Origin of the sequence: Adhaeribacter aerolatus (assembly GCF_007991635.1) — a bacterium.
Lineage (GTDB): Bacteria > Bacteroidota > Bacteroidia > Cytophagales > Hymenobacteraceae > Adhaeribacter > Adhaeribacter aerolatus.
The window spans coordinates 1-55592 of record NZ_BJYS01000049.1 but is presented as its reverse complement, the minus strand read 5'-3'; the positions used below and the strand labels follow the sequence as shown (position 1 = coordinate 55592).

Sequence of the window (55592 nt, the reverse complement as noted above, 5' to 3'; positions counted from 1 at the left end):
AGTTTTAGCATTAATAATTCTGCCAATCAGCCAGTAATAACAAAACAGCTGATCCGGTATCTTCTAATATTTACCACCCCGATAGTTGCCTAAAACTAAAAGTTTAATTTTAAATATTCAAGCATTTAGCAAAATAGTGTGTTCGAGCACATTATTTTATACTACTGGTTTTTATGCAGGCTGCCACTTAAAATATAAGTGCCTACCTTACCGCACTAAGAGGATATTGGCCCTGGCTTTAGCAGTTTATCGTATAGTTATACTCCTTCCCAAGTGTAGAAATACTATTCGCTTACTTGTTTAGTATCCACCTAAAATAATGATTTAGGTAGGTTGTGAGGTGGCAGCATTTCCGGATACGTTTCAGCCAGAAGGCGTACTCGCTGATAGGGGCTTGACACTGTTATGCGTAAAATTAGTGCAGCGCGCTACGCATTATATGGAAAGCCAATCTCCCGGTTGGTCTAATCCATAAAGCACCTAAATTTTCAGATATAGTAAAAATTTTTCATGCCATAATTTAAATAATAGAAAAAACCGTTTAGCAATAGCTATAACTGGTTTAAAGTCCACTTTCTTTTGCCACTTTAACTGCGACTTACCTGGTCTGTACCTAATTCTTATATTTGCTAGCTACGCCAATCAGAGATTGGCTATCCGAGAATTGCGCAGAGCGCTCCGCTAACTCTCCGCACAACAGGGAGTGGCACAACGAAACTAACGCGTTACGCTAAAGCTCCGCACAACTGGTCAACTGGGTTTAATGCTGCGCTGGTTCCTAACCGAAAGAAGGGAATTAACTTCTGAACAGGCGACTGTCGAAAGGAAAAGGCGTTGGCTCCCCGACCAGGGTTATCTTAGCCCAATTGGGATGTTGCGGATTGAGCAAATAATTAAAATCGCCGGGTACTACCGCGGAGGGTACTTTCAAAGCCAGAAACTGGCCGGCTTTTACAAAATTATCACCAATTTGTTGTGTAGCGGTTAAATGCGGGAAAGTATGCCAGTCGGGCGCCAGGCTGCTGAGTTCTACGGTTTCGGTATCTTCGTCCGGAATTTCGAGGGTTACTAAAAAGTAATCTTTGGGCACAATCCCAATGGGCAGGTGTACCGCTACTTCGGCCATACAAAGCGCCCGCGATTCGGCGGTGTAAAGCAAGGCTGTTCCTTTGCTGTTCCAGCGCCCGCCGGCTAAATACGCGCCGGTGCCGGAGAGGGCGGTACAATATTGTTTTTTACTCAGCCGGAAAACAATCATGCCAGCACGCCGTGTTCAATCCGGATTAATTCATCCCGCAGTAAATTTATTCCGAAACTGCTATCGAGCAAATCTTTGGGTTTAACGTGGCCCAAAGCTACATTAGTAGCTTCCAGCCAGGCAGCAAAATTTTCTTTATCTTCAAAAACTTCCGTTCCCTTTTTAAACACAAGCAAAATCTCTAGTATTTTCTCCGATTGAAGCGCATCAAAAGTGGCTGCCTCTTTCTTATATCGCTGCAGGGTACGGTCGGACAAATGGAGGTAAGCCGCCCAATCGGCCGGGGTAAAAGGCATAGCTTTCACTAATTCCTGATACAAATCAAAAGGCAATCCGGCCCGAACCGTTTGAATGAGGGTATATACATCTTGGTCGGCGATTTCTGCCAGGTTAGTCCTAGTAAGTTTTTTAGCCGGCGCGCCCTGCATAGATTTACTAACTTGACCAGGAGCATGAAGCTCGTTAACTTTATTATATTTATTATCGGCTTTCCCTTTCCTGGTTTTAAAGGTAGTTGCTGTTGTGGAGAGGTCCTGCACTTTATCTATTTTTTGCCCGGAACTATGTTTTGTTTTGCTATCCATTTAACTGCCTTTATCCAAATATACAACCTTTGTCGTTATATTAACGACATTTGTCGTAAATTAGTTTGTAAGTTTAGATTCGTAGCTATGCGGAGAGTTAGCGCTTTGCTCTACGCATTTTCCGGAAAGCCAATCGCTGATTGGTGTAATAAGAAATATATCAACTATTCTGTTCTATTCTTTTAGCATCTGGCGTACCAAACGCTTTGGTAGGAATTCTCAAGGCTTGGCTGTTTAAATTCCAGTTTATTGTTTGCTGCTTCGGTTAACTTTAGTTGGTTATACGAGCAGGAAAAAATTATTATATTCAGCCCAAATTATCTTAATCAGTTGTTCATGAAGAAATGTGCCTGCTTGCTATTATTTGTTTTTTGCTTTCTTACCGCCACAAGTCAGGTACTTACCGATTCAGTTTTAATTGAAAACCACTATCGCACGTTTCACTTCCAAAAGCCGAACCATACTACTCAGAATTTTAATCTGATATTTGTCCTGCACGGGTCCGGTGGAAATGGGCAAGGCATGATGAAACCCGCCGAGAATTTGGAAAAGGAAGCCGGCAAAGAACCATTTCTATTGGTTTATCCGGATGGTTACAAGCGCTACTGGAATGAGTGCCGTAAATCGGCTACCAGTGTTGCTAACCAGGAAAATATTAACGAGCAGGCCTTTTTCGAAGCCATGCTGCACTACTTTAATAAAAATTACGGGGTAAACGGTAAGCATTTTTATGCCATTGGTTTGTCGGGTGGGGGCCACATGGCTTATAAGTTGGCCTTAACCATGCCCGATAAATGCAAAGGGATAAGCGCCATTGTGGCCAATTTGCCGGACCAGACCAATTTAGATTGTGAAGAAGCAAAAAAGCCGGTACCCGTTATGATTATTAACGGTACCAATGATGCTGTTAACCCTTATACCGGCGGCGAAATGAAGGTAAATGGCAGTTCGTTTGGCCGCGTGCTTTCCACGGAAAATACCTTTACCTATTGGGCTTCTTTAGCAGGATATAAGGGTAAGCCCAAAGTAGAAACTTTGCCGGATTCGAATTCGGGCAATAAACAAACGATTACCAAATATACTTTCAAAAAAGGTAGAAAGCCCGAAGTCGTACTGCTTAAAGTTATCGGCGGGGAGCATGCTTTTCCCGAAGATGTGAATGGTTTTACCGAATCGTGGCAATTTTTTAAAAGACAAAAATAATGTAAAATATATCAGGGCATGTTTAACCCCTGATATACCTGTTATGCGTAGAATTAGCGCAGCGCGCTACGCATTTTTAGAAAAGCGAATTTCTGATTGGCGTAAGAAAAAATATACAAACTATTCTGCTAGATTAACTTCTAGCGTACCAAACGCTTTGGCAGGAAAACGCAAAATCAATCTGTTAGAATTGGAGCAAGTAATATTTTGCTACGTTTACTGCGGCTGCTATGAGCTTGCCTAAATATTCCTGTTTGTTAGTAGCGCCAATCGTAAAATAGTGAAAAGTGCGTAGGCTACTGTGCTAACGCTGCGCACAACAGGGGACAATTATACCTAATTATACCTATGGCAAAATGCCCGGCCCGTTTAGTAACTTTGAAAATAACGAATGGGTAAACGAAGTATCTGCATATAACAAAATAAAACCAGGAAATGGCAACCAGAACCAGATCGGAAAATCAACAGAAGAAGCAGCGTCAGAAGGAATTCAAAGAAAAAAAAGAACACCAGGAGCGCCTTCTAGCTGCCAAAAAAGCTAACCGCGAAACACCTAAAAGTGGCGATGCGCCGAACGAGATAGACAAAACCAAGGCTTAGTTAGGGCTTGTATTTTGATAATTTGTCCGTAGGTAAAGTCCCGTGATGCGCAGCGCTCTCCGCATTTTCAGAAAGCCAATCTCTGATTGGCGTAATGCGTACCACAAACAGACCATTTGCCTACCTCTTTCAAGCAACTGACGCCAAGGCCTTACCGCTTAAACAATCCCGCAGGCAGTTATTTTGTAAGGCTGTTAGATACGTTTTGGTTTGCGGCAAGTAAAAATAGCCGCAATACCCAGTACCAGTTCTGGCAGCAAAATAACCACGCCGAGGAATTACTAACGAATCATTTCACTGATCAAAAGCTGGAATATATTCACCAGAGTTCGGTGCAGGAAGGTTGGGTAGAGGAAGCTAACTGCTACCTGTACAGCAGTGCCCGCGCTTACAGCGGCTTGCCGGGGTTGGTACCGATTACTTTTATTGACTGAATCTTTTATTACGCCAATCAGAGATTGGCTTTCCAAAAGTGCGGAGAGCGCTGCGCTAACTCTCCGCACAACTGACAACTGAGGCGGGATTGCGGGGTTTGACTTGTACGTTAGTGCGGGTTGAGGAAACCAAATATAACCTGGTGGCCACTATCTTAAACCAGTACCCATTTTACGAATAACTCCACGGGATAGTCCTTTTCTCGGCACTGCTTTGCCGGGCTAATTCTAAAATCCGGATGGTGTTGCGGGCCTGCTCCGGGGTAACGGCCAACGGTCCCTGCCCGGTCACGGCGGCATAAACATTGGCATAAAATTCCCGGTAGTCGCCGGGTTCGCTTTGGATAGTACCCACCAGGTGCTGCCCCTGGTACTCGGTGTTTATTTTACCCCAGCGCGATTCCGGTTCAATGCCCCAGTCTGGCGTATTTACTGGCGTTAAACCGGCCTTGAGGGCTTCTTCCTGCACATCGGTGCCGTATTTTACATAACTACCCTGCTCGCCCAGCAATTGGTAAGTAGGCCCGGGTTCCCGTACCAGCATGCCGCCTTTTAAAGTTACTTTCAGCGCGTCGTAATCCAGCATCACCGTAAAATTATCGATGGTTTTACCATCGGTGCGCTGTATCCGTTCGTCGGCGGTTATGGCGAGGGGCAAGCCAAATAAAACCTGGGCTTCGTCTATCAGGTGGGGCCCTAAATCGTAGAAGATGCCGGACCCCGGAATATTTTCTTCGCGCCAGGCTCCCGGCCTAAAGAAATTCCGGAAACGGTCGAAGTGGATTTCCAGCTCTGCCAGGCGGCCCAGCAATTGACTGGCTATAACCCGGCGGAGGGTTTTGGCATTACTGTCCCAGCGGCGGTTGTGGTGTACCGTTAGCAAGAGATTCTGGCGGGTAGCCAAGGCAATCAACGCATCCGCTTCGGCAGAAGTAACCGTAAAAGGCTTATCCACTACTACGTGTTTTCCGGCCAGCAACGCCGCTTCGGCCAGCGTATAATGGGTGTGGTTGGGGGTGGCAATGACCACCAGATTAATGGTCTCGTCGTTCAGTATCGCTTTGGTTTCGGCTACTACCTCGGCGAAGGGGTAACGCTGATTGGCCAGGTGGATATTGGCGGGTTTGGTTTCCCGGATTTTAACCAGGTGCAGCCCCGGCACACTGCTAATAATGGGAGCATGAAAAACCTGACCGGCCATGCCATAGCCAATCAATCCGACGCGTACTGTCTCAGGCATACAAATGTTTATTATTAATAGCGGCGTAAGTTATCTGTCCCGGACAAAAGCGCCAAATTTAAGACAGCTAATATTCTCTGGTTATTTAGTCTTTAGCGCATATTTAAATATTGAAATTCTTAGTTATTTAGTTATGCTTAGCTTTGCGTAGAGTTAGCGTTTCAGAAAGCCAATCTCTGATTGGCGTAATGCGTACCACAAACAGACCATTTGCCTACCTCTTCCATGCAGCTGACTCATTTTAACAATGGTTAAATAGTAGGCGTATATTCATTTATTCCAATCCATAATATTTAAATTAGGCTCCTTGTCGCTTACAACTGTTTTTAACTTACTAAGTAAAAATAGCCATGCTTACGCTACAGAATTTTGAAACCCAAATAGACGCAGCTATTTTGCAGCGGGGAAAACAATATTATAGTAATAAAGCAATAACCTGGCTCGAAGAAACCGCACCGAACACCTGGGAGGCCGAAGTGGAGGGCACCGACACCTACCAGGTTACTGTAACACTCGCCAGCCAAGACGAAATAACTGAAATTTCCTGCAGTTGCCCGTACGATGGCCGCATCTGCAAACATGCAGTGGCCGTATTTTTGGCCTTGCAGAAAGAAGTTAAAAAAGCAAAAAGCCAGAAAGCCAAAACAAGCGCCTCGAAAAATGTTTTCGAGAAGTTGCTGCAAAATATCAGCCAGTCCGAATACCAGGAGTTTATTCGTCGGTATGCGGCCAAAGACAAAAACTTTAAAACTGAATTTGAGCTTTATTTTGCCGAAAAAGACGACCGCATAGATGTAGGCCGGAAGTACGAAGATTTAATGAAGAAACTCATCCGGAAATACACCGACCGGGGCTTTATTCATTACCGGGCCACCTATGGTTTAGCTAAAGAGGCAGATAAAATACTGGCTGGCGGCGAAGAATTTATCCGGAAAAATAACTTTCGCGATGCATTTGCTTTAGCCCGTGTGGTTTTAAAAGCCCTGATGGAAGCCTCCACCAATAGCGATGATTCGAATGGCAATATCGGCAGCACCATTTACCAGGCCGTACAACTTATTCAAAACATTGCCGGTGCCGGCCAAGCCGCTCCGGAACTAAAAGAAAGCATATTTATTTTCTTAAAAACGGAACTCGATAATCCGGTTTATTTTAATTACGGCGACTACGGTTACGATTTATTCGACCTCTTCCAGATGCTGGCCCTACAGCTTAACCACCCCGCCGAATTTTTAACTTTTATAGATACACAGCTTCGTCGCCTCACCGGGGAATATGAGAGTTACCAGAAAGAATATTTTCTAAAACGAAAAATAGATTTTTTAGAAGCCACCGGCAAAACAAAAGAGGCAGCCGACCTGGTGCAGCAAAACTTAGATATTGTGAGTGTGCGGCAGGGCGAAGTAAACAAAGCCATTGCGGAACAAAAATATATTGCGGCTAAAAACTTGATTAATGGCGGTATTCAGGTGGCCGAAAGAAAAGATCATCCGGGCACGGTAGCCGCCTGGCAAAAAGAATTGTTACGGATAGCCGTTTTAGAAAAAGACACCGAAACCCTCCGGCGCTTAGCCCGCCACTTTGCTTTCGACCGGGGATTTACGCTGGAGTATTATAAATTGTGGAAAGAAACTTTTACCTCGGCGGAATGGCCAAACGAAATTGAAAAATACATCCGGGAAATCGAAGCGAAGATAAACCACGAATGGAAAATAAATAAAGGGAAATACTGGCAGCCCGCCCATCCGCCTTTGCTGTACCAGCTTGGTCCAGTGTTTATTCAGGAGGGGTATTGGGATAGGCTTTTAGCACTGGTTCAGCAGGAAAACAATTTAGAAACTACCTTCTCATACCACAATTATTTAGCGCCACGTTACCCTGCCGAATTACTGGAAATATATCTGCCCGCGCTGGAACAGTACGGAAATAAAGCCAGCGACCGGAGAGACTATGCCGATTTGGCTGCAAGAATGAAGCAAGTAATGAAGGATATTCCGGCCGGGAAAGAAAAAATAATAAAGCTGACGCAGTACCTGAAAGAGAAGTATCCGCGCCGCCCGGCCATGCAGGAAGAATTAAATAAGATTCTAAAATAAGGGCCATGCTTTCGGAAGAAGAAATAGAACAAAAGATATACGACGAAATTATAGTTGACTGCTACGACGAATTAGAGGCGAGCGCAGGTTGGTACAATTATTTGGAAGAAAACCTCCTTTTCCCGTTTAAAGCTACTGCCCAGCTTAAAAAACGCGCTGGCAGCACAGAATTACAGGAAGTGGAGATACTGGGGCTTGCTAGTCGGCCAGAAGATTTTACAGGCAAAGATTTTAACCTTCAGATGCAAAGCGGCGATTACATCTTCCCTGTTGCTTACTCCCAATTGAGTAATTTAAGAGCCTCCCCGGAAACTTTGGAAGCGTTTACGGTCTGGGATTATTGGGTAAGAAAGTAATGGCAAATTATAATCATAAAGGGCCTTTGCAATCCTGAATATGTCAATCGGAGACTGGCTTTCGTTGTGCGTGGCGTTAACGAAGCGCTCTACGCACAACGAAAACAAGCGACAACTTCCTGGTTTTAGAGTGTGGCAGGTGAATTTACTGGAGTTTTTAGGTAAGGCCGAACATTTATACCCATTTGGGCCATCCCGGCAATCCAGGTTTCTTCATCCATGCCCGCCGAAGCAATCCAATCTTCATCTGATAGGGATGCCCGGAAACTTAAAAATAGCTCGGCGTCGGGCGATGCCACGTGCCGGAAACCAGTACGCTCGCCAGCTATAACTTCGTAAATAGTATTACTAATTAACGAAACAGGTATATTATTTTCCTTTGATGAAAGTAAAAGCGCCCTCATCCGTGCCATGTTGGGGTAGTTGGTATCAGGCGCTACTTGGTCTAATTTATTCATTAACGGTGTGTAAATAATTCCAGGCACAACCACTGCCACCCGAATGCCCAAGGGTTCTACTTCACCCGCCAATGATTCGCTTAATGCTTCTACAGCGGCTTTGGTTGCAGAATAAGCGCCGAAATAGGGAGCGTAAACTTTTCCGGATATGGAGGAAATGTTAACAATCATTCCGCTCCGGCGTTCGCGCATAGCAGGTAAAACCGCCTGTATACAACGCAGGGTGCCAAAATAATTTGTTTGCATAACCTGTTGGTACACGTCTATCGGTGTTTCTTCAACTACACTCAAAGGCGCAATACCAGCATTATTGATTAATACATCTATATGACCTGCTTGTGCCAACACTTGCTCTATTGCTGTTTTTACCGATTCATCAGAATCTACGTCCAAAGGCGCGATAGTAATAGGCAGATTATCTCGTTCGGCTAGTTGAGCCAATTCGGGAGAGCCTTGTGGATTGCGCATGGTAGCATATACATGATAGCCTTTCCGGGCCAGGAGCTCGGCTGTAACAAAACCAATCCCGGTACTGCAACCAGTAATAAGTACATTAGTCATACACTTTAAATTTTAAAGGTTTATAAAGGAATTAGGGCTAAAAAATTTTGGATATTTTAAAGCGGAAATGTTATTTGAATGCTGTAAGCTTCGAATGAATAATTTAAATTAATTACTTTAAATTGAAAAAGCAACAAATATTATTAAAAAAATTAAATTTAATGTATTAGAACTTAGATTAAGGAAGCTTTACTCGCCTTATAATAAAATTAGGTTCTAAAATGGTTAATGGACTTGAGCGCTATACATAAAAAGTGCAATCAGAAAAGCCCGGTAGTAAGCGGCACGGAACTACCCATATTTTCCTGTACCTTTACCCGGTATAAACCCTATAAAAGATGCTGGAACAGGCGCTGGAAAAACTGAATATTACGGAATTGAACCCCATGCAGGAAGCGGTCATGACTGCCGCGGCACAGCAGGATCTGGTCTTGCTGGCACCTACCGGCTCGGGCAAAACGTTGGGCTTTCTATTGCCTTTATTGTCGCGGTTGCAGCCTGATGTGCCCGGTATTCAGGCGCTGGTGCTGGTGCCGGCCCGGGAACTAGCCTTGCAGATTGAGCAGGTATTCCGGCAAATGAGTACCGGCTTTGGGGTGAAATGCTTTTATGGCGGCCATGCCACCCGCTCCGAACGCAGCAGTTTAACCACACCGCCAGCGGTATTGGTAGGTACGCCCGGCCGTATAGCGTTTCATTTACGCGAAGGGAATATTGATGGCAACACTGTTCATACCCTGGTGCTCGATGAGTTTGATAAATCGCTGGAGTTTGGGTTTGAGGCCGATATGGAATATATCATCCGGCAGTTGCCCCAGGTGCAGCGGCGCCTCTTAACTTCGGCTACAGCCATGACTAAGATACCGGCATTTACCAGGTTGCAAAATCAGGCTACGGTTAACTTCTTGCAGGATGTACCCAGTACCCCTGATTTAGAAGTAAGAGCAGTGCCCGTAAGCGATGGTGACAAAGCTACGGCCTTGTTCCGGCTGTTGTGTAAACTGGGCAATACGCCCACGCTGGTATTCTGTAACCAACGCGATGCCGTAGAAGAACTTAGCCAGTATCTGACCCAAAAGCGGCTGGCGCACGGCATTTTCCACGGTGGATTGGAGCAGCCCGACCGGGAGCGGGCTTTACTTAAATTTCGGAACGGTACTTACCATTTGCTTCTGAGCACCGATTTAGCAGCCCGTGGCCTGGATATTCCCGAAATAGAAAACGTCATTCATTACGAGTTGGCTACTGCCGAAATTTATCTGCACCGCAATGGCCGCACTGCCCGCATGCAAGCCAAAGGCACCGCTTACGTATTATTGCCACCCGGCGATAAACCAGATTATTTGCCTACCTCGCTGCCCACCGAAACCTTGCCGGTGCGCCCGGCTTTACCGCCGCCCAGCTCTTGGGAAACCCTGTACCTGAGTGCCGGCAAAAAAGATAAAATCAGCAAGGGCGATGTGGCGGGCTTCCTGTTGCAGAAAGGCCATTTGCAAAAAGACGAACTGGGTTTAATTTATTTGCAGGACTATGTCACTTTCGCGGCCGTCAGCCGTGCCAAAGCCGATGCCCTGGTGCAGCAATTAAGCAACGAAAAGCTTAAAAATAAAAAAGTAAAGATCGGCCGCGCCAAGTAACCAATATACCCTCGTACAAAAAAGGCGCTGTTCGGTTTGGTAAATTTCCAAACCGAACAGCGCCTTTTTTGCAGGGGAATATTATTTAACTAATTGCCTGCACCCCGGCCTCCGCTACCGCATGATCATCTTCAACGGTACTGCCCGAAACGCCGATAGCGCCAATTATCTGGCCAGAATTATCCCTGATAGGAATACCGCCCGGAAAAGTAATCAGGCCGTTGTTGGAATGCTCAATGTTGTATAAAGAACCGCCCGGTTGCGAAAGTTTACCAATCTCGCCGGTGTTCATATCGAAGAAGCGGGCCGTTCTGGCCTTTTTTATAGAAATATCAACCGAACCCAGCCAGGCACCATCCATACGGGCAAAGGCAGTCAGGTTAGCGCCCGAATCTACTACGGCAATATTCATTTTAACGCCCAGTTCGCCGGCTTTTGCTAAAGCGGCTTTAATAGCGTTTTTGGCTTGGTCTAAGGTTATGTTCATCGTTTTAAATTTTAAATATTAACTTAATTGAAAGTAGAAAATTACCTATTTTCTGGTTAGAAGCAAGTTATAGGTCTCTGCAATTCGAAAATCCATGGCAGTACTATCCAAAATATTACCGCATAACAAATTATACAAACCTCTCCAAAGTACCCTTTTTCTGGTACTATAGTATCCTGAATAAACCTTTTGTGCTTTAACCCAGGACTTCTTCCATGCTATTCAAAAGGCTTAGGCGGTTTAGGAAAGGATTTAAAGATTAAAAAGACAACTTTGCGAAAGTCCTGTTACTTGTAGTTCTAATCTTTCGTAAGCATAAAACTTTAAGAATAATGCTTACATGCGCGTACTTCTGAATTATCTGAAACCCCACCGGGGTTTAATTTTTTTATCGTTGCTGCTGGCCGGTATTAGCCAGGTGCTGGCCCTGTACGATCCGGTTATCTTCGGAAAAATTATTGATAATTATGCCACGCCGCCTTTTACGCTAAAGCCGGATGAGCGGGTAAAAGGAGCCCTGGGGCTAATGTTGCTGGCGGTAATTATTGCTTTGCTCTCGCGGCTGGCCAAAGCTTTTCAGGAGTATCTTACGAATTTAATTGTACAAAAATTTGGGGTGCAAATATTTAACGATGGCCTGAAACAAACGCTGCGGCTGTCGTACCAGGAATACGCCGACCAGAACAGCGGCGAGACCTTATCTATTCTGCAGCGCGTACGCCGCGATACCGAGCGGTTTATCACTGCTTTTATCAATATTTTGTTTTCTTCTGTGGTAGGCGTGGGCTTTCTGGTGTGGTATGCCATAACCAAACACTGGGACCTGGTGCCGGTTTTCTTGGTGGGTATGGTAGTGCTAGGCGGACTTACAAGTTTGCTGAGCGCCAAAATTAAAACCATGCAACGTTCTATCAACCGGGCCACGAATAAAATGTCCGGGGTTATTACCGAATCGCTGCGCAACATTGAGTTGGTGAAAAGTTTAGGCCTTACTTTTCAGGAAATCCGGCGGCTGCGCCAGCATACCGAGCAAATATTTCAACTGGAAATGGTGAAGGTAAAACGGGTGCGCACCTTGTCTTTTTTGCAAGGCACGGCCCTGAACCTACTGAAACAATCTATCCTGTTTACCTTGCTTTGGCTTATTTTTCGGGATGTGCTTACCACCGGTGAATTGATTTCGATGCAGTTTATTTCGGTTAGTATTTTCGGACCACTGCAAGATTTGGGCACCATTATTCTGGCTTATCGCGAAGCCGAAGCGGCGCTGCTGAATTTCGATGAATTAATGCAAAAACCCATTGAGAAGCGCCCCGAGTCGGCAATTGATATTGGCCCGCTGCAGCAATTGCGGTTTGAAGAAGTGATATTCCGGCACAAAGATGCTGCTCAAAATGCGCTGGATGGTATTTCATTCGAGGCTAATACCGGCGACACATTGGCCTTTGTGGGGCCATCGGGTTCGGGAAAATCTACGCTGGTAAAATTATTGGTGGGCTTATACGTGCCGGTGCAAGGCGAGGTGTACTACAACAACGTTTCGGCGAAAGCCATCTGGCTGAACGAGGCTAGGCGGCAACTGGGCTTTGTAACGCAGGAAACAAACTTGTTTTCGGGTACTATAAAAGAAAACCTGCTGTATGTTAAACCCGATGCGACCGACGAAGAAATTGTAGCGGCCATGCAGAAAGCTTCGTGTACCAACTTGTTGGCTCGTTCTGAAAACGGCATTAACACCCAGATAGGGGAGGGCGGCCTTAAAATGTCGGGCGGCGAAAAGCAACGGCTTTCCATTGCCCGCGCCCTCATCCGCAACCCGCGTCTGCTTATATTCGACGAAGCCACCTCGGCTCTGGATTCTTTAACCGAAGAAGAAATAACCGCTACCGTCCGGGAAATATCTGCCTTCCGCGAGCAAATTACCATCCTGATTGCTCACCGCTTATCTACCATTATGCACGCAGACACCATTTACGTACTGGAGAAAGGAAAAATTGTGGAACAGGGCAGCCATGAATATCTGCTTACCCAAAAAGGTTTGTATTACGCCATGTGGCGCCAGCAGATTGGTGAACGAAAGCCGGAGTTGATAAAATAATGCGAGGACCTCACCCTAAATCCCTCTCCTTAAAAAGGAGAGGTACTTTGATTAGTCTTTCAGTCATTACAATTATGGTGTTTAAGGCCTTCTTTTGAAATTTTAATAAGAGAATTGAATAGATATTTCTGGTATTTAGATAGCATCACTAAAGGACAAAGTAGTTTTAAAGGAATTTACTGCATCCACTAATTGATACTTTTTTACAGAACAATATTTATACCCCTGTTAAAAGCGTTTCCCTTGATAAATGCTTTACCGGAACTCCTCTTCTCCCAGGGAGAAGGGGTTGGGGGATGAGGTCCTTCCTTATGCCGCCTTTACAATCTGCGTAAATCTAGTAAAGTAATATTTTTCAAGTTTTTAGGTAATAAATTTCGGCCGTGTTACAATATTTAGCACTACCAAATTTACCTTACCTAAAGCACAGCCTGAAGGGGCCTAATACACTAGCCCAGGGTGCAGCTCTGGGAATAAATATACTACAAAGCCCTAAAGGCGAAATAATTCTTAATATTTATTTCTATTCTCTAGTAGCTGGGTGTTTTGCGCTTTCAGCGCTTGTAAAATATCGATTATTCTTCCGATGGGCTTCACCCATCGCTGATATATGGCGCCCCTTCGGGGCTTTTTCTTAGGTTACCAGCTGTTCAATTTCCAGGTAAGCTGTTACGCCGGAAACTGGAATATCGAAAAATTTAAATAAAAAATTTCCTGATGGATTTACGTAATTTCGGCGCTGGTAAAAAATGATTGCCACGTTGACACTGCCTTATGAGTTTACTACAAGTATCCCAAATCAGCATCCGCGAAGAAAGAAGTTTTGCCTTAAAAAATATTAGCTTCAGCCAGGAACCCTTGCAGAAAATTGCCATTGCCGGCGAAACTGGCTCGGGTAAAAGTACTTTGCTGCAAATAATTGCGGGTTTGGTGCAGCCCGATACCGGCGAAGTGCGCTTCCAGGGTAAAAAAGTAATTGGGCCGGCCGATACGCTGGTGCCGGGCCATGCGGGTATTGCTTATTTATCGCAGCAGTTTGAATTACCGCCTTTTTTGCGCGTAGAGCAGGTGCTGAGCTATGCCAATACGCTATCGGGTGCCGAAGCCGGCGCCCTCTACGAACTATGCCACATCGATTATTTATTAGACCGGAAAACAAACCAGTTATCGGGCGGCGAGCGGCAGCGGATTGCTCTGGCCAAATTATTGTTGGGCGCACCCAAATTCTTATTACTCGATGAGCCTTTCTCTAATTTAGATATGGGCCATAAAAACTTGCTGAAAAAAGTTATCCGGAATATTGGCGAAAAGCTAGGAATTACGCTGATCTTAATTTCGCACGACCCACTGGATACTTTATCGTGGGCCGACGAAATATTGGTGCTGAAAGAAGGAGCTTTGGTGCAAAAAGGTACGCCGCCGGAAATTTACGGCCAACCAATAAATCAGTACGTAGCGGCCTTATTCGGGGAGTGCAACCTGGTGCCGACCCTGCAAGCGCATCTATTTGCCGGTTTACACAACTTAAAGCCAAACGGAAAAGACCTGCTCATCCGTCCCGAAAATATTAAAATAGCTTCTGTCAACAACGGCAATCCTATTGGGCAGGTAACCCGCGTAACTTATTTTGGCGCCTATTACGAAATAGCCGTGCAGCTCTCCGGCAACCAGCTAAAGGTAAAAACTAATCAGGCCGAGGTTACGCCCGGTGACTTGGTTTCTATAGCGGTTACACCGGCGGACCTGTGGTATATTTAAATAAATGCCGTCGATATAAATATACAGTCTAAAACCTCCTTCAGCAGCATAAAAATTATTTTTAAACTTTTTTGTTTAATTATATGTATATACATTAAATGTTTATACATTTGTTTAAATTAAAGAAAACGAAAATTTAAAAGTTTAAAACCATGGCTAATATAAAATGGGTAGCAGACCCAATGCACAGCGAAATTCAGTTTAAAGTAAAACACCTGATGATAACCACCGTTACCGGTTATTTCCAGAAATTTAATGTTGAAGCCCTAACGGCCAATGATCAGTTTACCAGCGCCGATAGCGTAATATTTACCGCCGACGTAAACAGCATTAGTACCAACAACGAGCAACGCGATACGCACTTAAAATCGGCGGATTTTTTTGATGCGGAGAACCACAGTGAGATTCATTTTGTGGGAACCAAGTACGAGAAAGTAAGCGGCGACGATTATGCCCTTCACGGCGATTTAACCATAAGAGGAACAACCAAACCGGTAGCGGTAAAGGTGGAATTTGGCGGGATTGTAGTAGACCCTTACGGCCAGACGAAAGCGGGTTTTACGGTGAGCGGAAAAATCAGCCGCAAAGAGTTTGGCTTAACCTGGAACGCCGTTACCGAAGCCGGCAGCGTAGTCGTAAGCGACGAGATTAAGTTACAGGCCGAAATTCAGCTCGTAAAACAAGGTTGATTGCTTAATGGATTAAAAAATAAAATCATGGAAAATAAAATATTAGGCCTGCATCATATTACGGCGATTGCCGATCAGGCCAAACGAAACCTCGATTTTTATACCAAAGTACTGGGGCTGCGGCTGCTCAAAAAAACCGTTAACTTCGACGACCCCGGCACTTACCATTTATATTACGGCGACGAAAAGGGCAGTGCCGGCACTGTTTTAACGTTTTTTCCGTACGAAGGCGCCCGCCGGGGCAGCGCTGGTACCGGTATGGCTACGAATATTGCCTACTCCGTACCCGCCGGCAGCTTCGATTTCTGGATCGATCGTTTTGAAAAGCACAATGTTATCTATAACAAGCCTTCCGAGAAATTTGGGGAGCCTTATTTAACTTTCCTGGACCCGGACGGCTTAAAGCTAGAATTAGTAGTTTCGAAAAACCCGGATAACCGGCAGCCCTGGGTAACCGACGCAATTAAGGCCAGTTTGGCTACGCGGGGCTTTCACGGGGTTACCTTAACCCTGAAAGATATCCAGGCTACGGCCGCCATCCTGACCGATATTTTTGGCTATAAACTGCTGGAGCAAAGCGGCAATCGTTACCGCTATATTACCGATGCTGTTGAGGCGGCATCTATAATTGATTTGGTGCAGTTGCCCAACGAAGCGCGGGGTATTGGCGGTGCGGGTACCAACCACCATATTGCTTTCCGGGTAAAAGACGAAGAAACGCTGATGCAGTTTCAGCGGAAAGTAAGTGCGGCGGGCCACAGCATCACGAACAAAATCGACCGCAATTATTTTTATTCGTTGTATTTCCGGGAGCCGGGCGGCGTTTTGTTTGAAATTGCTACCGATAATCCGGGCTTTGGCATTGATGAACCCTGGGATAAATTAGGCTCAGGATTATTATTACCGCCGCAATACGAGCCGCGCCGTGCCCAGATAGAATCGGTATTGCCGAACCTGGATTAATATTTAAGAGTTGCGGCCAGGAATTTTTAAACCTGTTTAAGCATGGGCCTGCCAGTAATCGCGCCGGCAAGCTGCTTAGGCACTTTCCTAGCAGAAGCTTTCGAATGGGCGGTGATAATACCAGTAACGCCGATCAACGCTGCATGTAGCTTAAAGACTAAACAGCATATTATTACTTACAACTTAAAACTTCTCATTTACCTGGCATGGAGGAATTTAACATAACCCGCATATTCGCCGACCAGCATGGTGAAAGCCATTTTGAAGAAATAGCCAAACCTTTGCAGGCAGCCGGCGAGATTGGTTTTTTGTCGGAGCCCGAAGCGGTAGCGCAAATTATTTTCCGTAAGGTGCTGCCTGCTTACGATTATGACTTTCACTGCGCGCCCGCCCGGCAATTTATAATCTTACTCGATGGCGAAATAGAAATCCAGACTTCGCTGGGGGAGAAACGCAGCTTTAAAGCGGGCGATATTTTACTCGTAGAAGATACCACCGGTAAAGGACACCGCACCCGCAATTTATTACCCGCGGTCCGTAATTCTATTTTCGTTACGTTACCGGAAAACCCTTAAATCTGCTTAGTTAATTACAACTACCGGAAAAGGAACAAGCTGTTTAACTTCTGCTGCGAGGATAAATGTTAAAATCTAATTACTGATTACTAAATTTCTCATTTATGTATACCCACCAAAAAAAAGTAATAACGCAGGGCGCACCTTTAGCCGAAACCCAGAAAGCCTTAATTCTGGTGCATGGCCGGGGTGCTACCGCCGAAAGTATTTTGAGTTTAGCCAGTCCCTTGGGGGCTAACGATTTTACGCTTTTTGCCCCGCAAGCCACCAATCATAGCTGGTACCCCTATAGTTTCATGGCTCCGGCTACGCAAAACCAACCTGCCCTGGACTCGGCCCTGGAAACCATTGATGCGATTGTGAAATCTATTCTGGAACAGGGCCTCAGCAGCCAGCAAATTTACCTGGCTGGTTTTTCGCAGGGCGCTTGCCTCACGTCGGAGTATGCCACCCGCCATGCACAACCTTACGGCGGGCTCTTTATTTTCACCGGGGGTTTAATTGGTCAGCAACTCGATACCAGTAACTACCAGGGCAATTTTGCCGGTACGCCCGTTTTAATTACCACCGGCGACCCGGATCCGCACGTACCGGTGAGCCGGGTAAACGAAACTGTTAAAATTATGGAAGAGCACGGCGCCATGGTATCGAAGCACATTTACCCAGGCCGGCCCCACACTATTTTGCAGGAAGAAATTAACCTGGCCAAGCAAATATTAAGCAAAGCCTCTGTAAATAAATAACCCTCTTAAATTTTACCGGAGTACAGATGGAACTAGAAATAAAAAACAACCTGGTCGCGCATCGGTTCGAAACCACTGTTGATGGCAACACCGCCTTTGTAGATTACAAATTGCGTCCGGGCATTATGACGGTGCTGCATACCGAAGTACCCAAAGAGCTGGAGGGCCGCGGTATAGCCGGAGCCTTATCTAAGTTTGCGTTGGAATATATCTCTTCTGAAAAACTGAAACTGGTTCCGTTGTGCCCGTTCATGCAAAGCTACCTGCAGAAGCATCTGGAGTATGATTATTTAATAAAAAAGTAGATCGGGTTAATGTCGTTACCGACCTTGCAGTTGGCTGAACCGGTAATTCAAGGATAATTGAAATTGCCGGGTAACGGAGTAGGATGTTCGTTGTTGATAAAAGGTGGCACTATTGACTTCGCTAACAGCACGGCGGTATTTCCGGTCTGGGCTTCTTACGGCAAGGGCAATACTGGCTTTTTTACTTTTCAGGAACTCCTTATTTACCGAAAGGCTGCTTAAAGTATAGCCACCGGTTCTTCCTTGTAACAATACATTAGGTGAATTATAACCCAGCGTACCGCTGACCCGCCAGTTTTTACCAAAGCGGTAACTGGCAGAGCCTTGTAAATTGTAAGTAAAACCCTCATTACGCTGAGGTTTGCCTTCAATAAGGCTGGTAAAGGTTACGTATTGGGTTCTGCTGTTCAGGTTTAGGCTTAGCTTCCGGAATAAGGTAGTGTTGGTGCTGAGGGAGAAGCCGTAATGCTGGTCTTGGCCCAGGTTGCTGTAGGTAGTTTGGGCTACCGAATCTGCTCCCAGAATTGTAAATTCCTGGATAGAATTGTTGGTGAAGTTGTGAAAAATACTGGCATTGGCCGATATGTCCTTTACAAATAGGTTATAATCGAGCTGAAAAATATGACTGGTAGCGGGATTCAGATCCGGATTGCCGAAGCTGATATTCAAGGGGTCGGTCTGATCTACGTAGGGGTTCAGGTAGTATAACCCGGGGCGCTGTATGCGTTGACTGTACGATAACTTTAAGGTGCTGCTGCCTTTCAGCAGGCGAGATAAGGAAATAGTAGGAAACAGGTTGTGGTATTGCGGGGTGGCCCGGGTACCGGATGAAGTGAAATCAGCATACAGTCTTGCTGCTTCTAACCGGGCGCCGGTTCTCAGTCCCCAGGCACCTTTCCGCAGGTTAAGGGAAACATAAGCCGCATGTATAGCCTGGTGATAACCAAAATTATTACTCTGGCTGGAGTCAAGCAGAAATATACCTGTTTCGGGTTGGCGGTTTTTGTAGAAGTAGTCGCTGCTGTTTTGTTCCAGGCTCGATTTTATACCTAATTCCAGCGCTTGTTTTCCGATGGGCTGAACATAATCTGCCTGGGCGGTAAATTCCCGGGTTTCATCCATACTTTGGGTGGTGCTTACCCGCCCTGAATAGTTTAGCACCGGTTGCAGCGTAAAGTCAGAGGTACTTTTATTGGGGCTATTAATAAGGTTAAAAGAGAGGGCGAGCAATTGCTGACCAGTCTTCCTGGAACTATGCTGGTAATTCAGGCTAAAATCGCTGCCTCTTGCAATGTTCTTGCCTGTATTCAGATTTTGGTAGGCTTCAGTTAACTCGGCAACGGCATTCCGCTGGTTTACTTCCTGAACATTGCTATTTCTACCATTACTTATGTTATGGCTAAAGCTGGCTGAAATAAGGTCCTGCGGAGTCAGGTCATAACTCAACTCGCTGCCCATGTTCCAGGATTGGCTGTTGCTGTTGCTTTTTCCGGTCTGTTCGAGTCTAATCTGCCGGATTCTGTCTTCTCTGAAAAAATTACTGCTGTTTACCGGACTATTATTAGCGTTGTGGTTGAACCGGTTAGAAAGCCCGAACTTTCCCGTTTTAGCAGTTAAATAGCCGCCTAATGTAAGGCCCCTCGGGTTTTTTACGCTTAGGTTACCAGAACCACTATAACCACCAATACTACTTTTTTGCGTAATAATATTAATGATACCACCCACGCCAGTCGCTTCATAGGCAGCAGAAGGGTTGGTAATTATTTCTACTTTTTTAATGGCGCTGGCGGGTAAACCCGAAAGTACCTCGCTCGGTTTACCCGAAAATAAGGATGACCTCTTGCCGTTAACCAGGATTAAGTAATTATTATTGCCATTCAGTTGCAGGTTATCGTCTGCATCAAAAGTAAGTAAAGGTACTTTTCGCAGCATATCCAGGGTATTCAGAAAATTACTTTCCGGATCGAATGCTACGTTATAGGTTATTTTATCAATATCCTGCTCCACCAAAAGCTTTTCAGTGACTATCTCCGCTTCTTTTAACTGTTTTACGGTGGCGCCTAGCATTACTTTACCCATGTTTATTGAAGGTGAAGTGGAAGCAGGAAGAGGAATTGTTTTGGCTTTATAGCCTATATAAGTCAGGACCAGCTGGTACTGATTTTTGGGCAGCTCCCTAAATTCAAACAAGCCGTTTTCATTAGTCAGGGTTGTTTTAAAAGCCTGATTGTTCCCGACCTCCTGTATTACTACTGTAACATAACTTAGTGTAGCTTGGGTGGCAGAGTCCCGTACTTCTCCTTTTATAGTTATGGTGCTGATAAAGGTGTTAACTGTAGCAGCAGCTTTTGCATATAAAACGGAATATTGAAAATAGCAAAGCAGGGCAAGTAATAATATTTGCTTCCATCTCTTTGGTATTTTTGGTGAAACCAGCATGTAGTAATGAAGTATCGAAAGAATATTATTACCTACTTAATATTTACCTTTAAAACAGGAGAACTTGGTTACCAGAGAAATTAAATGAAGGAGGTCAAAGTACCGGCTTTCTGAGCTTCGGTACTTTGACCTGTTACTTCATTTAATAGGGTTTATTTTATTAAATCACTACTCAAATGTAACGCTACTGTTAACGAAAGTCACTCCGGTTACCCTTCCAGTCCACTGTCCATTAGGGCACGGACCTGGTGCCGGAGCATTTGTAGTCAAAGTATAATTAACCCTACCGTTCTTGTCAGATGTAAAATCACCCGAAACAGTTATAGCCCCTGTCTTTGTCTGACCCGGAGCTACGTTACCTCCTGGGTTAGTACATTCTGTGGTGGCTGTACCCGTTGTAGTTAGTATAACGGTAATCGTTATGTTCGCTCCCAGACCAACAATAGAACCAGTAGCAGTTAGTGTAGTTCCATTATCGGTGAATACAGGTGGTTTAAGAAAGTGAGGATTTTGTGAAAAGGCGCTATTAACACTAAATAGCGCTACAAGTGTTAGGGCGAGAAAAATCATTTTTGTTTTCATAATAATTAATTTTTAAAGGTTAAAATGGATAAGGATTAAAGTGAAAATTGAGGTAGAAGAAAATATTATATTTATCAATGCATAAAATAAATCAGGGAGGGAGAGTTAAGTATTCCTTGAATGCGTATCCAGTGCTTCAGGATGCAAGCAGGATATTAATGCCCGCAGCCTGATTAATCTTTTTTATCTTCCCAAATATTTAATTATGGACAAGTCATAGAAACCGGACTTGATAAATTTGTGGTGGCTACTTTTGCTACAAAGCTTCGGAACACAACCTCCCAATTTGAGTTAGGACAAGGTCTTTGCAGACTTCCTAAAGTAGCTGAAAATGTATACTGCCCGGATTTACCAGAATTAGCTAGGGGAATATTATTTATGGTGAAATTTTGCCAGGCAGGTGGTTTATTGCCCGCCGGGTTATCACAGCCATATTGTCCGGTTATGGTTATGGTAAGGCCGCTGGCATTATTTCCTAAGCCTGCTACTTTACCGGAAACAGTATTGGTTGCAGCATCATAGCATGGTGTGCCAACAAAGTGTATATTTTGCGCAGAGACATTTACAACACTTAAGAGGGTGATGAGGAGGGTGGCGAGAGAAAGAATTTTAGTTTTCATGATAATAAATAAAAAAGGTTTGAAAAAAGATTTAAATTTTTGAGATAAGTTGAAGTACTAATTGAGAATAGGTGTGATTTGTATTTTATAAAATTTCCTATAAATTATATGATAATACTAATTAAAACGAAGTTTTGATCTTAAAATAGCTTTGAAGTTGAAGCAATATCCAACCTAATACCTTAAAAAAGGCGTGCTTTACTCCAGAAAATTCCTGTATAGAAAATTAACCTTAAGAATTTGTTAGGATCTTTTTTTTGTAGAATAAAAAAAATGCAATATGGGCAATGGTAATATCACGTAATCGTACTTGGGCTTAGAAGCACTAAGCCACATGGTATATACAGAAAATAATTAAAAAAGTAGTTAAATTTTAGTCATAGGCTACTAAATTAAATTTGCTAAAAAAACATAAGCCATTTTTTATTTGTATAAATATTTTAGGTAAGAGGTTGTGTTTATGCAGAATAATACTACTTTCCCGCAGTGTCGATCTGCCCTTTCTGAAAAAAATATCCGAAATATCAGGGGTTTTTATTTGCTATAAATATAAAATACTTTAATTCAGAAAGCAAATTTAAATTTAAATAAATTTATATTTTATTTAAATATACTCATATTGATTAATCTAATTAATATATTATTTAAATATATATTATAATTAAATTTATAAATACTAGAGATTATTAATATTTAACGAGAGCCTCTATCTTATAGGTTAAAGTGTGTCTGCAAAATGGGCTCAAATACCCGTAGGTTGTGCGACCACGACAGATGACCGCTTTCCGGAATATAAAGAACAGCAGCCGAGGGGTGCCGCTGGATAATATATTTATTACTCTCCCCAAATATGTCACTGTTGCCGTACACTATGGTTATCCTGAATCCTGGGTCGGTTAAAACCGGGAGTACCGGGGCAGTAAGTATATTTTTGGTGGTTTGGTTAATGACTTTGGCCTTGATGCAGTGGAAACGGAAATGTTCCGGCTGATCTTCGCGGAAGCCACGGTTAAAATTGGTGAGGACCAAGCAGTAAAATTTTTGATAAGCGCGGTCGCTGCCCAGTAGACCTAGCGCAGAATAAATATTCAGGTTAAGCCACTCTACTAAGCTGCTTCGGTTTTTGGTATAACGGGCAACTTCCAGCATGGCATCTTTCCATTGCCGGCCGGTACCAGAACCAGGACTGCACAAAAACAAACTCAACAACCGGTCGGGATGGTGCTGGACGTAAATTTGCGCATACAATCCGCCCCAGGAGTGCCCAAATAAATGGAATTTTGGTACTCCCAGATAATCGGCTATGCAGTTAATATCCGAGATATAGCTATCCAGCGAATAATTATTACTCCGGCAAGGCGATTTTAAAGTGCCGCGCTGGTGAAAATGAATAACCTGAAAGTCCCGGCTTAAATACTTTGTTATAAAAGTTAAGCCATCGGGAACACCCGGGCCGCCGTGCAGTAAAATAATAGTTTCTTTGCCGCTGTTTTCAACAATGGTGGTATAAAAGTCGGCATCCGAATTTAAATATCCGTCGTTTTCTCCTTGTAGTTACTGGGCGGTTTACGTTTCTGCTTGATGTTCAGCTATTAAGTTCGCATACGCGTCCTTCGGAATATGGTAGGCCTCTAAGGCCGGAATATAATTGTTTTTTAGCTAAGGTTGGACGCACAAATACTTAAATTAAAGATATTTATACTTAATTTATTAGGTATATAGAATCAGAAATATAACACGTTTTGTATCTTGGTAAAAGAATAGGATTGCAGGTATTCTAGTAATATAATAAGTTCTTACTGGCTAATAAACCTGTATTATAATATAAGTTAAAATATTAAGCAGGAATAATTATATTTATTGTTGCAGATTATTCATGACTTGTCTGTTAAATAACTTTAACTTTTAATTATAATGAAGGAGGGACAGGATTTATTTTCAGCATTAGATTTTACCAGGTTTTTTCCGGTGCAGCACAAAACCACCGAAATGTATTACGCCATAGAGGTAGACCGGAATCCGGATTTTGATAAAGCTACCCAAGACGATATATTCCTTTGCTACCTCTTGTCAGAGGCGAAAGAACCTCAATTTCAGACCTGGGTTATTTTGCCACGGGAGGTCCTACAGCTCATTCCGCTGATGCTGTAAAATATAGTTTAAACACAGAAAATATTAGCGTATCAAGCCAGGTGCTGCGTGCGCTTCCTGCTTAGCGTACTTGTTACGGCGCTTATCAGGCTTTGGGCAGTGTTTCAATTGTTCTTTTAATGGCGCTGGTTATGTCGGTTGCCAGCGTATGCCAAACTTCGGGCTCACCGTTCAGGAAAAATTTCTGGTTTACTTCCAGTTCAAAGCCGACGTAATGATGCGGGGAAAATTGCTTGCGCAGGTAAGTGGGCAGCCCATCGGCAATGCCGGGGTAGGGTGAGTTGTACAGCACTTTCCGGTTAGGGTTTTGGGCGAGCAGTTCTTTTTGAAGTAGGTTGGCAAAATGTACTTCCAATAGTCGCGCCGGGTCGAATAATATGCCGATTTCTGCTTCGCGTACTTCTTTGTCTTTTACAGGCGTAAAGGTATGCACTGCCAAATGATACACCTGGTTGCCGGCTTTAACTACTTCGGTAATTTTTTGGGTAACCTGCTCCCGATGCGGAAAATAATAGTTGTTCAGCACCTGTTGTTTTTCTTTTTCGGGCAGGTCTTTCGTGAACGCTGAGAAGAGTTCTTCGTTATCTAGAGAACGGTTGGCTTCTACTAACAAGCGGGAAATAGTGGTGTAATACAAAGGAAGGTTGGTAGCGGCCGCAAGGTGTTTAGCCAGCCGCAAGGCACCAAAATCGATAGCCTGGTGCGAATAAAGTAGTTCTTCTTGCGCTTTAAAAAGATGGGCATAGGCTGGCGGTATGATGTTGCCAGCATGTTCGCAGGTAAGTATAAAGGTAGCCGCCATTTATTGTTCTTTGCTATTTTCTCAATTTATTTCTTAGAGGTCTAGCCGGCCTTTGCCTAATTTTTAAGGAGTAGACCGTTGTTTAGTGTTTAAACGTAACGGTAGTACCTTTTGGTGAAACAACCATTTGCACGGGTGCTCCAAATATTAAAGCCTGGTTAACTTTGCCGTGACCAGCCGGGAAACCAAAACAAACCGGAAAGTCATAATCCTGCACTGCATCCAGAATAATTTCTTCGGGTGTCTTCCCGAAAGGCGGATCGTCTTCTTGCATGTCTTCCAGTTCGCCAATTAATAATCCCCGTACGTAGTCAAATTTTCCGGCATGCTTCAGCGAGGTAAGATAGCTATCCAGGCGGAAATGTTTTTCGCCTATTTCTTCCAGAAACAAGATTTTGCCATTGGTGTTTACCTCCGACATGGTGCCTTTAGCATTGCACAAAACACTAATGGTGCCGCCTACCAGCATGGCTTCGGCTTGGCCTGGCCGGTTTAAGGGGTGTGCTTTTATTTTATAGTTCAGCTTCTCGCCGAACAAAGCTTTGCGCAAACTTTCCCAGGATTCGGGCTGGTATCCATCTTCCAGATCGGCGGCCATAGTGCCATGGATGGAGGCCGTACTGAGCATGCCCTGCACATGGCTGTGTAGAAAGGTGGTATCGGAGTAGCCTACCAGCCACTTGGGTTTGTATTTGAATTTGTTAAAGTTTACCTGATCTATTACCCGGATAATGCCGTAACCTCCCATGGTTTCCAGCACAGCTTTTATTTCGTCGTTGTCCAGCATTTCCTGTAAATCAGTTTTCCGGAGCTTATCGGAGCCGGCAAAACTGCCTTTCCGGGGCCCAATGGTTTTACCCAGTACCGGCTCCAGGTGCCATGCTTGCAAAATCTTTACCAATTCATCAATGTACTTTTGTTCGGTAAAGTTGCTGGTGCTCACTACACCTACTTTATCGCCGGCCTGCAGAAAAGGAGGAAGTATCATGTTACAGCTTTTAATCACCGCAACGAAAGTTTTTTTACGGGGTTTAAGCTGTTTTAAAAATCAGGTACTTTACGGGTTGCCGGCTACGTATTAATACTGAATATATTAATAGCTGTTATTTCCAGTGAGGAGCGGCTGGAAGAGGCGGTATATTTAATAAGTGGATGTTAGGCGAGGACCTCACCTTAAATCCCTCTCCTGAAAAAGGAGAGGGACTTTGATTAGTATTGCAACAAGTGCAATAATGCTGTTTGGTTTCTTAACGAAGTTAATAAAGAGAATGAATAACTAATTCTTGTGAAATATTACAATACTAAATTTCACCAGTTGTTAAAAGCGTTTTCCTTAAAAGAAGCATTACCGGAACTCCCCTTCGCCCAGAGGAGAAGGGGTTGGGGGATGAGGTCCCTTCTCCGCCTAACTTCGGCATATAACCTATCAGCTCGCTTTTTAGAAGCGTTTACTTTAATTTTTTACAGTTGCTTTATACAGAAAATCCAGCGCGGCCCGATCCGGGATTTCCTGGGTAACCGGCTTTTGGTCCAGGATCATAATCTTTTTGCTCGGGAGGGTATAGACGGGCCATTCGGGTAAACCCGGGCCGTTGGGATTGCCTTTAGTGGCAAAGTTTACCCAATAACCTGACATCAGCTTGGCTAAGTAGTGGTCGGCAGGTTCCCAGGGGCGGTCTACAAATTTCAGGTTATCGTAGGCGTAGGGCACTTCGCCGGTATGAAAAGCGCCGTACTTTTTATATTCGCCGGTGGCTGGTACCAGGCGCGTAAACCGATACACAAAAACCGGCTGTTTTCCTTGTTGTGCCTGCACATTGGCCCAGGTATAGTTTTGTAAACCAAAAATTAAATCCCGCGATAAGTTCTGTTGGGCAATTTCTGCTTCCTGATCGTTGGCTGCCGGGTAATATTGCAGGAAAGTTTTGGCATTAGTACTATATTCCGTTTCTAGCTGTTTCCGGAAATCAGCGGCATTTCTGATTGGTCCCGATAAGCCTTCGTTTTCGTTCCAGCCCGTTAGTAAGGCAACCGCATTGGCTTTACCGGCGGCAAAAATATCGGCAATATCGGCGGGTAGAAAGTAACCATCTACAATAGGGCGGGAGCCTTGGCCTTTTTGTTGCAGTTCGGCAGCCGGAAGGTTGCGTAATTGAACCAGGGTAGGAGCGTTCAACTTCCCGGCCATTTCTACGCCTTCCTGTTCGGCTTGCGCCAGTGAAAGGCTTTTCCGGATAAAGCTGGCGCCGCTCTGGGCAATGGCTTTCTTAAATAAATTTTTAGCTAGCGGTGAAGCCACCAAACAGTTAACACTCATCGAACCCGCCGATTGGCCGGCAATGGTTACATTCTGGGGATCGCCGCCAAAAGCGCTAATATTTTGCTGTACCCACCGCAAACCTGCTACCTGATCGAGTAAACCATAGTTACCCGAGGCATTCCGGCCCGATTCGCGGGTAAGCGCCGGATGTGCAAAAAAGCCAAAAATGCCAACGCGGTAATTCAGGCTTACGAACACCACGCCTTTCTGCGCCATGGCTTCGCCGTCGTAAATAGGTACGTTGGTGCCGCCGCTGTTAAAACCGCCACCGTAAATCCAAACGATAACCGGCCGTTTTTCCCGCGCCGATTTAGCACCCGTCCAAACGTTTAGGTACAAACAATCTTCGCTGATAGGTTCTTTTTGGATTAGAAATTCTGCACTCCACATACTAAAAGGGGCTGGTTCTCTTTGCATCGGACTAGGGCCGAATGTGGTACACGGACGCACACCCGACCAGGGCTTTACCGGTTGCGGCTCTTTCCACCGCAATTCGCCAACCGGCGCCGCCGCAAACGGAATGCCTTTATAAACCCGGATGCCGTTGGCCACCTGGCTTCCCGAGATAGTGCCGCCCGTTACTTTTACATTATTGGCTAAGGCCGCACCAGCATTTTGAGCATGAACCTGGCTAAAAGCCGGATAGCACAGCGCAGCGATTAATATCAGCAGGAATAAACAAGTATACAATTTCAGCGGGCGATGCATTGGTGATGGCTTTTAAGTTCAGGAGTATTCGGCAGTTTGGTAAAATAATGCTCCTAATAAAGCATTAATTTCCAAATTAGCAGCCAGTATTCCGTTCTAATTATCGGCATTTAGATAAGCAGGAATAACAGACTCATTCCTGTGCGTCTACCCACCGCATTTCAAATAGTTTTAACTAAAATTTTTTTTCAAAAAATTGGAATATTTAATCTATTAATACTATCTTGGTATATCTATAATATTTATATAAAAAATCAAATTTAATCCCTTGCGCTTAGCTTATGAGGCTTTGCTGCAAGTAATTAAGGATAATTTCTTCGCGTTACCTCCCGGTATATTGGTTTAAACAATATCATTTCCTGTTGCTGCTGTCCTGCTTATTCTTTACTACCTCTTAGCTGTTTACATGCCTGTTTTTACAAACTTTACCCTGCATTTACTCGGATTTTGTTTCTTGTTTGGTTTACAGGTATCCGGACAATCCTTGGTTAATGGCAATATTCTGGACGATACGGGTAAGCCATTTCCTTTTGCAAATGTACTGTTATTGAATGCCCCGGATTCGGCTTTGGTAAAAGGTATGTTGTCCGGTGAAAACGGCTCGTTCCGCTTCGAGAATGTTAAACCCGGAGCTTACCGGGTCTCTATTTCGGCAGTGGGACATAAACAAATATTCAGTAAAAATTTTTCTGTTGAGGCCGGGAAACCCACCGTACAGCTAAATACTTTGGTATTAACGGGGAGCAACAAAGAATTACAGGAAGTATCGGTAGTAGGCGCCAAACCCTTATTTGAACAACACCTGGACCGATTGGTAGTAAATGTGCAAAATAGTATTACGGCGGCTGGTTCCACCGCGCTGGATGTGCTGGAGCGATCGCCGGGAATAAGTGTAAACCGCCAGAATAATTCCTTGGCTATGAGTGGCAAAGAAGGCGTAGTAGTCATGATAAATGGTAAATTAACCCGTTTGCCCACCGAGGCGGTTATGCAAATGCTGAGTAGCATGGATGCCGGAAATATTCAGAAAATAGAATTAATCACGAATCCTTCGGCCCGCTACGATGCCGAAGGCAACGGCGGTATCATAAATATTATTTTAATAAAGAATACCGATATGGGTACCAATGGCTCCTATTCGGGTAATATTGGCTATGGTCAGTACGAAAAAGCCGGTGCTGCGGCCAACCTGAACCACCGTACGGCTAAGCTTAACTTGTTTACCGATGGCTCCTTTTCTTATGATAAATTTATGTTTCAGGTAGAAAGCAACCGGAAAATACTTAACCAAGGCCGGTTAATAGAGAGCAGTACGATATCTAAACGCTACACCGACCGGAATATATTAAATGCCAGAATAGGATTTGATTATTTACTGAGTGCCAGAACAACGCTGGGTGGTCAGGTAAGTGGGTTTAACAATTTTTGGGAGCAATATTGTAAGAACAATGCCGGTATACAGTATAATAAAGAAATTGTTACCCAAATATTTACCCAGGACCACGAAATAAACCACTGGCGTAATATCATGGGCAACCTTAACCTGCGGCATGCCTTCCGGAATAATCAGGAAATAAACCTGGATCTGGATTATTTATATTATCATCATAACAACCCGCATTGGTATGTAAATGATTATGAATATGTGCAAGACAATGCCCAGGAGCAGGAAATATTAAATAACACCAAGTTAACGCCTATTACCATGGGCGTAGGCAAAGCCGATTACACCAAACAAATTAGTAAGAATACTAAACTGGAAACAGGCGTAAAAGGCACCTTATCTTTGTTAAAGAATGATGTGGTGCTGTATCGTTACGAAAACAACTTGCCCCAACCGGACCCAAAATATAGCCAGAATGTAAAGCTACAGGAAGATATTGGGGCTGCCTATATAAACTTTCAGCACCAGCTAAGTACCGGTACCAAACTGCAAACCGGTTTGCGCTGGGAATCTACTTATACCAACTTAACCAATATTATCAACGGGGAAAACCTGATTAAACGCCAGTACAATAATCTTTTTCCGAGTGCATTTGTTTCGCAGGAATTAAGTAAAAACCACGACCTGCAATTATCTTACAGCCGCCGCATTACCCGCCCCACCTTTAATGATTTAGCGCCTATATTTAATTTCTGGGACCCCTACACTTTTATATTTGGTAATCCGGCCCTGAAACCAACTTTTACCAATGCCTGGGGCACCACTTATCAGTTACAGAAAAAATATTTGCTCGCCTTTCAATACAGCCGCGATTATAACGCCATAGCCAATGTAATAAAGGTTGATCCGGAGAAGAATGAACAAGTAACCACGAAAGAAAATATACGCAGCAGCGATACTTACTCCATTAATTTAACTATTCCGGTTACGGTTACTGCGTGGTGGCAAATGCAAAATAACCTGATGGCTAACTGGCAGCAAAATAAAACCGAATACCAAGGCGAGGCAATCAATCTTAGCGGTCGGTATGGCCGGTTAAATGCAACCAATAATTTTACCTTGCCCAACGATTATTCGGTTGAATTGGCTTATTTATACCAAACCCGTTCTTTATACGGCATTGGATACAGCAAACCGTATGGTTTTTTAAATTTTGGCATACAAAAGAAACTCAAGAACGATAACGGTACGCTACGGCTAACGGGCACCGATTTATTGTGGACAATGCGGTTCTCTGTCGTAAATAAAAACCCGGCTTTAAACCAGGATGTATCAGTAGTTTTGCGGCGCGAGCCCCGGGTTTTCCGGCTTACGTATACCCGCAACTTTGGCAACAAAAGCCTGAAAGTAATAAAAAGAAGGAGCACCGGTTCGGAAGAAGAGCGGCAAAGGGTTACAAATTAGATGTGCGGGTAGTTAAAAAGACTTGTTATATAACGGGAATGAATTCCGGGCTAAACCGTAAACCAAAATAGGTAAGCCAAAGTAAATAGTGCAATTATTACGGAATTTTGAGCTTTTGCCGGATATAAATACTTACGGTAAACATCTTAAATGCCCAGCCTGCGTACTACTTGATTTTACTATAAAATAATCATGGAATCAACCGAATCAACAAATCAAACTATTGACCAGGCTACTAAAACCTTAAAAGGTTTATTTACCAATCCTTCCGAACTAACGGATATTGTTTCGGATCCGGGCAAGAACGGTCTGGCCTACCTAAAGGCCTTATCTAATAAAGATAAACAGAACCTGGCTTTTGCTGCTGGTATCGGCCTGATTATATATGGCATTGTGCTGAACCGGAAAAACAGGTAATACACCAACAAGTGCGGTAAAATAATAACCCAAAACCAGCGCAAAAACAGCAAATAGCGTTTAACCTTTATTAACCAGCCGGTTTAATTGCCGGCTGTTTATTTTAGCTTTCCGGCGGAATATTAATTTTAGTTTGCGGATTTAAGCGGCTCTTTAACCTGGACATCCCGCACCTTGGCCGCTTTTCTTTCTTCGTTCTCCCGGATTCTTGCGGTAACTATTTTTTGTATCAGACTGTCGGGGAGCGGCTGTTCCGGGGTAAAATGAATAGCCGTGCCGGATATTTTGTAGGGACGCAGCTCCGTTTTAAATAATTCCAGCATATTTTTGGTAGCCCCGTACAAGGCCAAATGGTTTTTTAAGGCGGCAAAATATACCAGTGGCCCCAGGTATTTATAACCGGGCATCATATAACTGATAGATTCTTCGGCCTGGGGTGCGGCTGCCTTAATAGTCGCTCGTAAGTTGGCCAAGGCCAGGCGTACATTTTCTGGAACGGCCTGCAGATAGCTGTCTACATCAGTGACCTGGTAATTTTTCATGAGTGCTTTCAGTTAATAAAGGTGGGTAAAAGTTTGCGATTAAATATTTAGACATAGATTTTATAACGATTAGGGAGGTGCCGGGTGTTCCGCTGCTGCCGCCGGTTGCAGTTGATTCATGTCTATATTGTCTATTTGCATCAGGGTGGTTATAAAGCGTTGGGCGAGGCCGGCATCAGTTGGTTGCAACAAATGGCTTAAATTAGCTGGAACTATTCGCCCCTGCAAACCGAATTTACCTTTTAGCCAGCCGCACCGTACCGGTTGATTTTTTTCAGGAATTTTTAAATACGGATAAGTATAACCCCATTGCTTCTTCAGCATGGTTATCGAACCACAGGAAGGCGGTAATTTAAAGGCGGCTGGGCTGAACCTTTTTCATTTCGGTTACATTTATTTTTTTACAAGTATACAGGAATAATCCAAAAAAAGACGGTATAAAAACGACAATAACCGGGTACTTTGCGACAAATATTAGCGGCGGGAAAAGTCTGTACGAAAACCAGGAACTTTACGCCCACGTTTTGCCCTAATAAAACAGACCAGAATAAGCCAGATAATTACCTTATGATCCAACGCCAGGTTTACCGCATGCCCCAGGCCGGCTCGATTAAAAACTTAAAGCTGCAAACCGAAGACCTGGCCCCGCCCTTGGCCGGAGAAGTAGGCGTGCAGGTAAATGCCATCGGGCTTAATTTTGCCGATATTTTTGCCATGCAGGGCTTATACAGTGCCACGCCGAAAGGTTCTTTTATTCCGGGCCTGGAATTCTCCGGAGAAATTATATCTGTGGGAACGGGAGTAACCGAGTGGAAAGTGGGGGATAAGGTAATGGGTGCCACCAAGTTTGGTGGCTATGTTTCGCACCTGAATATTCACCATCGCTACGTTATTCCGCTGCCCGCCGGTTGGACCTTTGAAGAAGGAGCCGGATTTCTGGTGCAGGGGCTCACCGCTTACTATGCCCTAACCGAACTGGGCAATTTGCAGCCCGGCATGACGGTGCTCATTCACAGTGCCGCCGGCGGGGTGGGTATTCTGGCCAACCGCATCTGTAAAAAAATAGGCGCTTATACCATTGGCACAGTGGGGCAGGCAAATAAAATAAATTTTCTGCAAGAGCAGGAAGCTTACGATGCCCTGATTTTGCGCGATAATAATTTTTGCCAGAATCTGCTAAATGCCTTGGGCGACCGGCCCTTGCGCTTAATTATGGAATGTATTGGGGGTGAAATTCTGATGCAAGGCTGGAAAGCAATGGCGCCAATGGGGCGGATGGTGGTATACGGCAACGCCAGTTTCTCCAGCCACAATGCAAAACCCAATTATCCCCGGCTTATCTGGAAGTTTCTGCGGCGCCCCAAAATAGATCCGTTGCGACTACCTACCCAGAATAAATCGCTGATGGGGTTTAACCTGATTTACTTGTACGAGCAAACCGATTTAATGCACCAAATGCTGAACGGGCTTCAGGCGCTGGAACTAAAGCCGCAGCATATTGGTCACGTTTATCATTTCAACCAAATGCAGGAGGCAATTCACCTGTTTCAGCGCGGCAAAACCATCGGCAAAGTGGTAGTAAAACCAGCTGAATAAACGGTGCGGGCACGGCTGCACTTTAAACCGAAACTTTCTTATGGCTTTACTACCGGCATTACCTAAAATATTCAGTTCTGCTCTTTAGCCAATCTTTTTAATTTACGTAGGCTTGTTTACCTACCTAGTGTTAAATATTGCATGATAGATAAATCATCTGCTAATCCGGGGACCAACACCCCCGAAGCGGCGTTTTTATTTTATAAAATTTTTGAGAAGCAGGCTAACCCGGCTATCGTGCTTTCGCCGGACCTGGTTATACAGGCGGCTACAAATTCTTACCTGCGCGAAACCTTAACCGTAAGAGCAGAAATTATCGGCAAAAAGGTATTCGAGGTTTTTCCGGATAATCCGGCCACGACCGGCACTTCTCCTACCGCCAACCTGGAAGCCTCTTTGCGGCAGGTGCTAACTTCTGGTGAAACCCACCACATGCCGGTTTACCGGTACGATATTCCGGACCCGAAAAATCCGGGAGAATTCATAGAGCGTTACTGGCGCACCATTAATACGCCGGTGCAGAATGACCAGGGCGAAACCATTTGTATGGTGCACGAAACCGCTAATGTAACCGAGAGCGAAAAGGCGCGGCGGCAGCTTAAAGAAAGTCAGGCCCGGGAACAGCTAGCCAGGGCTCAGGCTGAGCAGCAAAGAATCAGGTTGGAGCGCCTTTTTGAACAAGCCCCCGCGGCATTAGCCATTCTGGAAGGCCCCGATCTGGTATACAAAGTTATAAATGAGGCCTATCAGCAATTATTTCCGGGGCGCGACCTGCTGGAGTTACCCTTGTTTGGGGCGCTGCCCGAGTTAAGAGATTCACTGGTTTACGAAATTATTTATAAGGTTTATAACACCGGCGAAACGTTTGAAGGCAAAGAGATATTAATTCCGGTAGCCCGTTTTAAAGATCAGGCCCCGGAAGATATTTACTGGAATTTTATTTACCAGGCCCTTTACGACAAAGAAGGAAAAATTAACGGCATCCTGATTTTTGCCCTGGATGTAACCGGTTTTGTATTAACCCGCCGGCAGGCGGAGCAAAATGCCGAAGCCCTGCGGCAACTGAACCAGGAACTGGAAAAACGGGTAGAAAAAAGAACTACTGCCCTGCGGCAGGCCCAGGCTGAAACTAAACAACAATGGCAGCAGCTCGAGGATTTATTTATGCGGGCACCGGCGGCCATTGTAATTCTGGAAGGCCCCCATTTAACCTTTGGCTTAATTAACCCGGTTTACCAGCAAATTTTTCCGGGCCGGGTTTTAAAGGGTAAACCCTTGTTAGAAGCCTTACCCGAACTGGCCGATACGCCCCTACCGGATATGTTGCAGCAGGTTTACCGTACCGGCGAGCCGTACGTAGCGCAAGAAATGCCCCTTATGCTGGCCCGGCACGAAGGGAAGCCCCTGGAAGAAATATACTGGACCTTTACCACCCTGCCCCGCCGCAACAGCGAAGGTACCATCGATGGCGTTATGGCTTTTGCCTACGAAGTTACCGACCAGGTAACCGCCCGCAAAGCCATCGAAGCGCACGCCCGGGAACTACGGCTGATTACCGATTCGCTGCCGGTACTCATTGGGTACATCGACAAAGAAGAGCGCTACCAGTTTGCCAACCGGGCCTACGAAAGCTGGTTCCCGATGAAAGCGCAGGATTTGCTGGGGAAAAAATTACAGGACGTAGTTGGCGAAAAAGCTTACCGGAATGTGAAAGGTTATATAAACCGGGCCTTAGCCGGGGAAGCTTTTGATTTTGAAGCGACTATGCCTTACCGCGAAGGATTTACCAAACATATCCGCACCAGCTATGTGCCCAATATTCACGACGGTCAGGTAGTAGGTTTTTATACCCTGGTAACGGATGTAACCGAACCGGTAGAGGCACGCCGGCGGGTAGAGCTAAGTGCCCTCGAAAACCAGAACATGGCCAAAGAACTGGCCCAGGTTAACGAAGATTTACGCATTGCCAACCTGGAGTTAAGCCGCGCCAACGAGCAGCTCACGCATACCAACGTCGACCTGGATAATTTTATTTATGCCGCTTCCCACGATTTAAAAGCGCCTATCTCCAACATCGAAATGCTGCTGGAAGAATTACGACTGGAACTGCCCGCCGAAGCCCTGAACACCGGCGATGCAGCCCAGATAATCCGGTTTATAAAAGATGCCATCTACCGGTTTAAGAAAACAATATTCGACCTGACCGAAATATCGAAATTGCCCAAAGGTGATGATACCGAGCTCAGCCTAGTTAACGTAGCCGCCGTGGTAAAGGAAGTGCAGCTAGACCTGGAGGGGCTTATCTTGGCGGCCGGCGCCCAAATAATAACCAGCATCGGCCTGGAAGAACGGATATCTTTCTCCCCGAAAAATTTACGCAGCATCGTGTATAACCTGCTTTCCAACGCAATTAAATACCGCCACCCGGAGCGGGTGCCCGAAGTACAAATCAGCTTTTTTGCCGAAGACAAATACCGGGTACTTGCCGTGCAGGACAATGGCCTGGGATTAAGCCCGGCCAACCAAACCAAATTGTTTTCTATGTTCCGGCGCTTCCACGACCACGTAGAAGGTTCGGGCGTAGGCTTGTATATGGTAAAACGGATAGTGGACAATGCCGGGGGCAAGATAACCGTAGAAAGCAGCCTGAATGAAGGTTCTACCTTTAAAATATATTTCCGGAATAATTAATGCGGTAGCAAATGGCGTTGGTGCAAACGCATTCACGCCAGCTGGCTTATCCGGCAAATGTTACAAGCTGGCCAGTAGAGAAAAGCGCAGCAAATACCCGTATAAGAAAAGAAAGGCGCTCATGCGGCGCCTTTCCTCTTGCCCAAACCCGGACTGAAATAACAAACTTGCCGCCAAGGCTGCTTATACTTCCTGCGGTTGCTTCTTAAACACCTTGCGCACCAGCACCACTATCTTTTCAATAATAAAGCCCAGCATTAAGCCGCCTACCAAACAAATCAGGACCACGGCTAACCAGGCCAGAATAGGCGCACCGGCCAGGGCGTGTTCAATATTTTCGAGCAAGTGGTGCAAAAACGGCACGCCGTGGGTAATAATCTCAAAACCCACCCACAACATGGCGGCCGTGCCCACATAACCCAGTATTTTTAAAAATTTAGGCATAAACCTTACAATACCGCGCCCAATATTCTGCACAGTTGCATTATTATTTCCTTTGGCCAGGTGTACCCCAAAATCATCGGCTTTTACAATTAAGCCCACAAACCCGTAAACGGCCGCTGTAATAAATACCGCCACCGCCAGCATCACAATAATCTGGTTTACCAACGGACTGGTGGCTACCTGGCTGTAAGCAATTGCCATTATTTCCGCCGACAGAATAATATCGGTACGGACGGCGCTGGTAACCCGCTCTTTTTCCAGTTCCTCCGGCGTAATTACTTTCATTTCCTCGTTTTCCTGGTGCTCCTCGCTGTGGTGGCTAAACATAGAATGTACCTTTTCGTAGCCTTCGAAACACAAGTAGGCCCCACCCAGCATTAAAATTGGCTGGATGGCCCAGGGCGCAAAGAACCCGAGCAAGAGCGCTGCCGGGCTTAAAATTAACAGTTTGTTGATGAGCGATTTTTTCGCAATCTGCCAGATAATCGACAGTTCGCGCGAAGGATCCAGGCCCACCACGTACTTAGGCGTAACGGCAGTATCGTCGATTACAATACCCGATACCTTGCCCGTGGTTTTGGCCACCTGCGTGGGCACATCGTCGAGGCTGGCCGCGCTTACTTTCACAAGGGCCGATATATCATCTAATAAAGCAAGGAGTCCGGAAGCCATTAGTTAGTTTTTGTTTTAAGCAGATACTTAATTTCTGGGATTAAGTTGGCTTAACGGTTTTTGCCCGCCACGGCCGGGCGGCAAGTTAGGGAGTGGCTTTTTGATTAACAAATAAGGGTTGCTTTTCGGGAGAGGCAATTTTACCGTTTAGAATAACTCTATAACGGTACAATAGTAATTTGAGGTGGAACAGCCCTTTATCAACCTTTAGCGATTGAAAGAGGACTGCATGAAAACACAAGTTACTGCCGTGCTCAAAAGCTATCAGTATTTAAAATAAGGAAAGCTGACCAGAAGGTATCGAGCAAAATGGAAATTCTTGCACCGGGACAAATCTTCCTTCATTTCCAAAATATTTTTTCAATAAAGAGCAGAATCAGCCATGAAGCTTTCTTCGTAAGAATATTCTTTAAAACAATTTTGGGCAGAGTCAAAGTTATAATTTAAACTCCGACCAATTGTAAGGTGCGGCACATAAGATGAAGTTTTGAACTCTTTTGGTAAGCCAGAAACAAAGGGACTTCTCCAGATATTCTTGCTCAGAGTAGAAAATAAGTTAGTTTCTCTAATTCCAACATATATTGTTTTGTTGGATGGGAAGCATTCTATACCATGTGCAGTCATAGATATTGGACTTTCCTGAGCTATTATCTTCCGTAATGAATTGAATAATTTATGCTCCAGGCTATCATCTATGACAACTGATAAAATGGTTATGTGGGGTTGAGAGTAACGGGCTGGATAAATACCAATTTTATTGCCCAGTTTAGCCCTCAAACGAAGTACTACATTTTTAACAGAAGATGAAGGTGAAATAACGAGTAAATACACTGCTACATAAGCATTTATACATTTAGGGTTATACATGAATAATTAAAATTTTAAGCTTTCATTCTAAGGGCATTTTCATTAGCTATGTCCTTTTTAATCCGAATGTGATTTTTAGGAGTAATTGCATTTGCCTAGTCTTCGAGATAGGCTGTTAAGGCTATTTAAACCTTCTATTTTCTTAATATTTAGCAGCTAATTAAATTAGTTTTATTGTCGGAAGTTGGATATATTTATGAGATAAATACCCGTAAACACAACCATTTTTAGGATTAAAGACTTAATTGCTTTCAAAAGCAGTAAATTGAATTTTTAAACCAAACTTTAGTACTAAAAATATTAGTTAAATTTATAATGATGTAATCTCTTGATTGTATAGTGATAATAAGTAAGTAGATATAATTATTTGTATTCGCTGGGGATTACAGCAAGGGTCTTATTGGTAGTAATTTTATAGGCACGAATTGAGTGCAATTCATTGAATTGATTCCGGACTGAGGGAAACTGGGAGCAAAATAAGTAATCCTCCCCCTACCCCCTCCAAAGGGGGACTTAGGGCTACTCCTATATTACCGGCTGTGGTTTTGTAGCAAATTATTTTGTAAAAAATTGTATGGGAATAGGTTTAATATTGATACTGTTAACCTAAATTAAACACACTTAAATAAAGTTGCTAAATATTAATGGCTTAATAGTGGCTGCCTCAATCAACTAAATTTAAACACCTCTGAGTAAAAGTAGTTACAGGGCAATACCCGTTAAAGCTCCAAAATTGCCGGCTCGAAGCTGTCCCCCTTGGGAGGGGGTAGGGGGAGGAAAAAACGGCGACTCCACGGATAACCGCAACCCAATCACTTAAACAACCGCCCTTACCTGCTCCACCATGTCCCGGCTAACCCAACATTTAGCCATTTAACTACTAGCCTTTATGGGCGGTGGTAAAATAGAAGCCAATTACCTACAGGCCTATTCAATTCGAATTCAGGCTAAGCCGGCAGGGTAAAGCGCTATCGCCTATTTAAACTTATTCAGACCAAAAGTTGGGCTAAGCGGTTGCGAGTCCATTAACCACAAAGGCAGCAAATAACCGGACAGATAAGCTATTTTAATATTTTGTTTTAGCTGCTTACGCCTATCAGCCATAATAATAAAAAAATATTATATATTCGAAAATTAAAATATATAGTGGCCACAAGCCTGTTTCTATTCGCTGTTTATGCTTAAAACGATTACCCTTCTATTTATTATTTCTTTATACTTTTTCGGAGAGGTAAAAGCCGCGATGCCTGCCGATACGGTGCCGCGCAGCCCCTTTGGCAACAACAATTTGCAGCAGCAGTTCAGCGACAAAGCGCATCTTTTTCGGCAAGGCATGGCTTATATGGAACAGGATAGCGTTGAAAAGGGCATAAACGTAATGGCCACCGCTTTAAAACTGGTTCAGGAAGAGAAAAAGCTTTTGCAAACCGGTAATTATCACGTGCTGGAATTGATTTCTTTTTTTGATCTCCTGCACAAAAATCAGCTTAGCCCCTCCGAAAAAGCTTTGGGCAGTGCCTTTCTGGAAGCCATTTTTGTGACAAGAGATAAAAGTATTCAAAAGAAGATTGCCACTTATATCAAAAGAAATCCGGGTTCTGTTTTTACCAACCGGTTAAAAGTTTACACCCTTTCGTATAGCCCCGGTAAGGCCTTAAACGCAGCTTTGGCCAAACTCTTAACCCTGGACTCGCTGCTGGTAAATGCCAATGTATTGCAGGCCGAGCAGTTCTTTAACCAGCAGCAATACGCCCCGGGTATTAAACACCTAAGCCGGGTAATCCGGTTAGCGCCGGCCTATGCCTATGCGTATAATTTGCGGGGCTACGGTTATTACCACCTAAACCAGCCCGAAAAAGCTATCGTGGATTATAACCAAACCATCCGGTTGTATCCGCAGTTTGCCCCGGCTTTTAAAAACCTGGGCGATGTGTATTACGATTCAGACCAATACCAGCAGGCGCTGGCGAGTTTTAAGCAACTATCCGGCCTAAACCCCGAGGCGGCTTTATACGACCTGGCGCTGTGTTTCAAGGCCCTGAAACAACCCGATAGTGCCCTGTATTACGTTGAAAAGGCTATTGCCCGGAAACCCGATGACGCCTGGGCTTATAACTTAAAAGGCGATTTAAATTACGGTAAAGATAAATACAGTTTAGCCATTCAGGATTATTCGCAGGCCATTGCCCTGGACCCCAAAGAAAGAGCTTTTTACGTAGACCGGGCCGATGCGTATTATTATGCCGGTACTTTAGATTATGCGATAGAAGACTTTATGCAAGCCTACCGCCTGAACAATAAAAAAGAATACGTCATAAAAAGATTAGGCGATTGTTATTACGACCTTCGCCAATACGAGAAAGCCATTGCGTACTGCCAGGAGGCCCTGCAATTAGACCCCGAATATTTAAGTGCCTACATGCGCCTGGCCTTAAGTTATACGCGCCGGCAGCAACATACCCTGGCCGAACAAACCTACCAGCGGGCCCTTAAAATAGACAGCACCTACGCCGGCGCTTTGGGCAACCTGGGCTGGACTTACTACTGTACGGACGAATTTAAAAAGTGCATCGATTACTCTTACCAGGCCCTTAAGTACGAGCCCGACGCCACTTATGCCATGTTTAATATTGCCCTGGCCACCTTGCGCCTGGGCGAGTTCGAGAAAGCAAAAGCCTTGTATAGCCAATTTATCCAGCTTTGTAAAAAATCGGGGTACGTAATCGAAGAAGGAGCCCGGGCAGATTTACAGGAATTAGTAACCAAAGGTATTCAGGTGCAGGAAGCCCGGTATATTATAGATAATTTCTTTTCCGAAAAGCCCTGAGGTAATTCTAACTAAAAACGAACGCTGCGCTTTGATTAAGGCTACTGCCCCGATAATAGCGGTAAAAGTTGCAGTTGGCCCCCGGTTATGCTGCTTCATTGTGGTACGTAGCCGGCAGCCAGCAACAGGCAGCCGGAATAGCGGTATAAATATTTAGCGCTTCCTGTTAAATTTACCGGTTGCCACGCCGGTATAGCGCCTGGCCGGAGCAGCGTTATTTTTTCTGAGATTATTAAAAAACTGGAAGAATAATGCTTTCTTAGGAGCTAAAACTTTACCCAGCGCTTTTGCCGATGACTGCCCAGAATTATATTCGTTATTTAAATTTAGCCCCGCACCCCGAAGGCGGCTTTTACAAAGAAACTTACCGGGCCGCCGAAAATATACCCCACGTTAGTTTACCCGCGCGTTTTGCGCCAGCCACCGGCGACCGGAGTTTTGCCACGGCCATCTATTTCTTGTTGCCGGCCGGGGAGTTCTCGGCATTCCACCGGATTAAAAGCGACGAGTGCTGGCATTTTTACGCCGGCGGATCGCTGTATATTCATGTGCTGGACTCAAGCGGCAATTACACCCGCCTGCAACTGGGCGCGAACCTGGCTAACGGCGAAACCTTTCAGGCGGTGGTACCGGCAGGTGCCTGGTTTGCTTCGGAGCCGGCACCCGGAACAAATTTTGCGCTGGTGGGCTGTACGGTTGCGCCGGGTTTTGATTTTGCTGATTTCCAAATGGCTAAAGCAGATGAGTTGGGGCAGCTTTACCCGGAGCAAGTTGAATTAGTAAACCGTTTGTGCCGACCAGCGGTAATCTAGCCTGGAACGCCTAATAAATATTTTATCGGGTGCTTTTAATTTCTAGCTTTAGGTAGCTTAAGCCAATTGCCATGTCAGCAGTATTTAAAAACCACCTAGATAAATTTATAACGATAAGCCCGGAAGAGTTTGCGGACGTTTGCGGTTATTTTGAACAAGTTAGGGTGCCCAAGAAAGAAAACCTGCTAACGGCCGGACAAATTTGCAAGCACCATTATTTTGTTTTAAAAGGGTGCCTCCGCAAATTTTTTATTAACGATAAAGGCGTAGAACAAACCACCGAATTTGCCATTGAAAACTGGTGGCTCACCGATAACCTGGCATACGAAAAGCAGCAACCTACCGCGTTTTTTATTCAGTCCGTGGAACCCACAGAGCTATTGTGTATTAATTTTCAGGCGCAGGAAGCCTTGCTGCACCAGCATCCCAAACTGGAGCGGTATTTCCGGATGGTTTACCAACGCGCCTTTGCCGCCTCGCAAATGCGCATCAAATATTTATACGATTTATCGCGCGAAGAATTGTTTTACCATTTCCTGGACCATTACCCGGAATTTGTGCAGCGCATTCCGCAATATTTACTCGCCTCCTTTTTAGGTTTTACCCCCGAATACCTGAGCGAAATCAGAAGTAAAAAGCGTTCTTAAACCAGTTTAAGTTTTTTTGGGGGCGCGTTGCCGACCTTTGGTACAGCATAATAATTCATACCCATAAAACTTAAAACAAATGGAAAAGCGCATCGATATTCTGGCAACCCAGCCCCTGGCGGGCAAAGCATTGTTGGGACTGGAAACCTACCTGGCCGGTACCCAATTATCTAAAACTCACAAAGAGCTTATAAAAATAAGAGCTTCGCAAATTAACGGCTGCGCCTTTTGCATTGATATGCACACCAAAGATGCCCTGAAACACGGCGAAACCGCCCAGCGGCTTTTTTTATTAAATGCCTGGAAAGAAACCGATTTATTTACGCCCGAGGAAAAAGTATTGCTGGCCATTACTGAAGAAGTTACCCTTATTCAGCAGCAGGGTTTAACCGAGCAAACCTACCAACAGGCCAAGGCCATTTTTGACGAAAGTTACCTGGCCCAATTAATTATGGCCGTAATAGCTATAAATGCCTGGAACCGCATTGCCATTAGTACCCACAAAGCAGTACCGCGATAGGCATACTATTAGGTAACGCTAAAATAGCAGCCAGAACAACTCCTGTTTTGGCTGCTATTTTTTTCTGAGCATTGTATAGTGTAATTAGCTTTTTAACTATACTTCAAGTTTCAGCGCAGTGTTTACTTGGAGTAGAAATGAAAGTAAGTTTTCAATTTGCACCAATTACAGATTGGTAGAAAAAGCCACAAGTTGCCATTGTGCTTAAACTTGCAGCATGTGTTTAATATTAATAAAATATATTATTCTTAAAATTAAATAAATGTAGCATAAATAAATATATTGCTATAATATATTTAGAATCATATATAATTATTAAAAATATGCGTCCAATTCAAAAAATATTATTTGGCAGCCCAGGTACTGGAAAGAGTTTTAAAATTGAAAAGAAAATCATTCCAGAAATTTTAGAAATTAGAGAAAAAACTAATATCATAAAAACTGTATTCCACCCTGAATATACATATGGTGATTTCGTAGGTAAATTAGTGCCTCATACTAAAGCAGGGAAAGTTGAATATAATTTCTATCCTGGCCATTTTCTAAAAGCCTTATCACAAGCATATAAAAATATTTTAGATGCTGTAAAAAATGGTAAATCGGAATACGAAGCAGATCGAGTTGCCTTTGTTATAGATGAAATAAATCGAGGTAATTCTGCTGCTATATTTGGAACTGTATTTCAATTACTTGATCGTTCACCTGATGGTTGGTCGTCATATAGTATTAATATAACTGAACTTGAAATACTAGCAATCCTTAAATTAATTGGAGTAAAGTTTAAAGGGTTAGCTGATAATAAGTTTGAATATAAGTTTCCTGGTGAGGCCCATGAAGTACAAGATTATTTAGTTTTTCAAAATAGAGTCGATTGCTTAAAATTAGATTTAGAATATCACCGGATTTCACTTCCTCCTAATTTGTCATTAATAGCTTCCATGAATACCTCTGATAACTCAATATATTTTATGGATAATGCTTTTAAACGAAGATGGGATTGGGAATTTATTAATGTAGAAGAGGATAATCAACGAGGTTTTGTTCAAAATAGAGTTATAAATATAGATGGAGCAGAGTTTAATTGGGCAGATTTTGTTGATAACCTGAATTTTTTTATTAGAAGTAAATACCGAGAAGTAAGGAAAATTGAGGATAAACAAATTGGTTATTTTTTTATAAATGAAGATAAAGTAACAGAAGAACATATTAAAAATAAGTTGTTATTCTTCATTTGGGATAGTGTGTTTTCAAATAATAAGAAGCCGCTTTATGAACTTCTTGAAATTCATGAGAGCGAATTAGTAACATTTGGGCAATTAGCATTACAAGCAAAAAAATTCGTAGAAAAGGTTATGGCTATTAATGATTATGCTCCTATCTAATATAAAACTAATTAAAGGAATTGAAAGGGATAGAAGCCATTATTCGTTTGTAGGAATACAGCGGAATAAGGTAAATGAAGAACTAGAATTTTGGCTTCCATTAGGTTTTGAAGATTTTCCAGAAGATTTTATAAATCTAAAATCTTTCTTCTTTAAAATGTATCGAACTTTTAGCGTGTATATTAAAAGAAAAGAGTATGAAAAACTTATCCAAAATCAAGGAATATCTAAAAGTAAAGATGGGTTTTATGAAAGTGTTAATGGTTTTGGTTTTTCAAATGAAGATAAAAATGAAATTGTTTTATACTCTAAAATTAATGCACTAGATAAAATAATTGAGGGTTATGATGAACTTAGGATTGGTTCATTAGAGAAAAAGCAAGTTAAGAGTAATGATATAGACTACTCTAAAATTCATCTATATTTACATAAATCATTTTTTCTAGAAGATGATGTGGTATATCTGGATGATATGAATATTTCAAAAAATATGATTATTCAACAAAGCCCGCCTCTTGTACAACTCTTTTGTTTTATATATACAGAAATCAAAGAAGAATTAGAAGAATTAGCAACTATTCCTTTGAAAGCTTTTGAACTAGCAGAAAACTTTAAAGAAGTATTTTTAAATACTGGAACCAAACTATTTGAAAGTGAAGAAACCCTAAATGCAACTATTTGTACTTTAAAAGAAATTCTAAATGATATAGATTTATTTACAATTTATAAGGATGAAGATTATTGGCATTTTTACAATGCAGTTGAGGCTTTCTTGTATTCAGAGAAAAATGATAATGAGGATGATATTTATTGGGGTATGAATAACTTTTATGATGTATGGGAAGATATGTGTCAATTTTATGCCTTAAATAATTATCCTTATTCGGAATTAAAATGGTACGCAGATATACGGGGAGTTTTAAAATCCTATAAAAGATCAACTATTAATCCTTTTGAACTTACCCTTAATAAAGAAGTTGCTAAACGTACTCTTAGACCTGATTTAGTATTACTCACTACAGTATCAACCGAAAAGGTTAAGAGAAACTTGTATTCCGTCCTACCTAAATTTAATAGGATTACTAAAGAGAAAACGTTTAAAGTGAAATTTAACGATTATAGTTATATTAAATCTATACATCCGAAAATTAGAAATTATTACCTTAACTTATTAACTAAAATCAAGCAAGAAGATGGTAGAATGGTGCACTACCTCACTGAAGAAAGCCTTCATAAGTTCAATGATTTAGTAGAAAGCTACTTATTAAGTTCTGTTATACCGATAACGGATATAAAGGATTTAATGGATAAAAATAGTGAGGTCTATATTATAGATTACAAATATCTATCTGAAGGTTCTTTTCATGAGTACAATGAATTCTCTATAGATGAGGACGGTAATAACAAAATAAAAGAAGATATAAAGAAACAGCTAGTTTATGAGTGGTCCATTCAAAATAATTTCAATAAAGTTAAAACTAAAAGTGAATTTTGGATTCCAAGCTTTACAGATAGTTTAAGTTTTGAAACATGTAAAAAATACATAGAGATTAGCAATTGTAAATTTAATGAAAGTCAAATTAAGGTGGTAAAGATAAATTTTAACATAGTTCAAAACTTTTACATAAAGAAGGGAATATATGTTTAAACATAATGCGGCAGAAAGTGTTTTAAGCCAATTTAATCCTGTTATGACTCTCAAGCCTAGAGTAAGGAAATTAGTAAACGATGAATTCTTAATTCCAATTATCGAGCAATTCTTTTCTGATAAAGGAGGTATAGTTAACTTCGAACCTTTGGATACTGATAAACTTAAAACTGAAATTGAATTTGGGAATTTAGAGGAAAGCTTTGTTCAAGATTATGTATATAAAGAAATTATAAATACAATAACAAAAAGCCAAGAAGGAGTGGTTTGTTTCAAGCCTCGATATGTTATAACCTTTGATGAAGATTTGACTACAGAAGAGGACGGTATTTATGGTGCATTAAAACTAGGTAATTCTCCAATTCTTTATTATATAAAAATAAACTTACAATCATTAATTCGGTTTATAAAATTAAAAGAAAAACTGATAAATGTACATGGAGAAATTGAGCCAGTACTTGTTAAGAATGTAGAAACACAAGAACAAAAGCGCAACCGGCAGCTTGATCAAATTATTAGGCAGAAAGAAGAAGTTTCTTCCGAAGTTGATGAGGAAACAAGATTTAAGTTAACTCAAGATATCACGAGACTTAATAATCTTAAAAATGAAATGGTTGTTGGTGAATCTGGATTTTTGCAGATCAATCTTGCTTGGGAATCTGCTGATGATTTGGATTTGCATGTTGAAACACCAAGCGGTACAATTTCCTATAATTCTAAGATAATAGAACATAAAGGAATAATTGGAGAACTAGATATAGATAAAAACGCTCAGTCGCCTTTTGATAGCCAACCTCAAGAAAATGTATTTTGGCCAATTATGCCGCAAGGTAGATGCAAAATAAAGGTACATTTCTATACATCTAGGGAGAAAAGTGAAGTTCCTTTTACTTTGTCAATACTTCCTAAAATTGGAATTGGTAGAGTTTACGATGCGAAGATTAATTATACATCATCTAGGATGTTAGAAATAGCTGAATTTGAATTTATTAACGAAAAGTTAGAGATTGTTGATTTACTAGTTTAAATAGAATTATTAATTAACAGTTCTAATGCAATACAAAAAACAATATAAACTTACACGTTCCGTAGATAATTATAACATATAAAGAACAGGTTGTGGTTAAAAAACATGCTGATTATAAATGCACCTTAAGGAGCTTGTATAATTACTTTGCAGTCGCTTAAATATTTGGAAAAGCCTTTTAATCTGGTCAAAAAATTAATATGCTGGAATCTAGCCGCTTAGCTGCCAGCTTCTTAAACGAGTGTATGGCACAAAGCTATGTGAGGAAGTAAGCCAGACCGATGTTTTTGTGTTATAAGCTAAGATTACTAGAGGTAAGAGGTTGGTAAATTCAAAGCACAAAATTACTTCGCTTCCTGGTAATTAAACCGGTAATGCAAACCCAACGAAAATTGGCGTTGGCGCACCTGGTAAGGGGTTTGGGAGGTGCCCCACAGGTAAAGCGGTTCCAGCACTATGCGGTTTTGCACTATAATTTGGCCGCTCACGAATATGTCTTCCATGCCAGTGAGGCCAGCCCGTAAAAAGCTGCCGTTCCGGAGGCCAAAGCCGCTGCCCACACCTACCTGGTGCCGCAAACCCGGTAAAGCCGAAGGAAACTGCTGGGCCAGTTGATAATCCATAAATAAATACCGGATAGGGCCCACCCGTATAGAGGCCTGCGGGTAAAAAGGTGTTTTAAAATTGGCCGAGGTGGGCGGGCTATTGTCTTCTTTGTCCTGGTTTTCGCGGGAGATAAGTAAGTTGCCGGCCACCAAACCGCCGCCCAAACCAACCCATTTGGCATTATAATTAAAGTAAGGATTTACCCCAAACAAGTAGGTTTTTACCGGCTGCCTAATGGTGGTGTTGTCGGTAACGTCTGTTTCCTGGTGTTTGCCGGCAAAAGCATTCAGGCCATAGGTAATTTCGGTATCCTCTCTTTTTTTGGTATAAGCGTAGCCGGCCCCTTGCAAGGTATATTTTTGCTCGTAATATTTGGTAATACTTTGGTCATCGCAGGAACTGTTGGGGTCGGTGCCCCGGCTCAGAATTACGGAGTGGTCGTTCTGGTACTTACCATTGGCAAACCCTACTTTAAAAGAACTAAACGAACTGATTTTATTTTTATCGGGTTTAGCGCCGTCCTGGTCGGTGGGCAAGGTCTGGCTCATGAGTAACAAAGGCAACACCAGGATGCCCAGCGCCAGCCAGCGGAACGGCGGTAAAAATATATGCCGGAAAAAATAAGTGCTCACAAAAACCACGGCCGGCACCAGGGCCATGTTTATGGCCAGCAGCTCGATAAACGTAAGCCAGTGCCGCAACCCCCAGGTAATACCTACCAGGCCCGCTAACAGCAAAAGCATAACCGCCATAGCCGGCGGCTGGTCGGCGGCCGGAGCCGGTTTTGTATATTTTTCGCGATAGATAAATAAAACGCTCAACCCCAGAATAACCGCCAGCAAACACCATTGTATTTTTATCAGTCCGCCCACTACCGTGCCCCCGGTAGCATGGGCCAGCGGCGACCGCATAAACTCGCTGAAGAACCGGAAGAAACAGTACAGTATAAACGAAAGGGTTAAATAATTGCCGGGCGCTTTAATATACCGCCGCACCAACAATAAAATGCCCACCACCAGCAGTCCATTCAGGGCTTCGTACAATTGCGTAGGGTGTACTGGCAACGAATATAATTCCGGCGCTTGTATCAGCCCGGCCTGAAACTGGTGGTAATGCGGCAGCGTGCCGGGTAAATATTGCACGCCCCAGGGCACCCCCGTAATGTTACCGTAACAACAGCCCGCCAGCAAACAGCCCGGCCGCTGCATCGCAATCGACAACGGAATAACCAGGGCAAAAGCATCGAGGGTTTCGGTTTTAAGCCGCAGCAGTTTTTTAATAGCAAAGTACCCCAAACTTACCAGCAGCAAACCACCCAGCAAAGTTTTGCCCGTAGCCGGCGGTAAATAATACTGGTTGAGCAGCACCTGCCACTCTTGCCCCGAAAACGAAAACAATTTGGTGCCCAGAATAAACAGCACCCGCGTAGCCGCCAATACCAGCAGCCACACCGCCAGGTTGTAATGCCGTTTAACCCCAATCCAAATCAGTAAAACATACCCTACCAAAAAAGCCAGCAAATAAAACAAGTCGTAGTAAAAACCCCCGTTGGCATTAACAATAAACAGTAGCTTATTCATGGTGATGGGTTTTAAAATATTAAACTACCGGATAAGGGTAAGCAAATGGTTGTGCCTAAACTGCTAAGTGCCACCCCATTATTTCCGCTTTTTATAAAAGGAATTGGTGGGGTTGATACTTAAGTGGTTGCCTCAATATTTGTCCCCGCAATTAAATGCTTGTTATTAGAAATAATCAGCAAGTATGGCGAATCAGTTCGTCGGCTCTGGCGGAGAAAGATGCGGAATATTTAGGTTAGTGGTAAGAAAGAAAGTGGTTTATATAAATATAATGTTTTTAATTGTATTATAATGGTTTTAATTTAAATATTTTAGGCAATAGGCGAAGTGGTTCTGGTGGTGGTTGGTGCAGTTGCCTCATGCCGTTACTATTAAAATAATTTTTGGCTGCTTGTTTAAATATGCTCTCCGGTTAAAATGTATTAATTGGTATTTACCGGAAAGTCCTCCCCCTAGCCCCCTCCGAAGGGGGACGTTCGCAGTCCGTGCACCTTCAAACCGTTCGCGTTATCAGCTCGTGCCAAAATATATTCCGTTATTGGGGTTCGCTGGCCGGGCAATAACCTTTAATCCTTTCAAAGGGAGCCGTGCGTAGGTTGGGGAAAATATGCTTGCCGATAACTTGTAAAAACCTCCTTCAAAAGCATTTTCGTATAAAGCTGCATTACCCGAAAGTCCCCCTTTGGAGGGGGTAGGGGGAGGATTTTCACCAACTCCTAATCTGTCACCACTCGGAGGAGGAAGGATTAACATGGAACCCAACAACCACTACAACAGAAAACTAAAGCCCCTAGCCCGTAACCTCCGCAACGATTCGACGAAAGCAGAAATCCGATTGTGGTGCGAGTTATTGTCGGGTAAACGGTTGGCAGGTTATGGTTTTAGAAGGCAACGACCAGTCGGCAATTACATTGCAGATTTTATGTGTAAAGAATTAAAGCTGATTATAGAAGTAGATGGCTATTCGCATCAGTTTAAAACAGAAGCCGATATACAACGGGATGCGGAATTAAATGCTTTAGATTTTACGGTGCTGCGATTTTCGGATGCGGAAGTAATGCAGGATTTACCGAATGTGCAACGAACGCTGGAAGCCTGGATTGAACAGCATGGAAAATCGTCGGGGTAAATATCCTCCCCTACCCCCTCCAAAGGGGGACTCTGCTACTGGTATTAAAACGGCTGACGTTTTATAGTGTGCAGTTGGTGAAAGTTCGACACCTTGTAAATAAGTTACCTGGAGGATTCTCGGAATAGGTAAATTTAAAAGCCTTAACAGAAAGCAGAAAAATTGATTAAGCCGAAATAAAAATCAAAAGCAATAAAAGTTCCGATAGCCCAAGTCCCCCTTTGGAGGGGGTAGGGGAGGATATTTCCCAATACATTTACCGGCGGCCTGTGCTAAAAGTCCTTCTTCGGAGGTGTCAGGAGGAGGAATATCCCAAACCCAAAAGAATTACCGATATTTGCCCGGTTTAAACCCCGGCGGTTTACGTAACTATCTACGAAATAAAATTTAATTCCCTTGCCTTTCAATCCATTCAACATAGACTTACCCGTTCGGGAAATAATACCCGCAGTAAGAGAACAGCTTGCCAGTAAAAATACGCTGATTGTAAACGCGCCGCCGGGTGCGGGCAAAAGTACCTTGCTGCCGCTGGCCTTGTTTGAAGAAGCCTGGTTAGCCGGCCAGAAAATAATTATGCTGGAGCCCCGGCGCTTAGCCGCCCGCACCATTGCCGAGCGCATGGCGTTTTTGCTGGGCGAGGAGGTAGGCCAAACCGTGGGGTACCGAATTCGTTTCGAGAACCAGGTTTCCGCTAAAACCCTCATCGAGGTGGTAACCGAAGGCATTCTTACCCGCATGATTCATTCGGATAATGCCCTGACGGGCGTGGGCCTGGTGATTTTCGATGAATTTCACGAGCGCAGCATCCACGCCGATGTAGCCATGGCTTTGTGCCGCGAAGCCCAGCTTACCCGGCGGCCCGATTTACGCATCCTGGTCATGTCAGCTACGCTGGATATGCCTACCTTAACCACTTTGCTGAAAGCGCCGGTAGCGCAGAGCATGGGCCGGCAATACCCGGTGGAGACTATCTACGCCGGCGAACTCGACGAAATGCTGTTGCCCGAAATGACGGCCCGCGCCGTGCAGCGGGCCCTACGCGAAAAAGCCGGCGATGTGCTGGTGTTTCTGCCTGGCGAAGGCGACATTAAAAAGGTTGAGGGTATTTTGCGGCGGCAGGTGCGTTACGTAGCCATTCACCCGTTGTTTGGCAAGCTGCCCCCGGGCAAACAATACGCCGCCCTGATGCCCGACCGCCAGGGCAAACGCAAAATAGTGCTGGCTACTTCTATTGCCGAAACCAGCTTAACCATCGAGGGCATTACGGTGGTGGTCGATACGGGCTATGGTAAAACCTCGCGCTTTGACCCTAACTCGGGCTTGTCGCGCCTCGAAACCATCCGCATCTCGAAAGACGCCGCCGACCAGCGCGCCGGGCGGGCTGGCCGCCTGGGCCCGGGTACCTGTTACCGCCTCTGGACTGCCGCTGCTCACGAACGCCTGGCACCCCACCGCACCCCCGAAATAATGGAAGCCGATCTGGCGCCGCTGGTGCTGGACATGGCCCAGTGGGGTATTATTGATATCCGGAGTTTAACCTGGCTGAACCCGCCGCCGCGCGCCGCCCTGCAGCAGGCTTCCGACACCCTGCACCAACTCCACGCCCTGGAAAATGGCCGCATCACGGAACATGGTAAAAAAATGCACGCGCTGCCCACACACCCGCGTATCGCCCACATGCTCCTGAAAGCCGAAGAAACCGGTCAATTGCCCTTAGCTACCGATATTGCCGCCGTGCTGGAAGAACGTGATCCGCTGCCCCGCGAAGCCGGCATTGACCTAAATTTAAGAATCGAAGCCTTGCGCCGTTACCGGCAAGAAAACGGCGGCCCCAAAGCCCTGAAGAAAATAGAAAAGATTGCCGCTTCATACCGCCGGCTATTCAATATTTTGCCGGAGAACGGCCCCGTTGACCCTTACGAAACCGGCGTGCTGCTGGCCCATTGCTACCCCGAACGCATTGCCTATGCCCGCCCCGGCAACAACGCGCAGTTCCAGTTGGCCAACGGCAGCTACGCGCAGGCCGGTCACCGCGACGACCTGGCGCACGAGCCTTGGCTGGCCGTGGCCCAACTCGATGCCCGGCAGGGCCTGGGCAAAATATTCCTGGCCTCGCCGCTGAACCCCCGCGATTTGGCCCCGCTCGTGAAACAGCAGGACGTAATTACCTGGGACACCACCGACGGCGAACTCACCGCCACCCGCGACCTCCGCATTGGCTCCATTGTGCTGCAAAGCAAACCGCTGCCGCCCCCCGACGACAAACACCGGGTACCTGCTATTATGGAAGCAATTAAAAAAGAAGGCGAGCACCTGCTGAATTTTACCGAAGAAGTAACCCAATGGCAGCTCCGGGTACTGAGTTTACGTAAGTGGCGCCCCCAGGAAGCCTGGCCCGACGTGAGTACGCCTACTTTGCTGCTCACCAACCCCGAATGGCTCAAACCCTACCTGACAGACGTGGAAGTGCCCGAAGACCTCAGGGAAATAGAATTGCTGCCAATATTAGAAAAGCAGTTAGATACTGATAAAAAAGAACGCCTGGAAGGATTGGCTCCGACTACCATTGCGTTGCCCGACGGTTCCGATATGCAACTGGAGTACCAGCCTAACGGCCTGCCACCGCGCCTGGAAATTCGGCTACAAGACGTACTCGGCTGGCAACAGCACCCCCGCGTAGACGGCAGCGAAATAACCGTAGAACTTCACCTGCTCACCCCTGATTTGCTGCCCCTGGCCGTCGTTACCGATATTAATCGCTTCTGGCGCGAAGACTACCCGGTACTTCTCCCGGAATTAGGAGCGAAATATCCGAAGGTGAATTGGCCGGATAAGGGAGGGAAGTAGCTGTTTTCTTAGGAAAGGCCGGAGAAAGGGAATAGGAGTGTGAAGTAAAATGCTTGTTTGAAGAGTTATTTTAATCAGCAATAGACAGGAGAAAGGGAGTAGGAACTGGAAGTAAAATCCTCCCCCTACCCCCTCCCAAGGGGGAAGTTCGCAGGCTGGTAAAAAATACGCAGGTATGGTGCAAATATTGAGACTTATGAAATAGCCTTTCTAAAAGGTGTTTGCGTAAAAAGTTGCATTACCAGTAAGTCCCCCTTAGGAGGGGGTAGGGGGAGGACTTACATTTATTTTAATATGCTTCTAAAAAGGCCTGTAGCGAAACAGGCCTTTTGGAATATTATAGATGTAAAATTTTCAGAGGTCAGAGGCAATAATCACGAGCGGGACGCTCGCGGTAGCCTGCAGTAATCAATTCGTTAAATATCTTACTTATAAAAATTCGGTGGCGGGTTTAGTTTGGTGTTTTGCCGTTGGTGCCAATAGGGGTAAATGGGTGGTACTTCGCTGGCTTTATCGAGTCTTTTTACCTGGTCTACCGTCAGGTTCCAGCCAATAGCACCTAAGTTTTGTTTTAGTTGTTCTTCGTTGCGGGCGCCAATAATAATGCTGGAAACCGTAGGGCGTTGCAACAGCCAGTTTATCGCCACCTGGGCCACGGTTTTACCGGTTTCTTCGGCTATCGCGTCCATTACATCCAAAGTATTATAAAACACCTCCTCGTTTACAACGGCCTGGGGTACGGGACTGCCGCCTTGCGCCACGCGGCTATCGGGTGGCAAAGGCTGGTTGCGCCGGTATTTTCCGCCCAAACGGCCGGCCGCCAGCGGCGACCAGATAATACCGCCTACTCCCTGGTCCAAGGCTAGCGGCATCAGCTCCCATTCGTACTCCCGGTTAGCCAGTGAGTAATAAACTTGGTGCCCCACGTAGCGGCTCCAGCCATATTTTTCCGAAACGGCCAACGATTTCATTAAATGCCAACCCGAAAAATTAGAAGCTGCCAGGTAGCGCACCTTGCCACTTTGCACCAGCCCGTTTAAGGTATTTAGGGTTTCTTCCACGGGTGTATTGCCGTCGAAGCCGTGCATGTGGAAAATATCAATATAATCGGTGCCGAGACGTTTCAAGCTACCTTCTACTTGCTTAATTAAATGCGACCGGGAAGAGCCTTGATTGTTTGGCCCTTCGCCGAACGGAAAAGTAGCCTTGGTTGAGATAATCATTTTGTCCCGTTTGCCCGCTATGGCTTTCCCTAATATTTCTTCGGATAAGCCTTGCGAATAAACATCGGCTGTATCGAAGAAATTAACGCCGGCTTCCAGGCAAATATCGATTAACCGGGTGGCTTCGGTTACCTGAGTGCTGCCCCAAGCTTTAAAGAATTCGGTGCCACCGCCAAAAGTAGCTGTGCCAAAACTTAATACCGGTACAAATAACCCCGAGGCACCAAGTTGTCTGTATTCCATAGTTTTTATTTTTTATTTCGGATAATGAATAATGTTTAGGATTGGTAAAAAATCAAAAACGAAAATCTAGGATTTAGCCGGAAATAATTTTCCATTGAACTTACCCCTGGTACGCTAAACTTAAATTAAGTTTAGGTAAAAAGCATGCGCTTATAAGCTAAGGTAGCTGAATAGAAGACTATTCGGCAAAAAGCTGGTTGAAATAAGCGCCAGCGAGGATGCTGACGCCAGCAAATTGGAAAATAAACGCTACCTGAATCGGGGATAAAGTAGATATCAGCACAAAACAAGACTCTGATTATTTTTCCTCTTCGTACCTGATGATATTTTATAACAAAGGGAGTTTAGCCACATTATTTTTCCGATACCAGTACCGATACATTGTTGGTATCGATGATGGTTTCGGAGGTTACCAGGTTGGCTGCAGCGGTCGATGCGCCACTGCCGGTATTGGGTGGAGCAGGCTTTCCGGTGGTTGGTTGGTTTGAAATTTCCGGAGCTTTGTTTTTGACGGGCGGAGTAAGCGCCTTCGGAAATGCTGCCGGCTCAGTTGCAGGGTTTTGACTCGCTTTATCTGGTGCTTTAGCTTCCTCATCGTTGGTCGGTTGCTCATCGGCCGTATCTACCGAAACCACGGTTTTGCCGGGTGCCCCGGTAAAGTTTTTATCGAAATTAAAATCAATGCCGCCTATAATTTTATTCGCTTTATCATACGCTTCGATAAGGGTGCCCAGGCTAATAAGTTTGGCATTGTATTTAAACAAGGCCACTTGCATTAAATCGCAGGCGGCAATGTAGTTGTTGGTTTTAGAAATAATATTGAAGGCTGATAATATGGATAAAGAAACCGTAGACGCAATGGCAATTAATTTTAAGCGGTCGGCGGTTAAAACAGCGGAGCGGGTATCTAAATAAACCGAAACAATAACGGAACCCAGAATGGCCACCGTGCCGAGTACCCCTACCAGCAAATGGTATAACAGGTTTTTTAACCGCCAGGCTTGCAGCTCTTTTTGAATATTTTTAATAATCAAATCGGCATCGGTCTGGTTGATAACCTTTATGTGAGCCGGGTTTTCGGAAGTTAAGGTTGTCTTCATACAGTCAGCTATTTATATCTAATTAAATATAAGTATTTTATGCTGAATATTTAATAAAAATTAGCTGGTTTAAATCTATCTGATCGGGTGTATTTGCCAGGGTAAAGCCCAAAGAAACTATTTTTAGGTTGATGCTAATTTCCCCGGAATTAACTTACTGTCCGGCGCAAGAGGGGGCTGACCAAAAGAAAACCGGTGGGATTATTTTTTATCGGTGAAGTTCTGGATATTATATATAACACCGAGCGCGAGCGCTT

General features: G+C 44.1%; 45 protein-coding genes and 1 pseudogene. 27 read left to right on the top strand and 19 right to left on the bottom strand.

Annotated features, from left to right (window positions below):
- Positions 1 to 796: 796 nt before the first annotated feature.
- Together AAE02nite_RS23830 and AAE02nite_RS23825 are read right to left on the bottom strand one after the other, a co-directional pair.
- Positions 797 to 1258: an RES family NAD+ phosphorylase gene (locus AAE02nite_RS23830; RefSeq protein WP_146904471.1), complete on the bottom strand. Its 462-nt coding sequence runs from the start codon at positions 1256 to 1258 to the stop codon at positions 797 to 799.
- Positions 1255 to 1842 carry an Xre family toxin-antitoxin system antitoxin gene (locus AAE02nite_RS23825; RefSeq protein ID WP_246151234.1) on the bottom strand — a complete coding sequence of 196 codons (588 nt, stop codon included), beginning with the start codon at positions 1840 to 1842 and terminating at the stop codon, positions 1255 to 1257. Before AAE02nite_RS23825 ends, AAE02nite_RS23830 begins: the two co-directional genes overlap by 4 nt.
- A gap of 336 nt (positions 1843 to 2178) precedes the next feature.
- On the opposite strand from AAE02nite_RS23825, the gene AAE02nite_RS23820 reads away from it, so the two are divergent.
- From AAE02nite_RS23820 to AAE02nite_RS23810, 3 genes are all read left to right on the top strand, one after another.
- Entirely contained in the window at positions 2179 to 3045 is an 867-nt protein-coding gene (locus AAE02nite_RS23820) for a CE1 family esterase (RefSeq protein ID WP_146904468.1), read from the top strand.
- A 435-nt stretch (positions 3046 to 3480) separates the two neighbouring features.
- Positions 3481 to 3645 carry a hypothetical protein gene (locus AAE02nite_RS26440; protein ID WP_170252679.1) on the top strand — a complete coding sequence of 55 codons (165 nt, stop codon included), beginning with the start codon at positions 3481 to 3483 and terminating at the stop codon, positions 3643 to 3645.
- Positions 3646 to 3761: 116 nt separating this feature from the next.
- Positions 3762 to 4079, top strand: coding sequence for a hypothetical protein (locus tag AAE02nite_RS23810; RefSeq protein WP_146904462.1), 318 nt, complete (start codon positions 3762 to 3764; stop codon positions 4077 to 4079).
- A gap of 172 nt (positions 4080 to 4251) precedes the next feature.
- Here AAE02nite_RS23810 and AAE02nite_RS23805 read toward each other — a convergent pair whose 3' ends face one another.
- Complete coding sequence (locus AAE02nite_RS23805) at positions 4252 to 5319, bottom strand: oxidoreductase (RefSeq protein ID WP_146904458.1); 1068 nt, start codon at positions 5317 to 5319, stop codon at positions 4252 to 4254.
- Positions 5320 to 5669: 350 nt separating this feature from the next.
- On the opposite strand from AAE02nite_RS23805, the gene AAE02nite_RS23800 reads away from it, so the two are divergent.
- Both AAE02nite_RS23800 and AAE02nite_RS23795 read left to right on the top strand, forming a co-directional pair.
- Positions 5670 to 7415, top strand: a complete 1746-nt coding sequence (locus AAE02nite_RS23800) for an SWIM zinc finger family protein (RefSeq protein ID WP_146904455.1) — start codon at positions 5670 to 5672, stop codon at positions 7413 to 7415.
- Positions 7416 to 7420: 5 nt separating this feature from the next.
- Positions 7421 to 7771 (top strand): calcium-binding protein, encoded by a 351-nt coding sequence (locus AAE02nite_RS23795; protein ID WP_146904453.1) that lies wholly within the window; start codon positions 7421 to 7423, stop codon positions 7769 to 7771.
- A 125-nt stretch (positions 7772 to 7896) separates the two neighbouring features.
- On the opposite strand, the gene AAE02nite_RS23790 is transcribed toward AAE02nite_RS23795, so the two are convergent.
- Positions 7897 to 8790 carry an SDR family oxidoreductase gene (locus tag AAE02nite_RS23790; protein ID WP_146904451.1) on the bottom strand — a complete coding sequence of 298 codons (894 nt, stop codon included), beginning with the start codon at positions 8788 to 8790 and terminating at the stop codon, positions 7897 to 7899.
- A 338-nt stretch (positions 8791 to 9128) separates the two neighbouring features.
- Here AAE02nite_RS23790 and AAE02nite_RS23785 point away from each other — a divergent pair, with 338 nt between their 5' ends.
- On the top strand, positions 9129 to 10427 hold the full coding sequence (locus tag AAE02nite_RS23785; protein ID WP_146904449.1) for a DEAD/DEAH box helicase: 1299 nt from the start codon (positions 9129 to 9131) through the stop codon (positions 10425 to 10427).
- A gap of 85 nt (positions 10428 to 10512) precedes the next feature.
- Here the strand turns inward: AAE02nite_RS23785 and AAE02nite_RS23780 are convergent, their stop codons facing one another.
- Positions 10513 to 10914 carry a GlcG/HbpS family heme-binding protein gene (locus AAE02nite_RS23780; RefSeq protein ID WP_146904447.1) on the bottom strand — a complete coding sequence of 134 codons (402 nt, stop codon included), beginning with the start codon at positions 10912 to 10914 and terminating at the stop codon, positions 10513 to 10515.
- 340 nt (positions 10915 to 11254) lie between these two features.
- Between AAE02nite_RS23780 and AAE02nite_RS23775 the strand changes: the two genes are divergently transcribed.
- The 7 genes from AAE02nite_RS23775 to AAE02nite_RS23745 all read left to right on the top strand — a co-directional run bounded on the left by AAE02nite_RS23775 (position 11255) and on the right by AAE02nite_RS23745 (position 18045).
- On the top strand, positions 11255 to 13012 hold the full coding sequence (locus AAE02nite_RS23775) for an ABC transporter ATP-binding protein (protein WP_146904445.1): 1758 nt from the start codon (positions 11255 to 11257) through the stop codon (positions 13010 to 13012).
- A 774-nt stretch (positions 13013 to 13786) separates the two neighbouring features.
- Positions 13787 to 14770 carry an ABC transporter ATP-binding protein gene (locus AAE02nite_RS23770; RefSeq protein ID WP_146904443.1) on the top strand — a complete coding sequence of 328 codons (984 nt, stop codon included), beginning with the start codon at positions 13787 to 13789 and terminating at the stop codon, positions 14768 to 14770.
- A 152-nt stretch (positions 14771 to 14922) separates the two neighbouring features.
- Positions 14923 to 15459: a YceI family protein gene (locus AAE02nite_RS23765; RefSeq protein ID WP_146904441.1), complete on the top strand. Its 537-nt coding sequence runs from the start codon at positions 14923 to 14925 to the stop codon at positions 15457 to 15459.
- A 27-nt stretch (positions 15460 to 15486) separates the two neighbouring features.
- Positions 15487 to 16422 carry a ring-cleaving dioxygenase gene (locus AAE02nite_RS23760; RefSeq protein WP_146904438.1) on the top strand — a complete coding sequence of 312 codons (936 nt, stop codon included), beginning with the start codon at positions 15487 to 15489 and terminating at the stop codon, positions 16420 to 16422.
- A gap of 206 nt (positions 16423 to 16628) precedes the next feature.
- Positions 16629 to 16997: a cupin domain-containing protein gene (locus tag AAE02nite_RS23755; RefSeq protein WP_146904435.1), complete on the top strand. Its 369-nt coding sequence runs from the start codon at positions 16629 to 16631 to the stop codon at positions 16995 to 16997.
- A gap of 104 nt (positions 16998 to 17101) precedes the next feature.
- Positions 17102 to 17740 carry an alpha/beta hydrolase gene (locus AAE02nite_RS23750; RefSeq protein ID WP_146904431.1) on the top strand — a complete coding sequence of 213 codons (639 nt, stop codon included), beginning with the start codon at positions 17102 to 17104 and terminating at the stop codon, positions 17738 to 17740.
- 26 nt (positions 17741 to 17766) lie between these two features.
- Positions 17767 to 18045, top strand: coding sequence for a GNAT family N-acetyltransferase (locus tag AAE02nite_RS23745; RefSeq protein ID WP_146904427.1), 279 nt, complete (start codon positions 17767 to 17769; stop codon positions 18043 to 18045).
- Between the two features lie 15 nt (positions 18046 to 18060).
- On the opposite strand, the gene AAE02nite_RS23740 is transcribed toward AAE02nite_RS23745, so the two are convergent.
- The 4 genes and pseudogenes from AAE02nite_RS23740 to AAE02nite_RS23730 all read right to left on the bottom strand — a co-directional run bounded on the left by AAE02nite_RS23740 (position 18061) and on the right by AAE02nite_RS23730 (position 23156).
- Positions 18061 to 20124, bottom strand: coding sequence for an outer membrane beta-barrel family protein (locus tag AAE02nite_RS23740; protein ID WP_246151233.1), 2064 nt, complete (start codon positions 20122 to 20124; stop codon positions 18061 to 18063).
- A 9-nt stretch (positions 20125 to 20133) separates the two neighbouring features.
- A pseudogene (locus tag AAE02nite_RS27065) lies at positions 20134 to 20484 on the bottom strand (carboxypeptidase-like regulatory domain-containing protein); the annotation flags it as partial.
- A 785-nt stretch (positions 20485 to 21269) separates the two neighbouring features.
- Positions 21270 to 21686, bottom strand: coding sequence for a hypothetical protein (locus AAE02nite_RS23735; RefSeq protein ID WP_146904421.1), 417 nt, complete (start codon positions 21684 to 21686; stop codon positions 21270 to 21272).
- 711 nt (positions 21687 to 22397) lie between these two features.
- Complete coding sequence (locus AAE02nite_RS23730) at positions 22398 to 23156, bottom strand: alpha/beta hydrolase (RefSeq protein ID WP_262713477.1); 759 nt, start codon at positions 23154 to 23156, stop codon at positions 22398 to 22400.
- Between the two features lie 444 nt (positions 23157 to 23600).
- Between AAE02nite_RS23730 and AAE02nite_RS23725 the strand changes: the two genes are divergently transcribed.
- Positions 23601 to 23837: a hypothetical protein gene (locus tag AAE02nite_RS23725; RefSeq protein ID WP_146904415.1), complete on the top strand. Its 237-nt coding sequence runs from the start codon at positions 23601 to 23603 to the stop codon at positions 23835 to 23837.
- Positions 23838 to 23922: 85 nt separating this feature from the next.
- On the opposite strand, the gene AAE02nite_RS23720 is transcribed toward AAE02nite_RS23725, so the two are convergent.
- The 3 genes from AAE02nite_RS23720 to AAE02nite_RS23710 form a co-directional block, all read right to left on the bottom strand.
- Positions 23923 to 24639 carry an N-formylglutamate amidohydrolase gene (locus tag AAE02nite_RS23720; protein ID WP_146904412.1) on the bottom strand — a complete coding sequence of 239 codons (717 nt, stop codon included), beginning with the start codon at positions 24637 to 24639 and terminating at the stop codon, positions 23923 to 23925.
- An 82-nt stretch (positions 24640 to 24721) separates the two neighbouring features.
- The gene (locus AAE02nite_RS23715; protein ID WP_146904409.1) at positions 24722 to 25627 is read right to left on the bottom strand and encodes a S66 peptidase family protein; all 906 of its coding nucleotides are present in this window, start codon (positions 25625 to 25627) and stop codon (positions 24722 to 24724) included.
- 465 nt (positions 25628 to 26092) lie between these two features.
- Positions 26093 to 27667: a carboxylesterase/lipase family protein gene (locus AAE02nite_RS23710; protein WP_146904406.1), complete on the bottom strand. Its 1575-nt coding sequence runs from the start codon at positions 27665 to 27667 to the stop codon at positions 26093 to 26095.
- Between the two features lie 406 nt (positions 27668 to 28073).
- Between AAE02nite_RS23710 and AAE02nite_RS23705 the strand changes: the two genes are divergently transcribed.
- Positions 28074 to 30515: an outer membrane beta-barrel family protein gene (locus AAE02nite_RS23705; protein ID WP_146904402.1), complete on the top strand. Its 2442-nt coding sequence runs from the start codon at positions 28074 to 28076 to the stop codon at positions 30513 to 30515.
- Between the two features lie 192 nt (positions 30516 to 30707).
- A complete protein-coding gene (locus tag AAE02nite_RS23700) occupies positions 30708 to 30932 on the top strand; it encodes a hypothetical protein (protein ID WP_246151232.1) in 225 nt (74 codons plus the stop codon).
- Between the two features lie 128 nt (positions 30933 to 31060).
- Here AAE02nite_RS23700 and AAE02nite_RS23695 read toward each other — a convergent pair whose 3' ends face one another.
- Positions 31061 to 31474: an iron chaperone gene (locus AAE02nite_RS23695; RefSeq protein ID WP_146904398.1), complete on the bottom strand. Its 414-nt coding sequence runs from the start codon at positions 31472 to 31474 to the stop codon at positions 31061 to 31063.
- A 274-nt stretch (positions 31475 to 31748) separates the two neighbouring features.
- The gene (locus AAE02nite_RS27060; protein WP_371863496.1) at positions 31749 to 31814 is read right to left on the bottom strand and encodes a hypothetical protein; all 66 of its coding nucleotides are present in this window, start codon (positions 31812 to 31814) and stop codon (positions 31749 to 31751) included.
- Positions 31815 to 32041: 227 nt separating this feature from the next.
- Between AAE02nite_RS27060 and AAE02nite_RS23685 the strand changes: the two genes are divergently transcribed.
- Positions 32042 to 33070, top strand: a complete 1029-nt coding sequence (locus AAE02nite_RS23685) for an alcohol dehydrogenase catalytic domain-containing protein (RefSeq protein WP_146904395.1) — start codon at positions 32042 to 32044, stop codon at positions 33068 to 33070.
- Positions 33071 to 33211: 141 nt separating this feature from the next.
- Positions 33212 to 35761 (top strand): PAS domain-containing sensor histidine kinase, encoded by a 2550-nt coding sequence (locus AAE02nite_RS23680; protein WP_146904390.1) that lies wholly within the window; start codon positions 33212 to 33214, stop codon positions 35759 to 35761.
- Between the two features lie 183 nt (positions 35762 to 35944).
- On the opposite strand, the gene AAE02nite_RS23675 is transcribed toward AAE02nite_RS23680, so the two are convergent.
- Together AAE02nite_RS23675 and AAE02nite_RS23670 are read right to left on the bottom strand one after the other, a co-directional pair.
- Positions 35945 to 36877, bottom strand: a complete 933-nt coding sequence (locus AAE02nite_RS23675; RefSeq protein ID WP_146904385.1) for a DUF808 domain-containing protein — start codon at positions 36875 to 36877, stop codon at positions 35945 to 35947.
- Positions 36878 to 37237: 360 nt separating this feature from the next.
- The gene (locus AAE02nite_RS23670) at positions 37238 to 37744 is read right to left on the bottom strand and encodes a 2'-5' RNA ligase family protein (protein ID WP_146904382.1); all 507 of its coding nucleotides are present in this window, start codon (positions 37742 to 37744) and stop codon (positions 37238 to 37240) included.
- Between the two features lie 1177 nt (positions 37745 to 38921).
- On the opposite strand from AAE02nite_RS23670, the gene AAE02nite_RS23665 reads away from it, so the two are divergent.
- The 7 genes from AAE02nite_RS23665 to AAE02nite_RS23635 all read left to right on the top strand — a co-directional run bounded on the left by AAE02nite_RS23665 (position 38922) and on the right by AAE02nite_RS23635 (position 46607).
- Complete coding sequence (locus AAE02nite_RS23665) at positions 38922 to 40571, top strand: tetratricopeptide repeat protein (RefSeq protein ID WP_146904379.1); 1650 nt, start codon at positions 38922 to 38924, stop codon at positions 40569 to 40571.
- Positions 40572 to 40864: 293 nt separating this feature from the next.
- On the top strand, positions 40865 to 41383 hold the full coding sequence (locus AAE02nite_RS23660; protein ID WP_146904376.1) for a cupin domain-containing protein: 519 nt from the start codon (positions 40865 to 40867) through the stop codon (positions 41381 to 41383).
- 71 nt (positions 41384 to 41454) lie between these two features.
- Positions 41455 to 42030, top strand: a complete 576-nt coding sequence (locus AAE02nite_RS23655) for a Crp/Fnr family transcriptional regulator (protein ID WP_146904373.1) — start codon at positions 41455 to 41457, stop codon at positions 42028 to 42030.
- Between the two features lie 79 nt (positions 42031 to 42109).
- On the top strand, positions 42110 to 42550 hold the full coding sequence (locus AAE02nite_RS23650) for a carboxymuconolactone decarboxylase family protein (protein ID WP_146904370.1): 441 nt from the start codon (positions 42110 to 42112) through the stop codon (positions 42548 to 42550).
- 323 nt (positions 42551 to 42873) lie between these two features.
- Positions 42874 to 43932 (top strand): restriction endonuclease, encoded by a 1059-nt coding sequence (locus AAE02nite_RS23645; protein WP_146904367.1) that lies wholly within the window; start codon positions 42874 to 42876, stop codon positions 43930 to 43932.
- A complete protein-coding gene (locus AAE02nite_RS23640; RefSeq protein WP_146904364.1) occupies positions 43919 to 45580 on the top strand; it encodes a hypothetical protein in 1662 nt (553 codons plus the stop codon). The genes AAE02nite_RS23645 and AAE02nite_RS23640 overlap by 14 nt, the downstream gene beginning before the upstream one ends.
- Complete coding sequence (locus tag AAE02nite_RS23635; RefSeq protein ID WP_146904348.1) at positions 45573 to 46607, top strand: hypothetical protein; 1035 nt, start codon at positions 45573 to 45575, stop codon at positions 46605 to 46607. Before AAE02nite_RS23640 ends, AAE02nite_RS23635 begins: the two co-directional genes overlap by 8 nt.
- A 344-nt stretch (positions 46608 to 46951) precedes the next feature.
- Here the strand turns inward: AAE02nite_RS23635 and AAE02nite_RS23630 are convergent, their stop codons facing one another.
- Positions 46952 to 48793 (bottom strand): prolipoprotein diacylglyceryl transferase family protein, encoded by a 1842-nt coding sequence (locus AAE02nite_RS23630; protein WP_146904344.1) that lies wholly within the window; start codon positions 48791 to 48793, stop codon positions 46952 to 46954.
- Between the two features lie 751 nt (positions 48794 to 49544).
- Between AAE02nite_RS23630 and AAE02nite_RS23625 the strand changes: the two genes are divergently transcribed.
- Together AAE02nite_RS23625 and hrpB are read left to right on the top strand one after the other, a co-directional pair.
- Complete coding sequence (locus AAE02nite_RS23625) at positions 49545 to 49922, top strand: endonuclease domain-containing protein (RefSeq protein WP_146904341.1); 378 nt, start codon at positions 49545 to 49547, stop codon at positions 49920 to 49922.
- Positions 49923 to 50318: 396 nt separating this feature from the next.
- A complete protein-coding gene (gene hrpB / locus AAE02nite_RS23620; RefSeq protein ID WP_146904338.1) occupies positions 50319 to 52769 on the top strand; it encodes an ATP-dependent helicase HrpB in 2451 nt (816 codons plus the stop codon).
- Between the two features lie 425 nt (positions 52770 to 53194).
- Here hrpB and AAE02nite_RS23615 read toward each other — a convergent pair whose 3' ends face one another.
- Both AAE02nite_RS23615 and AAE02nite_RS23610 read right to left on the bottom strand, forming a co-directional pair.
- Positions 53195 to 54235, bottom strand: a complete 1041-nt coding sequence (locus tag AAE02nite_RS23615) for an aldo/keto reductase (protein WP_146904335.1) — start codon at positions 54233 to 54235, stop codon at positions 53195 to 53197.
- A 353-nt stretch (positions 54236 to 54588) separates the two neighbouring features.
- Positions 54589 to 55335, bottom strand: a complete 747-nt coding sequence (locus tag AAE02nite_RS23610; protein ID WP_146904332.1) for a hypothetical protein — start codon at positions 55333 to 55335, stop codon at positions 54589 to 54591.
- Positions 55336 to 55592: the final 257 nt, after the last annotated feature.

Bases quoted from the DNA above. Each gene is read 5' to 3' on its own strand.
- AAE02nite_RS23830 (WP_146904471.1), bottom strand. From the start codon at position 1,258: ATGATTGTTTTCCGGCTGAGTAAAAAACAATATTGTACCGCCCTCTCC.
- AAE02nite_RS23825 (WP_246151234.1), bottom strand. From the start codon at position 1,842: ATGGATAGCAAAACAAAACATAGTTCCGGGCAAAAAATAGATAAAGTG.
- AAE02nite_RS23820 (WP_146904468.1), top strand. From the start codon at position 2,179: ATGAAGAAATGTGCCTGCTTGCTATTATTTGTTTTTTGCTTTCTTACC.
- AAE02nite_RS26440 (WP_170252679.1), top strand. From the start codon at position 3,481: ATGGCAACCAGAACCAGATCGGAAAATCAACAGAAGAAGCAGCGTCAG.
- AAE02nite_RS23805 (WP_146904458.1), bottom strand. From the start codon at position 5,319: ATGCCTGAGACAGTACGCGTCGGATTGATTGGCTATGGCATGGCCGGT.
- AAE02nite_RS23800 (WP_146904455.1), top strand. From the start codon at position 5,670: ATGCTTACGCTACAGAATTTTGAAACCCAAATAGACGCAGCTATTTTG.
- AAE02nite_RS23795 (WP_146904453.1), top strand. From the start codon at position 7,421: ATGCTTTCGGAAGAAGAAATAGAACAAAAGATATACGACGAAATTATA.
- AAE02nite_RS23790 (WP_146904451.1), bottom strand. From the start codon at position 8,790: ATGACTAATGTACTTATTACTGGTTGCAGTACCGGGATTGGTTTTGTT.
- AAE02nite_RS23785 (WP_146904449.1), top strand. From the start codon at position 9,129: ATGCTGGAACAGGCGCTGGAAAAACTGAATATTACGGAATTGAACCCC.
- AAE02nite_RS23780 (WP_146904447.1), bottom strand. From the start codon at position 10,914: ATGAACATAACCTTAGACCAAGCCAAAAACGCTATTAAAGCCGCTTTA.
- AAE02nite_RS23775 (WP_146904445.1), top strand. From the start codon at position 11,255: ATGCGCGTACTTCTGAATTATCTGAAACCCCACCGGGGTTTAATTTTT.
- AAE02nite_RS23770 (WP_146904443.1), top strand. From the start codon at position 13,787: ATGAGTTTACTACAAGTATCCCAAATCAGCATCCGCGAAGAAAGAAGT.
- AAE02nite_RS23765 (WP_146904441.1), top strand. From the start codon at position 14,923: ATGGCTAATATAAAATGGGTAGCAGACCCAATGCACAGCGAAATTCAG.
- AAE02nite_RS23760 (WP_146904438.1), top strand. From the start codon at position 15,487: ATGGAAAATAAAATATTAGGCCTGCATCATATTACGGCGATTGCCGAT.
- AAE02nite_RS23755 (WP_146904435.1), top strand. From the start codon at position 16,629: ATGGAGGAATTTAACATAACCCGCATATTCGCCGACCAGCATGGTGAA.
- AAE02nite_RS23750 (WP_146904431.1), top strand. From the start codon at position 17,102: ATGTATACCCACCAAAAAAAAGTAATAACGCAGGGCGCACCTTTAGCC.
- AAE02nite_RS23745 (WP_146904427.1), top strand. From the start codon at position 17,767: ATGGAACTAGAAATAAAAAACAACCTGGTCGCGCATCGGTTCGAAACC.
- AAE02nite_RS23740 (WP_246151233.1), bottom strand. From the start codon at position 20,124: ATGGGTAAAGTAATGCTAGGCGCCACCGTAAAACAGTTAAAAGAAGCG.
- AAE02nite_RS23735 (WP_146904421.1), bottom strand. From the start codon at position 21,686: ATGAAAACTAAAATTCTTTCTCTCGCCACCCTCCTCATCACCCTCTTA.
- AAE02nite_RS23725 (WP_146904415.1), top strand. From the start codon at position 23,601: ATGAAGGAGGGACAGGATTTATTTTCAGCATTAGATTTTACCAGGTTT.
- AAE02nite_RS23720 (WP_146904412.1), bottom strand. From the start codon at position 24,639: ATGGCGGCTACCTTTATACTTACCTGCGAACATGCTGGCAACATCATA.
- AAE02nite_RS23715 (WP_146904409.1), bottom strand. From the start codon at position 25,627: ATGATACTTCCTCCTTTTCTGCAGGCCGGCGATAAAGTAGGTGTAGTG.
- AAE02nite_RS23710 (WP_146904406.1), bottom strand. From the start codon at position 27,667: ATGCATCGCCCGCTGAAATTGTATACTTGTTTATTCCTGCTGATATTA.
- AAE02nite_RS23705 (WP_146904402.1), top strand. From the start codon at position 28,074: ATGCCTGTTTTTACAAACTTTACCCTGCATTTACTCGGATTTTGTTTC.
- AAE02nite_RS23700 (WP_246151232.1), top strand. From the start codon at position 30,708: ATGGAATCAACCGAATCAACAAATCAAACTATTGACCAGGCTACTAAA.
- AAE02nite_RS23695 (WP_146904398.1), bottom strand. From the start codon at position 31,474: ATGAAAAATTACCAGGTCACTGATGTAGACAGCTATCTGCAGGCCGTT.
- AAE02nite_RS23685 (WP_146904395.1), top strand. From the start codon at position 32,042: ATGATCCAACGCCAGGTTTACCGCATGCCCCAGGCCGGCTCGATTAAA.
- AAE02nite_RS23680 (WP_146904390.1), top strand. From the start codon at position 33,212: ATGATAGATAAATCATCTGCTAATCCGGGGACCAACACCCCCGAAGCG.
- AAE02nite_RS23675 (WP_146904385.1), bottom strand. From the start codon at position 36,877: ATGGCTTCCGGACTCCTTGCTTTATTAGATGATATATCGGCCCTTGTG.
- AAE02nite_RS23670 (WP_146904382.1), bottom strand. From the start codon at position 37,744: ATGTATAACCCTAAATGTATAAATGCTTATGTAGCAGTGTATTTACTC.
- AAE02nite_RS23665 (WP_146904379.1), top strand. From the start codon at position 38,922: ATGCTTAAAACGATTACCCTTCTATTTATTATTTCTTTATACTTTTTC.
- AAE02nite_RS23660 (WP_146904376.1), top strand. From the start codon at position 40,865: ATGACTGCCCAGAATTATATTCGTTATTTAAATTTAGCCCCGCACCCC.
- AAE02nite_RS23655 (WP_146904373.1), top strand. From the start codon at position 41,455: ATGTCAGCAGTATTTAAAAACCACCTAGATAAATTTATAACGATAAGC.
- AAE02nite_RS23650 (WP_146904370.1), top strand. From the start codon at position 42,110: ATGGAAAAGCGCATCGATATTCTGGCAACCCAGCCCCTGGCGGGCAAA.
- AAE02nite_RS23645 (WP_146904367.1), top strand. From the start codon at position 42,874: ATGCGTCCAATTCAAAAAATATTATTTGGCAGCCCAGGTACTGGAAAG.
- AAE02nite_RS23640 (WP_146904364.1), top strand. From the start codon at position 43,919: ATGCTCCTATCTAATATAAAACTAATTAAAGGAATTGAAAGGGATAGA.
- AAE02nite_RS23635 (WP_146904348.1), top strand. From the start codon at position 45,573: ATGTTTAAACATAATGCGGCAGAAAGTGTTTTAAGCCAATTTAATCCT.
- AAE02nite_RS23630 (WP_146904344.1), bottom strand. From the start codon at position 48,793: ATGAATAAGCTACTGTTTATTGTTAATGCCAACGGGGGTTTTTACTAC.
- AAE02nite_RS23625 (WP_146904341.1), top strand. From the start codon at position 49,545: ATGGAACCCAACAACCACTACAACAGAAAACTAAAGCCCCTAGCCCGT.
- AAE02nite_RS23615 (WP_146904335.1), bottom strand. From the start codon at position 54,235: ATGGAATACAGACAACTTGGTGCCTCGGGGTTATTTGTACCGGTATTA.
- AAE02nite_RS23610 (WP_146904332.1), bottom strand. From the start codon at position 55,335: ATGAAGACAACCTTAACTTCCGAAAACCCGGCTCACATAAAGGTTATC.